The organism is Streptomyces sp. NPDC097595, from assembly GCF_044761525.1.
GTDB lineage: Bacteria > Actinomycetota > Actinomycetes > Streptomycetales > Streptomycetaceae > Streptomyces > Streptomyces drozdowiczii_A.
This window is the reverse complement of sequence record NZ_JBIWCN010000014.1, coordinates 110,690-166,867: the sequence shown is the minus strand read 5'-3', so window position 1 is coordinate 166,867 and position 56,178 is coordinate 110,690. Positions and strand designations below refer to the sequence as shown.

Genomic DNA, 56,178 nt, shown 5'->3' with positions numbered 1-56,178 from the left:
TCCCACAGGTTTACCTGCGGCTCGGTCGGGTTGAAACGGATCTTGTACATGTGGCGCACGCGGTCGCTGTCGTTGCGCCGGCCACCGTGCCAGATGCCGTGATGCAGCAGGACGACCGTGCCGGCCGGGCAGGTCAGCCGGGTCTGGCCGCGCAGGTTCTGGTAGCGGCCGGTGTCGGACTCGTTCGTCCGGCGCAGATGACTGCCCGGGACGATGAGTGTGCCGCCCATGTCCGCGGTCACGGCCTGCGGGTAATACATGAGCTGTACGTCGAAGGCGTCGGTCCGCAGGTCGATGAGGGCGTCGGCATGCAGTGGCTGTGCGCTCCCCTCGTGCGGTTCGCGCGTGTGCACGTGGTGGTGGTCGACGGTCGGGTCCGACCCCACGAGGCTCTGCACCGCACCTGCGACTTCGGGCAGTTCCAGGAGTCGTCGCGCGAACGACCCCTCGGGGAAAGCCTTTTGGACAGGGGTCCCGTACGGCACCGTGGGCAGCCCCGCCGCGAAGACGTCGGGTGCCTCCTCGTTGAGTTCCCGAGGCACGATGCCGTCGAGGCGCAGGAAGCCTTGGGCCACGAACCGTGCCACCTGGACCGTGCTCAGTAGGTTTCGTGTGGTTGCCATGCGACGACCGTACGAAGCGATGGCGCCGCAGTCGTGGGCTGTATCCATCAGCTACTGGTAATTTTCCACCATGGAACACCTTGTCGAGTTGGCCCTCGACCTTCCTCCGCGAGTGCACAGTGCGGGCGTGGGTGTGCACGGGTACGGCGGTCCGCACGATGTGTTCCGGCTGCCGCAGCTGTGGCAGGTGCATCTGTACGCCTACTCCGGCGTCTTGGAGTACGGCGGCTTCCGGCATCCGATCCGTCCGGGATACGTGAGCCTCGTACCGCCCGACACCGAGGTGCACTTCCACTACGACACCACGCCCTGCCGGCACCTCTACGCCCACTTCATGCTGCCGGGCCGTGGTGAGCGGCGGCACGTTCCGGCGATGCAGGACACCGGCGCGGACGCCGCGCTTCTCAGCGGCCTGCTGCGGCAGACCGTCGCGGCCTGCACGCAGTCCTCGTCGGCGCGGGCAGCGGCGGAACTCTGGACGCTGCTGTGGCACACCACCGGCTTGGTCGATGCGTCCGCGAACCGGGAAGGGCCGAAGCGTTCCGTCCTGCGGGCGGCCATGGCGCACATCGAGGAGCATCTCGCCGAGCCCTTGGGCGTCCCGGACATCGCGCGTGTCGCCGGGGTCTCCCACACCCATCTGACGCGGCTGTTCCGGCAGGACACGGGGCTCACGGTCGTCGGCTATATCCGGCACCGTCGCATGGCGCGTGCCCAGCACCTCCTGACCGCCTCGACGCTCGCCATCCCGGCGATCGCCGCGACCGTCGGCATCCCGGATCTCCAGGCGTTCAACAAGACCTGCCGGAAGGAACTGGGCGCGGCGCCACGGGCGGTGAGGCAGTCGGCGCAGGAATCGCGACCCGCGCGCCGGTCCGAGCCGGTCGAGGGGCCGTGTCGCGTCAGCGCTTCGGCCGGGGGTACACGCGAGTCGTAACCACCGGATCGATGAAGGGAACATCATGGGGGAATCACTGCGCGCGGTGGGCTGGGCGCGGTCGCTGCCTCTCCACAGCGAAGTGAGGAAAGCGCGGGAATGGGCGCGTGACCACCTGATGACGCTGCCGTGGGCCGGCGACGCCTCGGAGGTGGTCGACGATGTGCTGCTGACCGTCTCGGAGCTGGTCACCAACGCCCACGTGCACGCCGACAGCAGTGCGCAGTTGGTGATGACCTGGGACGAGCACTGTCTGCACGTCGCCGTCCACGACTCGTCGACCACGCTGCCCACACCGCGACCACCGAGCCCCGACAGGCCGGGCGGGCGGGGTATGTTCCTCGTCGACGCCCTGGCCGACGACTGGGAGGCCCACCCGTGCGCCGACGGCAAGATGGTGATCGCCTGTTTCCGCCCGCCCCTGGCGAGCCGGGACGATTGACCGGTTCGCCTTCGGCCGTGGTGCCGATCACGCAACGGGGGTGGCGTGAAAAACGTATGCCGGGGTAGCGGGCTGAGGGCAGGGAAAATCAGTGTGCCGCACGGGGGACCCATGGGACAGCAGCAGCTTTGCGACAGTGTCGACCAGGCGTTCGGCGGGGAATGCACCCTGCGCCGGAGCGCCGCGTACGAGATGGCTTCCGGTGAGATCGCCCGGACCCGAGAGTTCGTGCGCGACTTCCTCTCCGAGGCCCAGGCACTGCGCGGGTGGGCCGCGTCCGACCGGGCGGTGGATGTCGCACAGCTCGTCGTGAGTGAACTGGCGACCAACGTGTGCAAGTACGCCCCCGGGCCGTGCCTGCTCGACCTGGAATCCGACGGTGCCGTGCTCGGCATCAGCATGTGGGACACCGGCGCCGTGCTCCCCGCCGCTTCACCGGCCGACCCGACCCGCGTCGGCCGGCACGGCCTGGAGGTGGTGCTCATGGTCTGCCAGAGCTTCGAGGTCCGCAGGGAGCCGCTCGGGAAACGACTGATCGTCCGGCTTTCTCTCGCCGACAGCGCCGACCGGGGTTCCTCCGGGCACACGGCCTGGTGACGGCTCAACGCCCCGCGGGGCGCGCGGGTCGCCGTACAAGTCCTCCAGGCAGTCCCGCAGCGGCCGCCTCCTCGTGGCGCGGGTCGACGGTCAGCCCGGCGCGGTAGTCCTCCGTCCGCGGAGTGCGTCGACGGCGATACGGGCGGCGGTGCCGATCACCGCGTCGGCGGCGGGGACGATCGCCGCGGTGCTGAGGGTGCGGGTGAACACGGCGACGGCGTACTGGCCGCCGTCGGGGTACTCGACGACGCCGACCTCGCCGCGCAGGGTAGGGAGGGAGCCGGTCTTACCCGCTACGTGTACGTCGTCGAAGGGGAATCCGGAGGCGAGACGGTGCGGCCATACCTGCAACGCCATCAGCCGCCTTATGGCGGCACCGTTTTCGGGGGTGCAGGCCGTGTCGCGCCAGATCGCGGCGAGGAGCCGGGTGAGTTCGCCCGGGGTGCTGCGGTTGGCCCATGCCGGGTCGAGCGCGCGAAGGCGGGCGATGACGTGCGGGTCGGCGAGGGCCTGTGCGCCGCCGGGTCCCGCGTCCTGCTTGACGCTGGCCATCATCTCGCCGAAGGAGTGGGTGGCGATGGTCCGGGAGAGGCCGAGGCGTGCGGCCGTACGGTTCACGGCGTCGAGGCCGACGCGGTCCAGGAGCAGGTCGGCGGCGGCGTTGTCGCTGACGGCCATCATGAGGTAGGCGAGGTCGCGCAGGGAGAGCCGCGCGCCGTCCAGCATGGCCGCGAGGCCGGTCGGGCCGGCGGCGCGTCCGAGCGGCGGGCAGTCGATCTGCTCGGTGAGGTCGAGGTCGCCGGCGGCGGCCCGGTCGTGCAGGGCCACGAGCAGCGGCAGCTTGTGGATGCTGGCGGTGCACACCACCTCGTCCCCGTCCACATCGAGTTCGGCTCCCGAGTCGATGTCGAGGGCGTGCAGCCGTCCGGTGACTCCGGCGTCGGTGAAGGCGGCGCGGAGGGCGGTGGGTGTGTCGGTCATAGCCAGTACTCCGCTGCGGGGCGCAGATACGTCGGACGGGTGGGGGCGTCGGGGCGGGCATCGGCCGTGGTGCGCAACGCTTGCGCGGCGGCGTCGGCGAAGGCGCGTACGGCGGCGTCACCATGGCCCCGTGGCCATGCGGCGGAGTGCCGCCAGGCCAGCGGGGCGCCGGCGAGGGGGCGCCAGACGAGGTCGGGGGGTGTGGTGTCGTCCGCGGTGTCGCGCGGTGCGAGGGCGACCGCCGCGGAGGAGAGGACGAGGCCGCGGACGAAGCTGGTGCCGCTGCCGTGCCTGACGGCGGGCGGTGTGTAGCCACCGCGCGCGCAGGTGGTCAGCAGGTCGTCGTAGAGCGCGGGCGATCCGGCGCGTGGGAAGAGCACCAGGTCATGGTCGCCGAGCGCGGCGAGGGGCACTTCGGTGTGCTGTGCGGCGGGTGCGTCGCGAGGGAGCAGGACGCCGAGGTCGCGGCGGAGCACCGGCCCGAGTTCCAGGCCGGTCACGTCGCAGGGGTGGTGTACGAGGCCGACGTCGAGCCCTTGGGACGCGAACCGTTCGAGCTGCTCGGCGGTGGACAGTTCGTGCAGCTCCAGTTCCACCGTGGCGCAGTTCGCCCGGAACGCGTTGAGCAGGGCGGCGACGGTGCTGCCCGCGATGTCGGGCGGCAGCGCTGCCCGGAGGAGTCCGCTCTCGCCGTCCCGGATACGGAGGGCGGCGGCGCGCAGCGTTCCGGCGCGGGCCAGGACCTCGCGCGCTTCGGGCAGGAGCAGCGTGCCGGCCTTGGTGAGGACGACCTGGCGGCTGTTCCGGTCGAAGAGCCGTACCTCCAGCTCCCGCTCCAGGCGCTGGATGCGCTGGGACAGCGGCGGCTGGGCCATGTTGAGGCGGACCGCCGCACGGCCGAAGTGTGACTCTTCTGCAACAGCGACAAAGCATTCCAAGTGCCGGATCAGGTCCACGACCAGCAATCATATCTGTTCTTGATGAATGACTCACCCATATCCGACTTGGACATATGGTGAAGGACCTTGGTCTCCTCGCCGCATGACACACACTTCTGTCCGGGGAAGAAACACACGTACCCCGCTCAAGGCCGTCACCGCCGCGGCCGTGATCCTCGCTGTCGTCGCGGGCGGTGCGTACGCCGCGAAGCTCGGCCCGTTCGACCGCGATTCCGACGCTCTGGATCCGGCCGCCGCCGTACAGGCGCGCGCCTTTCTCGGTGACTGGTCGGCCGGGCGCTACGAGGGCGCGGCCGCGCGTACCACCAACCCCGCCAGGGCCCAGGATGTGCTGCGCAGTTTCACCACCGGCCTCGACATCGACAAGCCCCGCCTGACCGCGGGTTCCGCGGAGCGCGCGGACGACGGCAGCGTACGGGTCGCGTACACGGCGAAGATGCCGGTGAAGGGGCTGGGCACCTGGACGTACACCTCCCGCGTCCCTCTGCGGGAGGACAAGGGGGCCTGGAAGGTCGACTGGGCTCTGGAGCTGGTGCACCCGCACTTGAGCGACCGGGCGAAATTCCGTCTGGAGCGGGAGGACGCGAGCGCGCCGGAGGTCGCCGACCGGAACGGGAAGTCCCTCGTCGGCAAGGAGTATCCGTCGCTGCGGCCGTTGCTCGCGCGGCTGGCCGGCGCCGACGGGGAGCCGCGCGGCGCGATCCGGCTCGTCGACCGGGTAACCGGGCGGACCGAGGGCACGGAGGCCGCGTTCGGGCGGCGGCCGGACAAGGACGGCAGGGCGAGCGACAAGGCGACGAGAACCACGCTGGACGCCGCGTGGCAGTCCGCCGCCGATCAGGCGCTGGATGCCGAGTCCGGCGGCCGGAACGCCTCGCTGGTCGCCCTGCGCATCGACAACGGCGAGATCCTCGCCATGGCCAACTCCCCCGCCACCGGCTTCAACCGGGCCGCCTCGGGGACGTACGCACCCGGCTCCACCTGGAAGATCGTCACGAGCAGTGCGCTGCTGCTGAAGAACGCCGTGACCCCGGACACCGTGGTGGACTGTCCCAAGTACCTGACCGTGGGCAAGGAGTTCCACAACGTCGAGACGTCGGAGTTCCACGGCGCCACTTTCCAGAAGGACTTCATGGAATCGTGCAACACCGCGTTCATCGGCCTACGCGGCAAGCTCGGTGACGCGGAGACGGGCGATGTGGCGCGCACGTACTTCGGCGTCGGCCAGGAGTGGCACGTGGGCATCCCCTCGTACGACGGGTCGGTGCCCGTGCCGAAGGACGAGACGGAGAAGGCGGCGGCCATGATCGGGCAGGGCCGCATCCAGGCCAATCCGCTGATCATGGCCTCGGTCACGGCGACCGCGACGTCCGGCCGTTTCCACCAGCCGACGATCCTTCCCGGCACCGAGGACAAGACCTCCACCACGGCACTCCCCCGGTCCGTGGTCGCCCAGCTGAACACGATGATGCGGGCCACCGTGACGGGCGGGACGGCGCAGGTCCTGGCCGACCTGCCCGGCGGGCTCGGGGCGAAGACGGGCACGGCGGAGGTCTCGGAGGATGAGCCCAACAACGGCTGGCTGGTGGCCCGTCGCGGCAATGTCGCCGTGGCCTGCGTGGTCGAGCAGGGGGTCACGGGCGGCGGCTCGGCCGGGCCGATCCTGCACCGTCTGCTGTCCGCCGTCCCGGACGATCCGTCGTAGGGGCGGCGCGACCTAGGCTGTCTCCGTCAGCGCGTCCTGGCGGGCGGGCGCCGTGCTGCCCCGTTCGATGAGGTCGGGCAGGGGCACCTGTACGGTGCGGGGCGCGCCGCCGTCGAGCAGGGTGGTGAGTTCGCGGGCGGCGAGGCGGCCGAAGGCGACCGGGTCCCTGGAGAGCGCGGTCAGCCACGGGGCGGTCAGCCGGCACAGCGCGGAGTCCTCCCAGGACACCACCGACACATCGTCCGGGACCCGGACCCCGAGACCGGCCGCCACGGCCACCCCGGCCGCCGCCATCACGTCGTTGTCGTAGATCAGCGCCGTCGGCGGGTCGTCCCGCTCCAGGACCCGACGGGTCGCGGCGGCGCCCTCGGTGTCGGAGTAGTCCGTGGTCACGGAGTGCGCCCCGGTCAGGCCGCGCCGGTCGGCCTCCAGGCGCAGGGAGCGGATGCGGCGGTCGGTGTGCGCGAGTGAGGGCAGGCCGGCGATGTGCACGATGCGCCGGTGGCCCAGTTCGTGCAGACGGCCCACGAGGGCGGCCATCGCGCCCGCGTCGTCGGCGCGGACCTGGGAGAGGCCGGGGTGGGGGCCGGTGTCGGTGCCGGGGAGGGCGCCGATGACGACGCCGGGCAGGCCCAGTTCGTCGAGGAGGGCGACGCGGGGGTCGTCCGTGCGCGGGTCCACGACGAGCACTCCGTCGACGCGGTGTTCGGCCCACCAGCGGCGGTAGACGCCGCACTCGTCCGCCACGTCGTCCACCACCTGGAAGAGCAAGCCGAGATGACGTTCGGACAGCACTTCCTGGATGCCGGAGATCAGCTGGAGGAAGAAGGAGTCCACACCGAGGTTGGCCGCCGGACGCGCCACGACGAGGCCGACGGTGGCCGAGCCCTCGCCGGACAGGGCGCGGGCGGCGGCGCTCGGGCGCCAGCCCAGCTGTTCGGCGACGCGCCGCACCCGGGCGCGGGTGACCTCGGAGACACCCGGCCGGTCGTTGAGCGCGAAGGAGACGGCGCTCTCCGAGACACCGGCCCGCTGGGCGATGTCCTTCATGGTCGGCCGCTTCGGAGCCACCCGTGCCTCACTTCCTGCCTCGCCTGGGGGTACTGACGGGCCATCGGGTTCGCTCGCCCGGAGGCATCGTAGAGCTTCCCCGCACATTGGTCGAGGGCCGGGGCCCGGATGACTAAAGCGCTTGAGCAAGAACCATCTAAAGCGCATTAGTAAGCGCGTGTCAATAGCAGCTCATACAGCTCTGACCTGCACTGATGCCGGTTCCCGAGATTACGTTCCGGTGAATGTATTGACTTTGAGCACCGACACATTGCAGGGTCTGTCGGGCGAACGCGGCCCGCCGGGTCAGGGACCCCGGGGCCACCGTCCGCGCGCCTGGTCCGAGCAAAGGAGCCGTTCACCGTGCACATCTCCCGCAGAGCAGTCGCCGCTGCCGCCGTCCTCGCCACCGTCCTGCCGCTGAGCGCGTGCGGCGGGGGATCCGGCTCGGACTCGTCCGACGCCTCGGGCAAGGTCGAGGGGAAGATCACCTTCCAGACCTGGAACCTCCAGGCGAACTTCAAGGACTACTTCAACGGCGTCATCGCGGACTTCGAGAAGAAGTACCCCGGCACCGAGGTCAAGTGGGTCGACCGCCCGGGCGAGGGCTACGCGGACAAGATCAGCGCGGACGCGGCGGGCGGCACCCTGCCCGACGTCGTCAACGTCTCACCCGACCTGGTGGCTCCGCTGGCCAAGGCCGGTCTCGCGCTCGACCTCGACAAGGCCGCGCCGAAGTACCGCAAGGAGTACCTGGACGGCGCCTGGAAGAGCCACCAGATACCCGGCACGGAGGGCACGTACGCCTTCCCCTGGTACCTCAACACCGGCCCGATGTTCTACAACAAGCGCCTGTTCAAGGACGCGGGACTCGACCCGCAGAAGCCGCCGACCACCTACGACGAGGTCTTCGCGGACGGTCTGAAGCTGGCGGAGAAGAGCCACGGCAAGGTCGCCACGCTCGCCAACGTCCCCACCATCGAGGACTTCGGCCGGTACGGCGGCCGGCTGATGAACGAGGAGGGCACGGGCTTCGCCTTCAACGACGCGAAGGGCGTCGAACTCCTCACGCACTACAAGGAGCTGTACGACGCCAAGGCGCTCGACTCCCAGGCGCTGACCGCGACGCCCGAGTCCTCGGGCCACAAGTTCCTCACCGAGTCCGTGGCGATGAACCCGGGCAGCGCGCTGGACCTGGCCAACTTCAAGAAGCAGGCCCCGAGCCTCTACAAGAACATCGGGATCACCGACCAGGTCAGCAGCACCGGCAAGGCCAACATGTACGTCATGGGCGTCATGGTGAACGCGCAGAGCAAGCGCAAGCCGGCCGCCGTGGCCTTCGCGCACTTCGTGACCGACGCGACCCGGCAGATGGAGTTCGCCAAGCAGGTCGCCATCTTCCCGAGCACCGCTGGCTCGCTCGACGACCCGTACTTCACCAAGGAGGACGGGACGGACGAGACCCGGGTCCGGGTCGCGGCCGCGAAGTCCCTGAAGACGGCCGTCAATTACACCCCGGTGCTGTTCAGCGAGCAGATGAAGACCGAGCTGCGCAACCAGATCGCCAAGGCGCTCCAAGGGAAGCAGAGCCCCAAGGAAGCTCTTGACAACGCTGTCAAGGCGTGTGACCGGCTGCTGCAGCAGAGCTGAGCCCCTCGTGAACTCCCCCTCCCCCACCGCCGCGGCGGGCCGGCCCTCCGGCCGGATCCGCCGCCATCTGCCCCTCAGCCCGTGGCTGTTCGCCGCGCCCGGTCTGATCGTGGTCGGCGTCTTCAGCCTCTACCCGTTCTTCAGCACGCTGGTGAACTCCTTCACCGACCGGCGGACGCTGGTTCCCGGCTCGTACGTCGGCCTGGCGAACTTCCGGGAGCTGCTGCACGACGAGATGTTCTGGACCGGCCTGCGCAACAGCGTGCTGTACGTCGTCGGCGTGGTCCCCGCGCTCGTCATCCTGCCGCTGCTGCTGGCGATGCTCGTCCAGCGGCATATCCCGGGCATCACTTTCTTCCGGTCGGCCTTCTACACCCCGGTCGTCGCGTCCATCGTGGTCGTCGGTCTGATCTGGGTGTGGATGCTGGACGACCGGGGGCTGATCAACGCGGTCCTGGAGGCCGTCGGCATCGGCAAGGTCGGCTTCCTGAGCGACCAGTGGCTGCTGCTGGGCAGCGCGATGACGGTCACGGTTTGGAAGGGCCTCGGCTACTACATGATCATCTATCTGGCCGCCCTCGCGAACGTACCGAAGGAGCTGCACGAGGCCGCGTCCGTGGACGGTGCCGGTGTCGTACGCCGCTTCTTCACGGTCACCGTGCCCGCCATCCGCTCGACCATGGTGCTGGTCGCCGCCCTCTCCTCGGTCTCCGCCTTCAAGGTGTTCTCCGAGGTGTACCTGATGGCCGGCCCCTCCGGCGGACCGGCCGGTGAGGACACCACCCTGGTGATGCTCGTCCAGCGGGTCGGCACCGGGCTGAGCGGGCGGGTCGGTTACGCCTCCGCCATCTCGGTCGTCATCTTCGTCGTCACCGTCGGCCTGATGCTGCTGGTGCTGCGCGCCGACCGCAAGGAGGACGCGTGAGCTTCCTGAAGACCACCGACGCCGAGGGCCGGCGGGTCCCCGTCTGGCAGCTCGTGCTGCGGTACGTGCTGCTGCTGGCGGTCCTGGCCCTGACCGTCGGTCCGTTCCTGTGGCAGCTGTCGACCTCGCTGAAGGGCCCGAACGAGGACATCTTCAGCTCCCCGCCGAAGTTCTTCCCCAGCGATCCGACGCTGGACAACTACAGCCGGGTCGCCGACACCATCCCGGTCTGGGACTACGCGCTGAACTCGCTCAAGGTCGCCTCCGCCAACGTGGTCACCAACTGCGTCGGCTCGGCACTCGCCGGGTACGCACTGGCGAGGCTCCGCTACCGGGGGCGCAGGGCCGCGACGCTGGCGTTCATCCTCGCCATGCTCGTCCCCGTGGAGGGCATCATCATCGCCCAGTTCACCACCATGCGTGACCTGGGGCTGAACAACACCCTGCTCGGCGTGCTGCTGCCGGGATCCGTCGGCGCCATGAACGTGCTACTGATGCGCAACGCGTTCCTGAACCTCCCCGTGGAGATCGAGGAGGCCGCGTTCGTGGACGGGGCCAACGTCTGGCAGCGCTTCCTGCGGATCGCGCTGCCCTCCGTCAAGGGCACCCTCGCCGTGGTCGCGATCTTCGCCTTCATGGGCTCGTGGGACGACTTCCTGTGGCCGCTGATCGTCCTCAGCGACCCGGAGAACTTCACCCTGACCATCGGCCTGAACTACCTGCACGGCACCTTCGCCAACGACGAGCGGCTCGTCGCGGCGGGCACGATCATCGCCGTGCTCCCGCTCATCATCCTCTTCGCAGGGCTGCAGCGCTTCTTCTTCCGGGGCGTCGGCGAAGGCGCCGTCAAGGGCTGACCCCGGCCGCCCCCTCGCACCACTAGAACCAGGACTCCTGTTCCGTATGAGCACCTCCCCCTTGCGTTTCGGCGCCAACTACACGCCCAGCCAGGGCTGGTTCCACCACTGGCTGGACTTCGACCTCGACGCCGTACGCGCCGACCTGGACTCGATCGCGGGACTCGGGCTCGACCACATCCGGGTCTTCCCGCTCTGGCCGCTCTTCCAGCCCAACCGCACCCTGATCCGCCCGCGCGCCGTCGAGCAGCTCGTGCAGCTCGCCGACGCCGCCGCCGAACGCGGCCTCGACGTCAACGTGGACGGGCTCCAGGGCCACCTGTCGAGCTTCGACTTCCTGCCCGCCTGGACCGGTACGTGGCACCGGCGCAACCTCTTCACCGACCCGGACGTCCTCTCCGGGCAGGCCGAGTACCTGCGCACCCTGGCCGCCGCGCTCGCCGACCGGCCGCACTTCATCGGGATGACCCTCGGCAACGAGATCAACCAGTTCTCCGGCGACCCGCACCCCGACCCCGACCGCATCACGCCCGAGCAGGCGGACGCCTGGCTGACGCGGATGCTGGATGCCTGCGAGGAGGGGGCGCCGGGCAAGCTCCACCTGCATGCGGAATACGACGCCGCCTGGTACCAGGACGACCACGCCTTCACCCCGGCGCACGCGGCGCGCAAGGGCGCCGTCACCGCCGTGCACTCCTGGGTCTTCAACGGCACCGCCCAGCGCCACGGCCGTACCGGCACCGCCACCGAGCACCACGCCGCCTACCTCATCGAACTCTCCAAGGCGTGGGCGCTCGACCCGCACCGGCCGGTCTGGCTCCAGGAGGTCGGCGCGCCAGCCCCGCTGATCCCGGCCGAGCACGCCGCCGCGTTCACCGAGGCGACCGTGGCCAACGCCCTGGACTGCGAGGACGTGTGGGGCGTCACCTGGTGGTGCTCCCACGACGTGTCGCGCTCACTGGCCGACTTCCCGGAGCTGGAGTACAGCCTCGGGCTGCTGACCAACGACCGCCAGGTCAAACCGGCCGGCCAGGCCATCGCCCGCATCGTCGAGGAGCAGCGCGGGCGCACCCACCTGCCCGCGCCCCGGACGACGGCCCTCGTCGTCGACACCGGGGACGACGAGACCGCGCCCCGCCGCTCCGTCTGCGCCCCCGGCGGCGCGGTCTTCGAGGCCTTCGCCCGGCTCACCGCCGACGGCGTCCGCCCCACCACCGTCCTCGCGAGCAGGGCCTTTGACCAGGAACACCTGGCCGCCCGTGGCATCACGAAGGTCGTCACACCCGACGAGGTCAGCTGACTTCGCGTCACCCCGCACCGCACCGGAATCGAACCCGCACGATACGGAGCACACCATGACCCAGTCCCAGCGCCGCCCGTCCGCCCCCAGCCGCCGCACCGTGGTCCTCGCCGGAGCCGGAACCGCCGCCGCCCTGCTCACCCCCGGCCTGGCCACGACCGCCCACGCCGCCGCACCAGCCGCGAAGCAGCCCTGCGCCTCGTACTGGTTTCCCGACTCGCTGCCCTCCGGCACCCCCAGTGACGGCATCATCTGGCGCAGCCTGAAGGCGTGGCGCCCCGAGACCGACCCGGACCTTCCGTTCAACACCGCGTCCGTGCCGCTCGCGGACCGTTTCACCCCGGTCCCGGCCAATTCCACGGCCCGGACCGATCAGGCGCGGATCACCTCTCTGGTGGCCTTCGGGAACACCGCGGGCAACCCGTCGCAGGGTTCGGCCACCGCCGACTACTACGCACTGAACCACTGGGCGTACATCGACGAGATGGTCTTCTGGGGCGGATCGGCCGGCGAGGGCCTGATCCTCGCTCCGAACGCCCCGGTCGTGGACGCGGCCCACCGGCACGGTGTGCCCGTCCTCGGGACCGTGTTCCTGCCGCCCGTGCACCACGGCGGCGACCTCCGGTGGACCCGGGACCTCGTGCAGCGCGACGCGGCGGGGCGCTTCCCGCTGGCCGCGAAGCTGGTGGAGGCGGCCGTGGCGCACGGCTTCGACGGCTGGTTCCTCAACGCCGAGACCGAGGGCGGGGACGCCGCGCTCGGCGCCGAGATGCTCGCCTTCGTCACGGAGCTCCGGGCGCGCAGCGACGCGGCGGGGCTGCGCATCACCTGGTACGACGCGATGACGGTACGGGGCGAGGTCGGCTGGCAGGGCGCGCTCAACGCCGAGAACACCGCGCTGTTCCGGGAGGCGGACTCGATGTTCGTGGACTTCCGCTGGACGCCCGAGTCGCTCGCCTCCTCCGGCCGGAACGCCGAGGCCGCCGGCCGCAGCCGGTACGCCCTGTGGGCCGGCGTCGATGTCGAGTCCAACGGCTGGAACGCCTCTGTGGACTGGGACGCGATCATTCCGGCGGACCGCCCGCACACCGTCGGCTACGGCTTCTACCGGCCGGAGTGGACCCGCAGCCATCTTCCGGAGGACCGTACTCCCGCTCAGTTCCACGCCGCCGACCAGCGGTTCTGGTCCGGGCGGTCCCTGGATCCGGCCCGGCCGGACCGTACGGACCCCTGGCGCGCGCCCGCGACGGCGGTGGCCGACCGCTCGACCGTGGACCGGCTGCCGTTCGCCACCACCTTCAACACCGGCCACGGCCTGCGCTGGTACGAGAACGGCCGGGTCGCCTCGGACGCGGAGTGGAACCACCTCGGGGTGCAGGACCGGCTGCCGGGCCGCCGCTGGGTCGTCCGTTCCGAGGGCCGGCGCCCGTCCGTGGGCTTCGACTTCGAGGACGCCTGGCGCGGGGGCAGCAGCCTGCTGGTCGCCGGGGAGTTCGACGCCCCGGTCACCGTGGAGCTCCACCGCACCCTGCTGCCGCTGTCGCGGCGCACGGTCGTGGAGCTGACCCACCGCGCGGACGCGGGCTCCGGTCCGGTCACGGTCGAGCTGGCCGTCGCCCTGCACGAACCGGACCGGCCGGGCGACCCGGTGACGTACACCTACGTCCCGGCGGGCGAACTCCGGGCGGGCGGCGGCGGGTGGACCACCTCCACGCTGCGGCTGAACTCCCTCTCCGGTAAGGCCGGTACGGTGCGCGCGCTCGGGGTGCGTCTCACCGCGGCCGGTCCGGTGCGCTGGCGGCTCGGTGCCCTGGCCGTACGGGACCGGACGGCCGAGACGCCCGCCGCGCCGACCGGGCTGCGCGTCACCGGAGCGTCCGCGGGCGCCGACGGCACCGACGTGCGCCTGCGCTGGCACCGGGCGCCCGGTGCCCCGCGCCACTACGAGCTGCACCGCGTCCTGCCCGACGGCACCCGGCGCTTCCTGGGCGCCACCGCCTCCACCGCGTTCTTCGTGCCCGGTCTGCGCCGGGAACCGGGCGAGAAAACCGCTCGTTTCCAGGTCAGGGCCGTGGGCGAGCTGTACACGACCTCCGGCACCGCTTCCACCGCGCACCGCTGGTAACCACCCCACCCGACCCACCACTCACAACGGAGTCACCCTCATGCACGACGACCGCACCCTGGTCGAAGCCCGTCTCAAGCGCGTCCTCGACGAGCGCATCCGGCCCGCCGTCTACCCGGAGTCCGTCCCCCTGGACGTCGCCGTGTGGAACGCGCCGGGCGAGCCCGTCCCCGTCGCCGAGGGCCTGGCCGGGCCCACCGAGCCGATCGCGGTCGGCGACCGGTGGGGCGCTCCGTGGGGCACCTCCTGGTTCAAGGTCTCCGGCACCGTGCCGGCGGCGTGGGCGGGCCGGACCGTGGAGGCGCTGCTCGACCTCGGCTTCGACGAGAACATGCCGGGCTTCCAGTGCGAGGGCCTCGTCTACCGCCCCGACGGCACCCCGGTGAAGGGCCTCAACCCGCGCAACCAGTGGGTGCGGGTGGGCGCCCCGGTGGCCGGCGGCGAGGAGGTGCTGCTGCACATCGAGGCGGCGTCCAACCCGGTGATCCTCGACTACCACCCCTTCCTGCCGACGCAGTTGGGTGACAAGGAGACCGCCGGCAGCGAGCCGCAGTACACCCTGGCCCGGATGGACCTCGCCGTCTTCGACGAGGACGTGTGGAACCTGGTCCAGGACCTGGAGGTGCTGGGCGAGCTGATGCAGGAGCTGCCCGTGGAGGGCGCCCGCCGCTGGGACGTCCTGCGTGCCGTCGGCCGCGCGCTGGACGCGGTCGACCTCCAGGACGTGGCCGGCACGGCCGCTGCCGCCCGCGCCGAGCTGGCCGACGTCCTGGCGACGCCCGCGACGCCCTCCGCGCACCGCATCAGCGCGGTCGGCCACGCCCACATCGACTCCGCCTGGCTGTGGCCGCTGCGTGAGACGGTCCGCAAGGTGGCCCGTACGACGTCCAACATGACCGCGCTGCTTGAGGACGAGCCGGACTTCGTGTTCGCGATGTCGCAGGCCCAGCAGTTCGCCTGGATCAAGGAGCACCGCCCCGAGGTCTACGCGAAGGTCAAGGCGGCCGTCGCGGAGGGCCGGTTCGTGCCGTCCGGCGGCATGTGGGTCGAGTCCGACACGAACATGCCGGGCTCCGAGGCGATGGCGCGCCAGTTCGTGCACGGCAAGCGGTTCTTCCTCGACGAGTTCGGCATCGAGAACGACGAGGCGTGGCTGCCGGACACCTTCGGCTTCGCGGCCGGTCTGCCGCAGATCATCAAGGCGGCGGGCTCCAAGTGGCTGCTCACGCAGAAGATCTCGTGGAGCCAGACCAACAAGTTCCCGCACCACACCTTCCAGTGGGAGGGCATCGACGGCACCCGGATCTTCACGCACTTCCCGCCTGTCGACACGTACAACTGCTCGATGAAGGGCAGCGAGATCGCCCACGCGGCGACGAACTTCAAGGACAAGGGCGTCGCCAAGCACTCCCTCGCGCCCACCGGCTGGGGCGACGGTGGCGGCGGCACGACCCGCGAGATGATCGCCAAGGCCGCCCGGCTGCGCAGCCTGGAGGGCTCCGCGACGGTGACGTGGGAGACCCCCACGGACTTCTTCACCAAGGCCGAGGCCGAATACCCGAACGCCCCGGTCTGGGTGGGCGAGCTCTACCTGGAGCTGCACCGCGCGACCCTCACCAGCCAGGCGAAGACGAAGCAGGGCAACCGCCGCAGCGAGCACCTGCTCCGCGAGGCCGAGCTGTGGGCCGCAACCGCCGCCGTACGGACCGGCTTCGCCTACCCGTACGAGCAGCTGGACCGGATCTGGAAGACGGTGCTGCTGCACCAGTTCCACGACATCCTGCCCGGCTCCTCGATCGCCTGGGTGCACCGTGAGGCGGAGAAGACGTACGCGGCCGTCGCCGGGGAGCTGACCGGCGTCATCGACGCCGCACAGCGTGCGCTGGCCGGTGACCCGGCCGCCGGGCGCACCCTCCTCTTCAACGCGGCCCCGCACGCGCGCGGCGAGGTCGCGGCCGGTGCGGCGGCGGCCGTCGCCGAGGCCGGTGCCGTCCGTCCCGCTCCGCGCGAGGGCGGCGGGTTCGTGCTGGACAACGGGCTGCTCCGGGTGGAGATCGACGGCCGGGGCCTGGTCGTGTCGGCGTACGACATCGCCGCGGGGCGCGAGACCGTCGCTCCGGGCGCGGCCGCGAACCTGCTCCAGATCCACCCGGACTTCCCGAACATGTGGGACGCGTGGGACGTCGACGCGTTCTACCGCAACACGGTCACGGACCTGACGGATGTGGACGAGCTGGCCCCGGTGGCCGGCGGCGTGCGGATCGTCCGCCGCTTCGGGGATTCGAAGGTGACCCAGCTGCTCACGCTGGAGCCGGGTGCCAAGCGGCTCGACATCGACACCGAGGTCGACTGGCACGAGACGGAGAAGTTCCTCAAGGCCGCGTTCCCGCTGGACGTCCATGCCGAGCGGTACGCCTCCGAGACGCAGTTCGGCCACTTCTACCGGCCCACCCACACCAACACGAGCTGGGAGGCGGCCAAGTTCGAGGCGTGCAACCACCGCTTCGTCCACCTGGAGGAGCCGGGCTGGGGCGTCGCCCTCGTCAACGACTCGACGTACGGTCACGACGTCACGCGCACCGTCCGGGACTCGGACGCCGGGACGACCACCACCGTGCGGGTCTCGCTGCTGCGCGCGCCGCGCTTCCCCGACCCGGAGACCGACCAGGGCGTGCACCGCTTCCGTCACGCCCTGGTCCCGGGCGCGGCGATCGGCGACGCGGTCCGCGAGGGCTTCCGGGTCAACCTGCCGGAGCGCCGGATCAGCGGTGAGCACGAGGTGGCCCCGCTGGTGGCCGTCGACAACGACGCGGTCGTGGTCAGCGCGGTCAAGCTGGCGGACGACGGCAGCGGCGATGTCGTCGTCCGGCTCTACGAGTCGACGGGCGGCCGTGCGAAGGTCACTCTTTCCACCGGCTTCCGCGCCACCGACGCCGTGGCGACGGACCTGCTGGAGCGACCGCTGTCCGACGCCCCGGCACCGGAGAGGGATGAGGAGGGCGTGCGGCTGTCGTTGCGGCCGTTCGAGCTGGTGACGCTGCGGTTCACGCGCGGCTGACGCCGAGGCGGGGGGGGCGGGGCCTTGTCGGTGAACCGGCTGGGCGCCTCCCCCCGCCGTCCGTCGTCCCCGCCGTCCGTCGTCCCCGGCCTCGGGAGTGCGGCGGCTTGCCGTGGCCGGGCAGTCGCCGGGTCAGTGCAGCACACTGACGGCGCGGGCGATGACGAGCAGGGACGTCGTCAGTGCCGCGATGCTCTCGATGCTCATCAGCAGCTTGGCGCGGCTGGAGAGCGGCATGGTGTCGGTGGGGCTGAAGGCGGTCGAGTTCGTCACGGAGATGTACAGGTAGTCCACGAGGGTGGGCACCCAGTCCGATGAGCCGCTGGCCCCGTCGGCTACCTCCTGGACCGCGTCGTCGTTCTCGTCCTGGGAGAACCTGAAGTCCGCCAGGGGCAGTTCGTCCCGGGGCGCCTGGGTGCGGATGACGGGGCCGCCGCGGTCCAGTTCCCAGAAGGCCAGCCCGAACACGATGATGTTCGTCAGCCACACCTGCAAGGCGGCCGTGAGCAGCGCGGGGCCATCCTTGATCCCGGCGTGGATCAGTTCGTGGACCAGGATGCCCAGCGCGGTCATGTTGCTCGCCGCGATCACCAGCACGAGGGCCAGGGACAGGACGCGGAATGTTCGGGTCTGGCGGGTCAGCCGTCGAGGGTTGATCGCCACCAGAGGGACGAGCAGCAGCAGTTCCAGGCCGGGCAGCACGTACCTCGGGGCCACCAGCAACTGCTGCGGGAGAGCCAGGTAGAGGACGATCGCCACGAGGGTCGCCACGACGGCGGGTAGCCGCGCCTCGCCTCGCCGCTCATGACGCGGATGCCTGAACCTCGTCTCTTCCCGGCTCTTCGCCATCTGCTCCTCCATCCGTCGTCAATGCGCCGTGATCAGTCCCTTCCCCCGATTCGGGCCACGTTGCAGGTGCGGTAGCTGACGAGTTTCGATGAGGTGGATATGGCCGGGGTCCTGCGGGCGTTCGTGCAGCAGCTTCTCAAGGAGCCGTGGGAGTAGGGGGGCTCAGCCGCCGGAGAAGCACCAGCGCCACGGCGGCGGTGGCCAGTTCGCCGGTGGCCAGTCCCGCCCAGACGCCACCGGTGCCCAGTCGGCCGAGGGCCACGATCAGGGGGACCTTGACCAGGAGCAGGGTGCCGAGGGACATCAGATACGCGGGCGCCGGACGGCCCAGGGACTGGGAGTAGGCCGCCACCAGGGGGCCGATCCCTGCGACGGTCAGGCCCAGGGCGATGATGCGCAGGGCCCGGCCGGCGGTGATGACGGCGGCGGGGTCGTTGAGGAAGAGGCCCGCGAGGGGCTCGGCCAGCAGGGCGAGAACCGCCGCGGTGAGCAGTCCGTAGAGCAGGGAGGCGAGCAGCGCGAGGTTGCGCGCGCGGAGGGCGCGGGCGGTCAGGCCGCGGCCGCTGTTGTAGCCGGCGATGGGTTGCAGGCCCTGGCTGATGCCGGTGTGGGGCATCATCACGAAGGTCTGCAGGCGGGCGCAGACGGCGTACGCGGCCAGCGCGACGGCCGACCCGGTGGCGGCGAGGGTGGCGTTGACGAGAACCGCCAGGAGGGTGACGCCCGTCCCGGCCAGGAACGAGGGCAGGCCGATGCCGAGGAGGGCCCGCAGGGTCGGGCCGTGGGGCAGCAGGTCGCGCGGCGCGACGCGGTAGGGGCGGTCGTTCTGGCCGAAGAAGAACCAGAGGCTCATCGCGGCGGAGACGGCCTGGCCGCCGACGGTGCCCAGGGCGGCGCCGCGTACCCCCATGCCCAGCCCGAAGATCAGCAGTGGGTCCAGCGTGATCTGGACGGCGACGGGGACGAGCCACAGGAGGGTCGAGTAACCCATCCGCCCCTCGGCGCGCACCAGGCTGGAGAAGCCGGTGGAGACGAGTGCTCCGCACAGCAGCACGACGGCGTAGGGGCGTGCGCTCTCGCGCAGCTCACCGTGGGCGCCGAGCAGCGCGAGGAGGGGGTCGAGGAAGGTCAGGCCGAGCACGGTGGTGGCCGCGGCGCAGGACCAGAACAGGGTGAAGGAGTTGCCGGCCGCGCGGGCGGCGGCCTGCCGGTTTCCCGCGCCGAGGGCGCGGGAGATCAGCGAGGCGCCACCGGCGCCGACGGTGGTGGACACCGCGCCGAGCAGCAGGAGGAGCGGGGCGGCCAGGTTGACCGCGGCCATCGCGGCGTCGCCCACGCCGTGGCCGACGAACCAGGCGTTGGTCAGGGCGTAGATGCCGTAGACGCCGACAGCGGCCGTGGTCTGGGTGCAGGCTCGCCACAGCAGTCGGCCCACCGGTTCGGTGCCGAGGCGGGTGGTGTGGTCGGCGGGTGCGGGGGCGGTGGGCCGGGGTGTCATCGGCGGGTGCGGCCGAGCAGTGCCATCGCTTCGTCGAGGAGGGTGCGGGCGAAGTCGTACTGCTTGGTGTCGGTGTGGCCCCGGTACACGGTCTCGATGACCATGATCAGCATGAGGTGGAGGCAGTACAGGCGGCGCCGCACCCGCTCGGTCCCGGTCAGCTCCGGGTGACCGTAGCCGCGCATGAAGGGCCCCGGGTCGCCGAAGGCGGGCAGCTGGCTGCCGGTGAAGCCCGCCTCGATCAGCGGGTCGCCGTAGAAGGCGCGTTCGTGGTCGATGATGCAGGCGATGCGGCCGGCGCGGACCATGACGTTGCCGTCCCACAGGTCCCACTCGACCAGGCGGGGTTCGGTCACTTCATCCAGGCTGCCGGCGTGCTCGGCGACCACCGCGCGCACGGTGTCGTAGTCCCAGCCGATGTCGACCCCGCGACGTTCGCCGTCGGTCAGGACGTCCTCGACGATGCCGGTGAACACGCGCCGCCAGCTGGTGTCGTGCGGACCGGCGAGCGGCCCGAAGCCGGGGCCGCCGATGGAGTTGATCTCGCGGTTGGCCGCGCCGAGCTGCTCCATGCAGGCATCGCGCTCGGCGGCGGGCAGCTGCTCCGAGACGATGCCGAGGTTGTCGGCGTCGATGTACGGCATGAAGAAGTAGTCGGCGTCGCAGAGCTCGTGGCTCCGGTCGGCGAAGTGCACCTCGGGGACCGGCACCGAGGTACGGGTGCGTATGAGGTCCAGTGTGTGCAGCTCGATGGACATGGCGCCGCGTTCGTAGGTCATCACCTCGACGTGCGGGGGCGGGGCGATCTTCAGGACGACGTCGGCACCGTCGCGCAGCCGGATGCGGTAGGCCACGTTGAACCAGCCGTGCCCCAGCTCGTCCGCCCAGCCCTCCCCCGTGGGGACCTGCCCGGGCCCGTACGCGCGCTCGATCATGGCGCGCAGTACGTCGGGAGACTGCCGGTTCTTCGTGATGCTCTCCACGCCCGGTCCTTTCGAAATGGCTGCCCGCAGCGCCACCGGAAACAAATACTTACCACGTGGTCGATATTCATAGCAGAGGGAGCGTACGCCCGTACACCCCCGGTGCGACCCGAAGGAAGGCGGGCCGCACCGGGGGCGCAACGGCTCAGGAGGCAGGGCCCCTGACCCACTAGTTCTTCTGCAAGGTGCGGGTGACCCCCGCGATGACGGCGGTCGTCAGCACCCAGCCGAAGGCGATCAGGAGGTAGGCCAGCCACTGGACGCCGCTGTCCGGCCAATACCAGGCCGTGCGCTGGCCCAGGCCGCCGATGGGGATCAACAGGTCGAGCGTGTAGACGAGGGGCTGGAACGGCGCGCCTTCGCCTTCTTTGGCAGGGGTGGGAGGGTGCGCGGCGAAGGTCAGGGTGCCCAGCAGGGTCAGCGCGAGCAGCCAGACGCCGGCCAGCCAGGGGCGGTAGCCGTAGCCGATGGACACGTCGAGCAGATAGCCCCAGGCGCGCGCCGCCGGCGACAGCGTACGGCGCCGGTGGCGCTGCTTGGCGAGGAGTACGCGGCGGGCGTCGTCGTCGTGGCCCGCGCTCCGGTACCAGCTCGCCAACTGCTCGTACGGCTGTGGGCTGTAGCCGGGACCGCGTCGTATCCACGCCACGCGGTCCGTCACGGACTCGCGGGGCCCGCCCGCCCCGACCGCTCCGAGGGAGCCGTAGACGAGGCCGTCCAGTTCCACCACGTCGGGCCAGCTGTGCTCGTTGTCGTGGAGGTAGGCCACCTGCGCGGCCCGCAGGTCCATGGTGCCGTGCGGGCGTCGGGCGAGGGTGATGTCGAAGTCGGACACCTGCATGAGGAGGCCGATCAGGGCCCGGCCGTCGCCGCCGGGTGCCGCGTTCAGGAAGGCGCCCTCGAAGGTCAGGAGGTCCGAGACCCGGGCGCCCCGCAGCGTCACCGTCCCGTCCGCGGTGAAACCGCTGGAGAAGTTGAGCGTCGGCGCCACTACGTTGTCCAGGGCCAGGGCCAGTCCGCCCGGACCCGGGCGTCCCAACGGCACGGGGCGCTCCAGGTGCGCGCCCTGCATGAACAGTCCGCCGGACAGCTGCGCGCCCAGCATGCGTATCCCGCCACGGGCGGTGAACCCGTGCATGCAGAAGATGCCGCCGCCCGCGTGCAGGCCGTCCGCGATCACGCCCCAGCCCTCGGACACGCACACCCGCGTACCGTTCAGCAGCAACTCGCCCGCCACCGAGGCGTTCAGCAGATCCAGGCACCCGTCCACGCGCGACCGCGACAGATCGAGGTGCCCTTCGACCCGTACGAGGGCGGCTTCGAGTCCCGGCAGCCGGCTGTCCGCGATGCGGATCGTCCGGGCCGACGCCCCGATGAGCCTCGGTGCCTTCTCGAACCAGCACTCGTCGATCCGAAGAGCCTGCCCGATCTCCACGTCCGAGAGATCGAGACAGCCGCTGATGCGTGCGCCGACGAGTTCCACACCTGCGACGGCGCCCGGCTGCGCGGCGTTCCCGCCCGAGAGCAGTGCCGCGATCACGACGGCGCGAACCGTCCGCCCGGGCCCCCACTCGCCGCCTGCGGTGACCCGATCGGCATCGGGCGCCCCCGTGCGCAGGTCCACGCGTCGTCCCTCGGGGAACGCGTCCCACAGTTCGCGCTCCGGTGAAGTCAACTCGTCGTATGAAAGCACTCACGCAGACTAGCGATCTTCCTCCGGGCGCCCGGGCCAAGGCATTTCGAGTGCGGGACAGGAGCAACGGAGGGCGTGCTGCGCTTCGCCTTCGAGGCGGCAGCGGTTCGCTCGGCCGGCGTGGAGAGCCAGTACTGCTGGTACCCGCCGGTCGGTTACGTACAGGGCATCGGCGGAGACCTGCCGGCGAACCAACCACTGCTGGCCGCACGAACCACGCATCGGGCATGTCACCCACGCCGTATTGCACCACTCCCCCGCCCCGGTCGCCGTGGTCCCGCAGGACTGACCGCGGCCGGGCTGATTGAACCGGTGTCCGCCCCGGTATAGGGAACGGCATGACCACCCATGAGATCGGCCCACGCATGGTGGGCGAGCGGCTGATGTACAACCGAGCCGTCCGCGTGGACGAGCCACGCAGTTGGCTGTTCCTCTCCGGACACGAGGCCCGCGACGACGACGGCACCATCGCCCACCGGGGAGACATGGCCGGTCAGATGAAACTGACACTGCGGCGGTTGGGTGAAACCGTGGCAGAGGCCGGGATGACGATGGCCGACGTGGTGCAGATCCGGATCGTCACCACCGACCTCGCTTCGTGCAAAGCGCACTACGACGTGCTCCTGGACGGACTCGCGGCCTCGGGCTGCCGGCCGACCAGCCTGTTGGCGGAGGTCAGCGCCTTGTCCGATCCGGACATGCTCATCGAGATCGAAGCCGTAGCATGCGGCCATGTCTCATGAAATCTGTGCACTCGTTGTAGCCGGGCGGGTCGATGCGCAGAAGGCCCACTCCATGGGCCTTCGGGCCGTGCTCGTTCATGAGGACGTCAGCGTGTTTCCGGTCAACCACTACTTCTCCGCGTACTGGGCCGCGAAGCGTGGAAACACCTCGCTGCTCGATCTGCCCGAGGGACTTTCCCTCGTGTTTCCGACGGAAGCGGTGTTGCGTGACCTCGTCCGCGAGGTGACCGGGACGGACAGGCCGCGGTTCGCGATCATCGAGACGAACTATTTCGGCGGGGTCGGTGACCAGGGCGCTGTCGCGTTCGAGGGTGAGGAGCGGTTGACGCCTGACCGGGCATCGATCAATCAGGCGCTCGCCGCTCTCGGTGTGCGGGCGACGGCTTCGATGGACGAGTTCGAGGTGATCGGCCTCACCGGGTTCCGGCACAATCCGGAGTACCTCGACGCGTACGTCGAACTCTGCGAGGAACTGGGTGTGTGACGGTCCCGCTGGGGCCGGGATCAGGGCCGGGCGAGTGTGAACGTATGGGCGCGCTGTACGTCGCACCCCTGGCAGGCGCCCACGAAGCGGGAGAGGAGGCGGTCACCCTCCTCGTCGAGGACGTTGCGCCATGAGCAGCGGAACTCCCCGCAGGCACAGGCCCGTTGAGCGACTTCGGCGAGCGCGGACAGGGTGGAATCGTGTTCCGCTTCGGGCGTCGCGCACTCCATGTCCGCGCCGCGCAGCACATGTTGCGGCCGCCACCACGGCACGTTCTCGGGGCTGAGGAGGCCCCTGCCCGCACACTCCACGCACCTGCCGGGACCGGCGTTGTTCGCGATGCACCAGCATCGTTTGTAGCGCCTCTCGTACGGGCGGCCTTCGCAGGTCAGGCAGATCCCCCAGCCGTGGCAGTCGTAGCAGAGCACACCACCAGCCGTGCTGCGCGTGAAGGGCGGTTGCGCGAGCAGGAGTTCGGGGTACACCACCGGCGTCCATCCGGTGAGGGTCACGAGCCCGGACCGGCTGCCCTCGTACACCTTCACCTCGAACTCCTCGCGCCGGGCCGTCGCCCAGCTCTCCCCATCCTGGTCCGTCACGTGCGGGGTCGTCTCCCAGCCGGCCCCGCTGAAGGCGGTCAGGGTCTCACCGAACTTCGAGGGCGGAGGGCGGCCGTCCCAGCTCATCCCGAGGAGGAACAGGGAGCGGAATCCGACCGGTTCGGGGTCGAGGAGCCGTACGGAGTCAATCCACTCACGGACGACCGTCGGACCGCGGTCCGGACGCAGGGCCGACGCGATCCCCAGCAGGGCCCCCTTGAGCCACGCGCCGCTCGCAGCGCCGGGCGCGCCTCGGTCCATGTGTGCACCGGTCGTCTCGGTCATCGTGGTGTCGGTCCACTTCCGCTCGGAGGTGTACATGATGCCTTGAAGGCTGATCAGGGGCCGACGACGAGTTGGCCGAGCCGCATGGCCGGCCACGGCTTACGGCCACCGGCCCGCATCCGTCCCGTCGTCCGCGACGACCGCGAGGTCGAACGCGATGCGCACGCCCCTCGCCCCGTCGGACGAGACGAGGGAGGTGTACGCGAGGTTGACACCCGCCGGGTGGGCCCCGACGTCGCCGACCGTCCACGCGGGAACCCCCCGGATCGCGGACGGACCCGAAGATTACCGCCCAGTAGCGTCACGGCGACACCCCGAAGTCACCATCGTCCCCTGCGTCGTTGAGGAGATTCAGCGGCACACTACGGTGGGTGCAATGAAGATGAGCCGCGCGGAGGCGGTCGCGCTCGTGCAGCGCGTCATGGATGTGGACTACGCCTCCGACGACGAGATGACGGAAACGCTGGAGAGGCTCGACAGAGCCCTGGCATGCCCCTCCGGTCACGTCAGCGACTTGATCTACTGGCCTCCGGAACGAGAACTCTCGGCTGAAGAAGTAGTCGACCAAGCCCTGACGTATCGGCCGATCGCTTTGTGAGGCGGCGCTCAGGGCGGGTTGACCTCCACTGATACCCCGGAGGAACATGTTTCCTGAGACGGTGCTGCGTACCGAACGACTGCTCCTTCGCCCGTTCGGCAGCGGCGACATCCCCGACACGCAGGCAAGTTGCTCGGATCCGCTCACCCAGCAGTGGCTGCCGCTCCCTCAGCCCTACACCCTGGAAGACGCCACCTCCTGGTGTACGAACGTGGCGTCGGCCCTCCGTGAATCCGGTGACGGCATCCACTTCGCGGTCACCGACTCCCCCAACGGACGGCTGATGGGCACGGTTGGATTGAAGAAGACCGACTGGCGGGCTCGGACGAGCGAGGTCGGTTATTGGATCTCCCCTTGGGGCCGTGGGGTTGGCATCGCCACCGAAGCCACTCGGGCAGTGGCGCGGTGGCTTCTGACGGAGCAGCGGTTCCAGCGGCTGGAGCTACGGGCCGCCACCGGCAACACCGCTTCCCAGAAGGTCGCCCTCAGGGCCGGATTCCACCGCGAAGGCATCCTGCGCGATGCGGGCTTCGTGCACAACGGCCGCGTCGACCTCGTTCTGTTCTCCCTGCTGCCCGACGACTCCACCGAGCCACCCTTGTAGGGCCTCCACGAGCCGGGAATCCGCTCCGGTGTCACGGCCGTGTGCGGCATCGAGTCGCGCGGGTTCCTCCTGGGCGGGGCGGTGGCCGTCGAGCTTGGGATGGGCTTCGTCGCGGTACGCAAGGGGGTGGGGGTCTTCCCGCTGGGGGACGACCCCCACTCCCCCATGGTGGCCGAACTTCGCCCCTGCCCCGGGGTTCGCTTACTGATCGTTTCAGAATGAGACGTGCTGGTCGGGAGAGACCGCGGAGGACGGGACTGCGGGGAAATGGTCAGGCAGGTGTACTGACCGCTGCTGTACAACGATCGCTATGAGCTGGGTGGCGAACGTGATGATCTCTATTGATGTGGCGGACAGTGCAAGCGCGGAGGCGTTGAGCGAGTGGTTGCGAACGGACGCCCCTCGTCGTGTCCATCCAGAGGCCCACGGAGTCGGCTTCTTGAAACTGCTCACGAGTCCGGAGACCCATGACTGGGGTGGGTGGAAGAACCCGGAGTGCGAGGTGTGGGCGGGTGCTTTGAACCATGCCGACCTTGACGCGCTCAGGCAGCGCGTGTTCGAGATGCCGTGGCGCGAGCCGAATCTGGTACAGCTCCTGGTGATGGATCAGGAGGAGGGGTTCTTCCGCATATGGATGATCAGGGATGGCGAACTGCGGCAGTTCGCACCGCTGGAGCCGGACGAGGAGGACGATGGCTTCTATCAGAGCTGGTGAGGTAGACCCATAGCTGGCGCCGTGCTCTTGAACTCGATGATCCATCTCGGCAAGGTATCCGGCATGCCTGCAGATTCAGTTCCCGACGACCTCTGGGAGCGCGTTGCCCCGCTGCTGCCACCGGCACCTGAGCGGCGCCACTGTCATCCCGAACGCCTACGTGTGCCGGATCGGACCGCGCTCGCGGGCATCATGTACGTCCTGCGGACTGGTGTCGCCTGGCGTGACGTTCCCGCAGAGAGCGTGGGCTGCTCCGGGGTGACGGCCTGGCGCCGACTGCGGGACTGGGCCGAAGCCGGCGTCTGGGCCCGCCTGCATGCCGCCCTGCTAAACGAGTTGCGTCGCGTCGACCTGCTCGACGTCGACGACTGCGCCGTTGACGGCTCGCACGTCCGAGCGCTGAAGGGGGGATCACGTAGGCCCCTCACCTGTCGACCGTGCCCGTCCGGGCAGCAAGCACCACCTGATCGTCGACCGCCACGGAACCCCGCTCGCCGTGACTCTCACCGGCGGCAACCGGCACGACGTCACCCAACTCTTGCCGTTGCTGGACGCAGTCCCATCGATCCGGGGTCTGCGGGGGCGCCCCCGACGCAAGCCTCGACGGTTGTACGCCGACCGCGGCTATGACTTCGACAAGTACCGCCGCCTGTTGTGGAAGCGCGGCATCAAGCCGATGATCGCCCGCCGTGGCGTAGCCCACGGGTCCGGACTGGGCAAGGTCCGCTGGGTAGTCGAGCGCGCTTTCGCCTGGCTGCATCAATTCAAACGACTCCGCATCCGCTACGAACGACGCGCTGATCTCCACCAGGGCCTGCTCCTACTGGCATGCAGCCTCATATGTCTCCGCCGCCTGCGAACCTCATTCTGAAACGATCAGTTAGGGTTTGTGGGCCACCCACAGCGCTTCCGCCGGCCAGTGGTGGGCCCAGTCGGGTGGGGCGGTCTTGTTGTAGCCGTTGGCCGCTTCCGGGGCGGGGCGCGGTTCGATGAGGTCGTCGATGACAAGGCCCGCGCCGCGCAGGACCCTGATCCAGTCACCGTAGGTGAGCTGGTAGCTGACCGCGCCCTGGTCCTCGTCGATGGTGTCCAGGCCGAAGTAGTCCCGTTGCAGCGTCGTCGTCGCGCGGCTGGTGGCTTCGTCGTAGCAGGCTTCGAACCAGGGGCTGGCGACGTTGAACACCAGGCGCCCACCGCGCCGCAGTACGCGCGCGGCCTGCGGCACGGCGAGGTGCGGGGGCGCCCAGCTGAGCCCGCCGTAGTCGCAGAACACCAGGTCGAAGCTGTCGGCGGCGAACGGGAGGTGTTCGGCGGCTCCCTGCACCAGCGGGTAGCGGGCCGCCCCCATCGCGCGGGCCGCCGCGGCGAGCTGCTCCTCGGACAGGTCGAACCCGACCACCGAGGCCCCTTCGGCCGCGAGCGCCCTGGACCACTGGCCGGCGCCGCAGCCGAGTTCCAGGACGCGCTTGCCGGTGACGTCGCCCAGCGCTCGCAGGTGTGTGTCGGGGATCGCGTACGTGCCCCACAGGCGGGGCATCGCGCCGATCTGCGCGTCGTGTTTGTGCTGGTAGGCGCTGCTGATCCGATTCCAGAAGCGCCTGTTGCCGGAGATGCTGTCCACGTATCGACCCAAGCACCACCGGCCGCGGCCGGTCAACGTGATTCGGTGGCTAGCCCATGCGGAACAGGGCCGTCCACAGGAACCCGGCGCCGAAGAGGGGCGACTCGGGTGGCTCGGCCCGCATGCGGCGCAGTTCGACTTCCATGAGGTCGGAGAAGATCCGGCGCAGCGATTCAGGGGTGTAGGCGAGGCCGCCGTGCAGCCGGCGTTCGCGGTAGAGGTCCGCGTCGGCGAGCTCGGAGCCCATTCCCTCCGCACCGGCCGCGAAGCAGCTCAGGGCGAGATGGCCGCCGGGGGCCAGCACGCGGTCGAGCAGGGCGAGGTAGCTCACCCTGCGGTGCGGCGGCAGATGGTGGAAGCACCCGGAGTCGACGACCAGGTCGTACGGTCCACTCAGCTCCGTGACCGGCAGGGAGAACACGTTGCCGCACACGAAGCGGACGTCCTCCCCCGCATCGGCCACGCGCTCCCGGGCCCAGGCGATGGCCACCGGGGAGAGATCCACGGCGTCCACCTCGAAGCCGCGCGAAGCCAGGTACAACGCGTTGCGTCCCGCCCCGCAGCCCAGATCCAGGACCCGGCCGGGCGCGATCAGGCCCCGATCGAGGTAGCCGGCCAGGCTCTCGTCCGGCTTCACTGGGAAGAACGGGACGGGCCTCGACCTGTCGGCGTAGAACCGGTCCCAGAAATCCTTGCCGTCCCCGGCCGCCAACGGGCCGCTCCCGGCTTCGGAGACGAACAACCCGTCCAGGAGTGCGAAAACTTCCTCGACGGTACGCGCGGTCCGGTCCACCCGGGCCCCCTTTCGATCACGTCCGACCCTAGGAGCGCCGACGGCAAAAGACCAGGTCACCCCATGTGCCCCGACAGTCGGAGCGCCCGGCTCCCGCCCTGCGCGGCCCCCACCGTCACCCGACCACCCGCCCCGGCCGCGCGCCCGGTGAGCCGTGCACCGAGAGCCTTGAAGGGGCTGCTCCCAGCCGCGCCGGCCCGACGATTCCCACCAGATGGGCCGGGCCCATCACCGGGCGGACGATCCGCGCAGAAATCGCGCGTGGGCGCGGATGCGCGACGGGTCCTCGGGGAAGCAGCCGGCCCAGTCCTCATGCAGGGGCGTCCAGGCAGCGGGCTGGCCGCTCTCCGCGTTCAGCGGCGTACTGGAGTCCACGATCGCGACGTACGACAGCCCGAGCGTCGCCGGCCATCGCGGGTGGTAGGAGCGCACCGTCGCCACGGCGGGTTCCGGCAGCAGTTCCGCCGCCACGCCGGTCTCTTCGAAGAGCTCGCGCCGCGCGCCCTCGCGGGGCGTCTCACCCGGCTCGACCCGGCCGCCCGGCGGAACCCAGCCCCGCCATCGGTGACCGATGAGTTCACCGTCCCCGAGCGGTCTACCCGGATGACCCAACCGTTCACGGCAGGAGCGTCATGTCCACCATTCAGCCAGTGATCCTCACCGCCCACCAGGACGTCCTGGCCGGCTTCTACACGGAACTGTTCGGCGCCGAGGAGATCTTCCGGGTGCCGGCCGAGGGCCCCGTGTTCTACCTCGGGCTGCGAATCGGCGACACCGACCTCGGGTTGGTCGCCAAGAAGGAAGCGGCGGAAGCCGGGGCACCCCGGATGCTGCTCAGCATCGATGTGGACGATGTCGACGCGACGCTCGGCCGGGTGGAGGCGCTGGGCGGATCGGTCAGCGGCGGCCCGAACGATATGCCGTGGGGACAGCGTGTCGCCCACATCCTGGACCCCGACGGCAATCCGGTGAACCTCACGCAGCCGATCCGGACCGGGTGACCGCTTCGGGCAGGGCAGGCGGCCGTGCGGGCAACCTTCCGTACGAGCCGACCGTCCTGTACTGCATGCGAATCTCATTCCTCATCCACAACGCGTACGCGATCGGAGGGACGATCACCACCACGTTCAACCTGGCAGGCGCACTGGCCGATCGGCACGATGTGGAGATCATCTCCGTGCTGCGGAACAGGGAGCGCCCGAGCATCGCGCTTGATCCGCGGGTGCGGTTACGGCCCCTGGTGGATCTGCGGCACGAGAAGGACGACCCGCGACACCTCGCACCGGCGAAGGTCTTTCCCTCGTCCGAGTACCGCTACAGCGAGTACAGCGCGCTCACCGATGAGCGCATCGGCGAGGCGCTGACCTCGCTCGACGCCGATGTCGTCGTGGGGACGCGCCCCGGGCTCAACGTCCACCTGGCTGTCCACGCGCCGCAGCGGTCGGTGCGGGTCGGGCAGGAACATCTCGCGCTCGACCACCACCCCCCTCGGTTGCGCAAGGCGCTGCGCCGCACCTATCCGCGCCTGGACGCGATCACCCCTGTCACGGAGGCCGACTCGGCCGTCTACCGGCGCAAGATGCGGCTGCCTGGTGTACGGGTGGAGTCGCTGCCCAACAGTGTCCCCGCCCCGGTCCTCGCCCCGGCGGACAGCCGGGGACGCATCGTGGTCGCCGCCGGACGGCTGGCGCCCGTGAAACGGTTCGACCTGCTGATCGACGCCTTCGCGGCGGTCGCGGCGGCTTATCCCGACTGGCAGTTGCGCATATACGGCAGGGGCGAGGAGCGGGACCGGCTGCGCGCGCTCATCGACCGGCTCGGGCTGTACAACAACGTCTTCCTGATGGGCGCCGCGATCCCGATGGAGGCCGAGTGGGTCAAGGGGTCGATCGCGGCGGTGACCTCCGACTTCGAGTCCTTCGGCATGACCATCGTCGAGGCGATGCGCTGCGGATTGCCCGTCGTGAGCACCGACTGCCCGTACGGCCCCGGCGAGATCATCGCCGACGGGGAGGACGGGCGACTGGTGCCCGTCGGGGACCGGGACGCGTTGGCCGGCGCCCTGCTGGACCTCGTCGGTGATGACGAACTGCGCCGCCGCATGGGGCGTAACGCACGGGAGAATTCCCGGCGTTACGGCCCCACGCCCGTCGTGGCGCAGGCGGAGCGGCTGTTCGAGGAACTGCTGGCCGCCCGGCGTGAGGGCCGCACGGTGACCGGAACGGGACGCGCCTTGGCGAGCAGCGGTTTCGCGGCCAGGGACACCATGCTCATCGCGGCCGGCAGTGTCGTGAGGGCCGCACGGAAGGCGCGACGATGAGTGGCGACGGCATGAGCGGGCTGAAGGAGAAACCCCGTGGCGCGGTGTCCGTGCGGGACGGGGGACGTCTGCTCGTACGCGTCCAACTGCCCCTGCCCGCCTCGGCGCGGCCACGGCTGCTGCTTCAGCCGCGCCCGAAGAAGGGGCAGCCGGAGGAGACCGGGCGCTCTCTCGTACTGGAGCCCGCAGGGCCGGACGAGTGGCAGGCCGTGCTGGAGCCCGACCCCGCCCTCGATGAAGGCCGCTGGGACGCCTATGTCGTGACCGGACCGGACGAGGAGCGCGTGCCGTTGCTGCCCGGCCTGCGCGATCTGCGCGGGCTGGTGTCCGGTGGGGATGCCGTACGGGGCGCGCCGCTGGCGGTCCGGATCCCGTACGCCACCAAGGACGGCCGGCTCGCCATACGGGCCTGGCGGCGCGCCACGCACGCGGAGTCCGGGCGGATCACCGTCGGATCCGACGCGATGACGGTGTCGGCGCGGCTGTACGGTGCCGAGCTGGGCGAGGACGCGGAGGTGTCGCTGATCCGGCGCGGACGGGAGGCCGGAGTGGCGCGGGGCGCGCTGAGCGTCGAGGGGGGCCAGGACTTCTCGTTCACGGTCGACTACGCGGACCTCCTGGCGGACGGGGTGGGCGGCGCACCGGCGGTCTGGGACGTGTTCGTCCACCCCGGCGCCGGTGCTCCCCGGGCGCGGGTCGCCCGGCTGCTGGACGACGTCGCGGACCGGAAGACGGTGTTCGTCTACCCGGCCACCACGGTGGGCGGGGTGTCGGTGCGCCCGTACTACACCCTCGACAACGACCTCTCTGTGGAGATCGCACCGCAGCCTTCACGGTGAAGGTGCCTCGTTCTCGGGGGTGCGCCTCGGACGTGGCAGCAGGCGTTCACCCAGCAGGACGGCGCAGGCCGCGACGGTCAGCAGACCGCCGCAGAGGAAGGTGCCCCGCACTCCGGCGAGCGAGAGGATCAGCCCGCCGAGTGCGGCGCCCGCCGCGATTCCGGCGTTGTAGGAGCCGGAGTTCGCCGCGAGCGCGATGTCCGTGCGGCCCGGGGCGCACCGCAGCATCGCGTTCTGGGTGGTCATGAAGACCGGTCCGAGCGCCCCGCCCATCAGCGCCAGGAACACCACCGCAGCGACGGGCTCGGCTCCGGCCGCGTACAGACCGAGCATGCCGACCGCCTGGGTGGCGACGGCGGCGGTCAGGGCCGCGCGCGGGAAGCGGTCCAGCACGGCCCCGGTGATGCTCACTCCGGCCAGGCATGCCAGGCCGAACGCCACGAGCAGGGCGCTGACCGCGCTCGTGGCGAACCCGCTCACCTCGCCCAGGAACGCGACGACGTAGGTGTATCCCGCGAAGGCGCCGGTGGCGGACAGGGTCCCGGCCGCGAGGACGACGGCGAACCGGCGGGCATCGGGAGCGGATCCGTAGGCGGCGCTCTCCTCCTCGGGACGCGACGTCGGCAGCAGAACGGCGATCGGCACCAGGGCGGCGAGCCCCAGCGCCGCGAGCAGGGCGATGGGCACCTGCCAGTCGCTCTGGCGGCCCAGCCATGTTCCGGCGGGAATGCCGAGCACCAGGGCGAGTGAACCGGCGACGGACAGCGCCCCGACGACGCGGCCGCGGACTTCGTACGGGAAGAGGCCCACCGCGACCGGTCCCATCACGGCCCAGAACAAGGCTTGGGCGAGCGCGGTGAACAGCCGTGAGAGGAGGAGCACCCCGTAGGAGGCGATCGACGCCGCGAGCAGGCTGGACACGATCAGCACGGCCAGCAGTCCGGTGAGCACGTGGCGTCGGGGCACGGCCCGCATGGTGTGGGCGAGCGGCAGTGACGCGACGGCCACGGTCAGGCCGTAGCCGGTGACCAGGAGACCGACTGCCGACACCGGGACACGGAGGCTTCCGGAGATGACCTCCAGAAGGCCGATCGGCAGGTTTTCCGCGGTGTTGAGGGTGAAGGCGGCCAGCATCAGGGCCCCGAGCACCGCCCATCGGTGCCACGGCGCGGGGGGTGTGGTCCTGCCGTCCCCGCCCGGCCTCGCCCGTCCCGTCTGCTTCCCGGCGCCGTCCATGGGGTCAGCTCATCGGGCCGCCCGGCCCCGACGCAACCGAATACCGGGGGCTCACCGGGCCTCCTCGTGGGCGGAGGCCCGGTGAGCGTGTCACTTCTCGTCGCGCAGCCGGGCTGCCAGCGCGGCCAGGGACTCCGTCTCCTCGGTGCGGCCCAGGGCGGTCAGGCGCGGGATCGCCGTGTCGAGGCGCGTGAGGGCGGGGACGGTCCGTTCCAGGTAGATGCCCTCCACGACGCCCGCGAGCCGGACGCACTCGGCCCATTCGCCCGCGTTCTCCGGTCCGGGCTCCCCGAGCCCGCCGAGGGCCTTCTCCAAGGCGGTCAGGGCGTCCTCGTACTCCCCGGCGTAGGCGTTGACCCGGCCGTGCTCGTAGGCGAGGGCGGTCTCCAGGGAGCGGCCCTGGGGTTCGTACCCGGCGGCGCGGGCCTCGTCGGCCATCCGCTCGGCGTCCGCGAGGCGGGCGAGGGCGTCGGGGAGACCGTCGGCGCCCTGCTGTTCGGCCTGGAGGCGGGCGATTTCGCGCAGGGCGTTGCTCAGCTGCTCGTAGCGCGGGGCGCGGGAGTGGGCGGCGAGCGCCTGCCCGACGGCTTCGCCGGCCCGGTCGAAGTCGCCGGCCTCGGCGAGGAGCACGGCCGTCTCCGCGGCGATCATGGCGTGGCTCCCGGGGTCGTCGGCCCAGTCCGCCGACTCGGCGGCGAGGGCGACGAATTCCGCCGTGGCGGCCTTGAGGTCCTCCCCCGCGTGCAGGGCGCGGGCGCGGAGCAGGCGCAGCTGGGCCGTGAGCCGGTCGTCCAGCTCTCCGGCGGCGACGTCCGGTTCGGCGAGGACGGAGTCGAGGAGGGCTATGGAGTCCTCGACCCGTCCCAGGTCCAGGCTGAGCTGGGCGGCGTTGCTGTAGGTGCAGAAGGCGCCCGTCCGCTTGCCGTGCCGGAGGTCGAGTTCGGCGGAGCGCGTCAGGTGGCGCAGTGCCTCGTCGGGGCGGCCGAGGTGCATGCACGCCTCGGCCAGGTCGCCGTGGAGGCTGGCGGTGTCGGCGATCCCGGCGGGCCACTCGGCTGCCACCCGCACGGCTTCGGACAGCCCGGTGTGGGCCGCCTCCGCGTCCCGCAGGCCGAGCTGGATCCGGCCGCGCAGTCCGAGCGTGCGCGGAAGGTGCCAGGCGGGGCCGTGCTGCCGCAGCCGGTCGAGGAGGGCGTCGAGCTCGGTGAGAGCGGTGGGGAGGTCGCCGGAGACGGCGTGGGTGCCGGCCAGGAGCAGGGCGGCGCCGGATATCTGGACCGACAGGTCGTGCTCGGTGGCGAAGGTGTGCAGCAGCTCCACTTCGGCGGCTGCCTCCGCGACGTGTTCCTCACTCCCCGCCGCCTGCACGCGCAGGCCGAGCAGGGTCGCGCGGAGCCGCAGCAGACGGCCTTCCTGGTACGGCGTGAGTCCGGGCGTCTCCTCGTGCAGCCGGACGATGCGCGCGTGGGCGACGGTGAGCGCCCGTGCCTTCTCGTCGGCGGTTTCGGCGGCCTCGGCCTCGGCCACGCCCGCGGAGATCGCGGCGCCGGCGCGGGCCACCGCCGCGGCCTGCGGGAGCTCGGCCGTCCCGTACAGGGCGGCGGACTCTTCGTAGAGGGCGGAGGCCCGCGCGTCCTCGTCCACGTCGGAGGCCCGGCCGGCCTCGTCGGCCAGCAGGTCCGCACGGAGCCTGACGAGCGGGCCCACGGCCGGGTCCTCGGGGTGGGTGTAGTCGCGGGCGGCGACGAGGGCGCGCAGCCGGTCCCAGCAGAGCTGCGCGTCGGGGTGTGCCTGCTCGTCCAGTTCGCGGGCCCGCGCGATGAGCTCGGGGACGGTCTCCGGGACGGTGGGCGCCTTCTGGGCGGGGGGTGCGGCGGCCGGGGCCAGGTCGTCGAGGGCGCGGGTGCGCAGGGTCAGTTCCAGCGCGTCGAGCAGCGGTGCGCGGTCGAGGCGGGCCGTGCGCCGGTCGACGTGGGCCGTGGTGCCGTTGCGGGCGTCGAAGCGGGCGGCGAGTTCGCCGGCGCGCTCCCGGACCTCGGCGCACAGTCCGGCCACGGTCCAGGTGCGGCCCGGGTACCCGGCGGCCGGCAGCTCGCCGTGGCCGAGGGACTCGACCCGCCGCAGCAGGACCTCCACGCCGGTGAGGAAGTCGAACTGGTCCAGTGGCGAGTCCACCTCGGCGAACAGGACCCGGTTCTCGGCGAGCAGTTCGAGACCGCGGGCCTCGTTGCCGGTCAGGGCGCAGAACTCCAGGTGCCGGCCGACCTCCCCGGCCATCGACGGGTTGCGGCGGCAGCCCCGGTACCCGACGAGGTGGAGTTCGCGGGCGCGGTCGGCGTCACCGGTGCGCAGCAGCGGCAGCAGCGCGTACGAGAGGGAGCGGGCGGGCTCCTCCTGGCAGCTCTCCTTGCCGTCGAGGACGGGTTCCCAGGTGCGCAGGGCGCGGGCGTCGTCGCCGGCCGCGAGGTGGTACAGAGCCCGTTCGCAGATCTCGCAGGCTTCGCAGTCGCTGAACGGGGTGCGGGTGCGGGCCGCCCACAGCTCGTAGGCGGGGGCGGTGTCCTCGCCGAGGTGGGCGGCGAGCTGGTAGGTCTGCGCGTAGTACGGCTGGAGGCCGAGGCCGGCCTTCTCGTACCGGCCGCGCATCTCGGTGAGCCACTGGCGCAGGCTGGTCAGCGGTATCTCGGGCAGGGCGCGCAGGGAGTTCGCCACCCACTTGAACCGCCAGAACACCAGATGGCGCAGCCGGTCGGTGAAGACGTCGGGCTGCTCGTCGAAGAGGGTGAGCAACCGGGCGAAGACGACGGGCGACTTGCGGGGCTCGGAGCCGTACGTGTACGCCTCCTGGAGTTCGAAGAGCGTACGGACCAGGGCGAGGGGGTCCTCGAACCGCTCGGCGGCTTCCGCGAGTTCCTCGGCGGCGACAGTGCGGGCACGGCCGTAGGGGCGCCGCTGGTTCTCCTGGAGCGCGTCGTACAGCTCGTCGGTGTTCTGGGGTGCGGTCGGCATCGTCAGCTGTCCTTGCGGAGGGCGTGGGCGAGGAGATCGAGGAAGGAGCGGTTGATCAGGCTCGTCTCGGCGGGCCTGAGCGGGCGCCGGGACAGCATCGCGGCCTGCCCGTACAGGGCTTCGGCACTGGTGCGGGCCAGCTCGGGCTCGTCGATGGCGGCGGCGGTGCGCACCAGCGGGTTGAGCTGGTTGAGGATCAGCTGGGCGCGCGGGACCTCCTGGCGCAGGGCACCCAGGATGTCGCCCCACACCCCGCCCTGCTGCTCGCGGGCGAGCTGGGAGCGGGTGCGCTCGTGCCGGGCGTCGCGGCTGTCGATGAGGAGGGCCGGGGCGGAGGCGGGCTGGAAGGTGCGCAGGGCGACGTCGCAGTCGAAGACCGCGAGGGCGTCGCGGGCCAGGGCGAGGTAGGGCGCCGCGGCGAGCTCCGTCTCACGGTCGACGGGGTCCAGATGGGCGGTGAGCGTCGCCGGGTCGAGGTCGGCGACGCTGACCTCGGGCCGGAGCTCGGGGAGCCGGTGGACGAGTTCCCTGTCGTACGTGTAGCCGCCGTTGACGACGCCGAGCCCGGCGGCCGAGGCGATGGCCGCGACCTGCCGGAACTCCTCCACGCTGGAGGTCACGAGCACGGTGCGGTGGGTGCGGGCGAACTCGTCGAGGGTGGTGGACCCGTCGGTGGTCTCGAACGGAATCCACGGCAGCAGCATCCGCAGGATCTCGTCGTCGTGCACGGCGAGCGACTTCACGGCCAAGTGGTGGGCGCCCAGGAAGCGGGCGAGCAGCTCCGGGTCGCTGGCGGCGATGCGGGAGATCCAGGCGCGCAGCTTTTCGGCGAGGGCGTCGCGTACGGCGGCGAGGGTGTCGTCCTCGTACAGGGACTCCCGGGAGGCCGTGGGGCGCAGGCTCTCGGCGTCGACCACGCAGCGGACGAAGAACGCCCAGTCCGGCAGGATCTCCTCGGCCTGCTCGGACAGCAGCATGCCCTTGACGTGCACGCGGTGGCCGTGGCGGCGGCCGGTCGGCACGGTCTCGGGCAGCACGCAGGCGATGCCCTTGAGCCCGACGGCGGGCAGGTCGAGATCGAGGGTGTCCAGCGGTTCGAACCCGAGGACCTCGGTGCCGTAGGCGGCCAGGGCGCGGGAGCGAGCTCCCGGGGTCGGGTAGGTACGGGCCCAGGGGGCGGGCTCCGGGTTGATCCGCGCAGCAGGGCCGCCCTTACCGTCGTCCACCGTCACCGGGTGGCGCAGCAGGGAGCCGAAGTGCCGGGCCAGGGCGGCGACCTGCGCCGGGCGGGTCCACTCCCCCGCGTCGGCGCGCGGTGTGAGGGTGACGGTGGTGCCGGGCTCCGGGCGGGCGGAGGCGGGCAGGGTGCGGACGGTGTAGCTGCCGTCGCCGCGGCCCCGCCACTCGACGGCGGGTGCGTCGGGGGTGCGGGCGGAGCGGCTGAGGACGTGTATCTCGTCGGCGACGAGGAAGCAGGAGAGGAGTCCGATGCCGAACTGGCCGATGAAGTCGCCGCGCTGCTCGGCGATCCGTTCGGCGCGCTTGCTGCTGCGGCCGATCGTGGCGAGGAAGGCGTGGACATCGGTCTCGGTGAGCCCGACGCCGTCGTCCTCGAAGCGTACGACGGCCCCGTCGGCGTACAGGCGGATGCCGAACGCGTCGGCGGGGGCGCCTGGTTCGAGGCTGTGCCGGGCGGTCAGCGCGTCCACGGCGTTCTGCAGGAGTTCGCGCAGGTAGACGCGCGGGCTGGAGTAGAGGTGGTGGGAGAGGAGGTCGACGAGACCGCGCAGATCCACCTGGAAGGTGCGGTCGTCGCCGGTCGGTCGCGTGGTGGTGTCGGGTGCTGTCATCAGGCAGTCCGGGGAGGGAGGAGCGGGCGGATGGGAGGGGGCCTGTGGGCGGTCAGGCGCGGCGCTGGTGGCGGGCGAACTGCTTCTCCGGTTCGCCGAAGTAGGCCCACGGCCAGCTGGTGAAGGCACCGTCGAGCGCGTGGAACACGCGCTTCGCGGTCTGCCGCTCGCCGGCCAGCGAGAGGGCCATCGCGAAGATGTTGAAGTCGTGCTGCCAGCCCGGGCGCCGTTCGTAGGCGGGGTGGAGGATGCTGCGCTCGGCGGCGCGGCGCAGCTCTTCCCGGATCTCGTCGGTCTTCAGGCAGTCCGTCTCGTCCGACTCGACCCAGTCCTCGATGTGCGCCATGGGTATCACGCAGCCGATGCGGTCGCCTTCCGGCGCTTCGGCGTACGCGTCGCGGGCGAACCGCAGGGCCTCGCCCGGTTCGCCGCCCCAGCGGGGCTGCAACTGGGAGATCCAGTCGATGTGGGTCTCCAGGTCCAGCGGGGCGCGGCGCAGGGCCGCGTCGAGCCGGGCCTCCGTGATGTCGGCGCCGAGGGACATGCCGCGGCCCGAGGTGAGGAGCCGCCGCCACGGGGTGACCCACTCGGGCCGCAGCTCGGCGGCTTCGAGGAGCTGCTCCTCACCGATGCGGAGCCGTTCGTGGAAGACCCGCCACTGTTCCCGCGTCACCTGGGACGCGCGGGCGGCGGTGCGTGCCTCCCAGCCCCACTGGATGTGGCGGGCTCCCGCGATGAGCAGGGCGGTCGCCCGGTGCTCCTTGTCCTCCTCGGCCGCCCTGCCGATCCAGTCCTGCACACCGTCGAGCTCTTCGAGTTCGTTGAGGATCTGGTGGTCGCGGCCGAGGTCGAAGGGCGTCAGTGCCGCCTTGACCGCCTCCCAGTCCCCCGCCCGGGCGGCCTCCACCAGGACGAGGACCCGCGTGTCCCCGAGCGCCCGCAGCGTGTACATCCCGTTCTGCTTGCGCGGGGTCGGAAGCGCGTGCGGACCGGCCGCCGTTCTCTCCTCAGCCCTGCCGAACAGCTTGCCGAACATGCCGCGCCCTCCCCTGGTCCCGCTTGATCGTTCGGTGCAGCATAAGCGGCCGCACCGACAACGGCTCCACAGGGCCTTCACGACTGCTTCATACGTCCGGCACGGACGCGGATCCGGTCTTCCTCAGGGGCGTTCCGCCGCCAGGGCCTCCTGGAACTCCCCGTACGCGTCCGCGTCGAAGAGCACGAACCGCACCTCTTCGACGGGCGGCGCGGCCTCCGCCAGCACGGTGCGGACGGCGATGCGGGCTCCGTCGTCCATGGGCCAGCCGTAGATGCCGGTGGAGATCGCGGGGAAGGCGACGGTACGCGCCCCGAGTTCCGCCGCGAGCCGCAGGGATTCGCGGTAGCACGACTCCAGCAGGGCCGAACGGTCCTCGGTTTTGCTCCACACCGGGCCGACCGTGTGCACCACCCAGCGGGCGTCGAGCCTTCCGGCGGTGGTGGCGACGGCCTGGCCCGTGCGCAGCCCCTTGCCGTACCGCGAGGCGCGCAGTTCCCGGCAGGCGGCGAGGATCGAGGGGCCGCCCCGGCGGTGGATCGCTCCGTCCACACCTCCACCGCCGAGCAGCGAGGAGTTCGCGGCGTTGACGACGGCGTCGACGGACTGGCGGGTGATGTCTCCCCGTACGAGGGTGACGGTGACGTCGGAAGGCGTGCTCATGCGGTCATCATGCCCTGCCCTCTCCCGGCCGCACGGGAGTTGTCCGACGGCGTTGTCAGTGCCCGGTGTTAGCGTCGCCACCATGGCGAATCGTTCGTATCTCTACTCCGCCGACTCGGTTCCGAGCGACGCGGACATCCCGCAGCGCGTCCGCTGCATATCCGAGCACAACTGGGACATCCCGCTCGCGCACAAGCTCCTGGTGGGGCACGGGACGACGGTGGTCCCGTCCATGATCTGGAACCACCCGATCTGTATCGCGGCGGATTACGCCGCCGGGGCGGCGCTGCTCCGCGACGTCCTGCGCGCGGTCGGCAACGGCCTGGAGGACGACGCCGAGTTCGCCGCGTGCATGGCCAGGACCACGGCCCACCTGGAGAAGCAGGAGGCGAAGTACTTCCTGCTCGAAACGGGCGAGATCGTCTCGATGACGGACGACGACCCGGCGGAGAGCGTACGGCGCCTGGCGTCCGAGGACGTCCCCGAGGCAGTCGCCCTCGCCGAGGCGGCGGTCGCCGGCCGCAACGACACCTGGCTCGCTTCCGTCCGGGCCGACTGGCAGCGGCACTTCGCGTCGTTCTACGCCGACGCGCTCTACTTCTCTTTTCCGGAATCCACGGACAACTGACAACGGGAGTACGTGATGGCGAAGTTCATATTGCTGGTCAACCACGACGGCGGGGTCTTCGAGGAGCCGATGGACACCTGGCAGCCGGGTGACATCACGGCCCACTTCGACTACTACGCCCTGTTGACCAAGGAGTTGACCGAGAGCGGCGAGCTGGTCCAGTTCATGGCACTGGCCGATCCGCGGCAGGCCCGCACGGTCCGTGCGGACGGCGTCGCGCCTCCGGTGGTGACAGACGGGCCGTTCGCCGAGTCCAAGGAGGTCCTGGCCGGCTTCAACGTCTTCGAGGTCGAGTCGGAGGAGCGCGCGCTGGAGATCGCCGCCCGTATCTCCGCCGTTCCGGGCCCCGGCGGTGTGCCCACGCAGCAGCCGGTCGAGGTGCGGCGGGTCACGGCCGACGAGCACGGCGAGCTGTGAGCCGGGGCGCCCCGTGAACGCCCCGGTGCGCGTCGAGGACCTGCTGCGCTCTCTCGCTCCGCAGGGCGGGAGCGGGAGGAGAAGGCCGCGCGGGAGCCGGCGTCGGGGGCCGCCGCCGGGCAGGACGACTCGTTGACGCTGTTGTTCATGTGCTGCCACCCGGCGCTCACCCCGGCCTCGGCCATCGCGTTGTGCCTTCGGGCGGTCGGCGGTCTGACCACCGCCGAGATCGCCGGCGCGTATCTCGTCCCGGAGGCGACCATGGCGCAGCGCATCAGCCGTGCCAAGCAGCGTCTCAAGGCGTCCGGTGTGGCGTTCGACGTACCCGAGCCGGGCATGGACGGCTGGGAGTCGCGGCTCGGTTCGGTACTGCGGGTGCTGTATCTGATGTTCAACGAGGGGTACGCCGCGAGCCGGGGCCCCGCGCTGCACCGCGCGGATCTCGCCACCGAGGCGATCCGGCTCGCCCGGGGCGTGCACCGGGCCCTGCCCGGGGAGGGCGAGGCGGCGTCGCTGCTCGCGCTCATGCTGCTGACCGCGGCCCGGCGGCCCGCCCGCACCGGCCCGGGCGGCGAGCTGGTCCCGCTCGACGAGCAGGACCGCATCCGCTGGGACCGGCGGCTCATCGGCGAGGGGGCCGCCCTGCTCGCGGGCACGCTGGGCCGGGGCCGCCCCGGCGAATACCGCCTCCAGGCGGCCATCGCGGCCCTGCACGACGACGCGGCCCGCGCCGAGGACACGGACTGGCCGCAGATCGCCGCCCTGTACGCGTTGCTGGATCAACTGGCGGACGGCGCCAACCCCGTGGTCGCCCTCAACCGGGCCGTCGCCGTGGCCATGAGCGAAGGGCCTGCCGCCGGACTCGCCCTTCTCGACGCCCTCGACTCCGGCGACGGTCCCTTGACCGGCCACCACCGGCTGCACGCCGTGCGCGCCACCAGCACACCGGAGCAGCGGTACCTGACCGGGCGGGCGGCATGCCTGCGGCACGGCGGGGCGGGGTGACCCGCACGGGAACCGGAAGGCCGGGAGAAACGATCTTGCACTGATCCAATCGGCTGTAAACGGGGCGCGGCCTTCAACGTTCGCGGCCCCGCTGCCGACAACACGGGCATGACTCCCTCCTCTTCACGACGTTCCAGTTCACGACGTTCCAGGATGCTGGCGCTCGCAGCCGCTTCGGCATGTGTCCTGGCGGCAGCGGGCACGGTGTCCGCATCTCCGTCCGCGAGCGCCGATGCGGCCGCCACGTCCTGGGTGGTGTCCCTGGGCGACAGCTTCATCTCCGGCGAGGCCGGTCGCTGGGCCGGCAACAGCAACGAGTCCAAGAACGGCTATGCGCGAACCGACCGGGCCTGGGAGCCGGAGACCAAAAAGACTGACCAGCGCCGGGTGTACGGCCCCTCCTACGACAACGGATGCAACCGCTCCGACGTAGCGGAGGTCCAGTCGCTCACGCTGGACGTACGCCATCTCAACCTCGCCTGTTCTGGGGCGACTTCTACGGCGGTGCTACTGCCGGAGCACGGCGGCAAGCCGTTCAAGGGCGAGCCGTCCCAGGCGGGTCAGCTCCAGAAGGCAGTGACTGGGCAGCCGGTGCGTGCAGTGGTGGTATCGATCGGCGGCAACGATCTCGGCTTCTCCTCCATCATCACGGGGTGTGCGAGCAACTTCCTCAAGCCCTTCGGCGGCTCGCCCTGTGCGCCGAAGGCATCCCAGCGGGTCGACGAGCGGCTGCCGGATGTCCGGCAGGCGGCGGTCAACACGTTGGCCGACGTGAAGTCCGCCCTCGCCCGCGCCGGGCACCCGGCCGGCTCCTACCGTCTCGTGTTGCAGTCCTACCCCTCCCCGCTGCCCGACGCCGCCCGTCTGCGCTACCCCGGCGAGAAGTACGACCGCCTCAACACCGGCGGCTGCCCGTTCTTCGACAAGGACCTCACCTGGGCACACGACGAGCTCGTGCCCCGTGTCAGCACCACCCTGGCGGGCGCGGCCCGCGAAGCCGGCGCCGAGTTCCTCGACCTGTCGCGCTCCTTCGAGGGGCGCGAAGTGTGCTCCACGACCACCCGGCAGGCCGACCTGGCGCACCCGCCGAGCGGCGCCACGAGCGAGTGGATCCGCTTCGTGACCAGCGGCGCCGGCCAGGGACAGAAGCAGGAATCCCTCCACCCCAACCGCTACGGACAGCAGGCACTCGGCACCTGCCTGACGCTGCAACTCCAGCAGCCCGCAGCCGACCACCGCTGCACCAACACCCCGGGCAGCGGGCCCGGCGCGATGCGCCTGGGGCCGGTCACCTGACGGGGTGTTCAGGCGACCGGTGGCGGCCTACGGCGCGATGCGGGCGAGTGAGCCCGTCTCCAGCGCGGTCCACAGGGCGCCATCGGGGCCGACCGTGATGCCGTGCGGTTCCGAGTCGGGAGTGGGCAGGTCGTGGGCGGTGACGGAGCCGTCCGAGCTGATCGTGGCGACGCGGTTGGCTCCCCACTCGGTGAACCACACGGCGCCCTGTCCGTCGACGGTGACGGCGTGCGGCCGGGCGGCCCGGTCGGGCAGCGGGAACTCCGTGATCCGCCCGTCGGGGGTGATCCGGCCGATCTGACCGGCGGCGATCTCGGTGAACCACAGCGCTCCGTCCCGGCCGGCCGCGATGCCGACCGGGCCCGCCGCCTCCGTGGGCAGGGGGTGCAGGGCTACCGCCCCGTCCATGCCGATCCGCCCGATGGCGTTGCCCTGGTTGAGGGTGAACCACATCGCGCCGTCGCCCCCGGCGGTGATCGCGGACGGGAACGCCCCGGTGGCGGGGAGCGGGAACCGGGTGACGTCGCCGTCGACGGTGATGCGGCCGATGCGGTCGGCGGCGGTCTCGGTGAACCACAGCGCGCCGTCCGGTCCCGCCGCGATGCCGAACGGCCCGGAGCCGGGGCCGGGTACGTCGAACTCGGTGATCGCGCCGTCGACGGCGATCCGCCCGATTCTGTCGGCCCGGTACTCGGTGAACCACAGCGCGCCGGCCGGACCTGGGGTGATCACGGTCGGCCCGCTGTCGGGGTCGAGGCGGTGGGTCGTCGGTTCCCCGCCGGGGACGAGGCGGCCGATCCGGCCGCTGTGGACGAGGGTGAACCACAGGGCGCCGTCCGGTCCCGTGGTGAGGGTGTACGGTCCGGCCTCGGCGTCGGACACCGTGTGCTCTTCGATCGATACCCGGGTCGCGTCGTGCACGGGGGTTCCTCCGTTCGTACTCGGTGGCGGGGCCGGGATGTGTGCGCGGCCCTTCAGCGGCTGTCCACCGCGGTGGTCTTCGGCGTTTCGGTAGACCGTACCGGCGCGGCAGCGACTTCCGCGGGTGTGGTTCTCGTCAACCACAGACCGGTGAACACGGCGGTGGCCAGGGTGATGGCACCCGCCGTCAGGAAGGCGCCGTCGAGGCCGGTCTCGAAGGAGGCGCCGCCGGATTGCCGGCCGCGGACCACGGCTCCGAGGACCGCCACGCCGAGCACCGAGCCGATCTGCCGGGTGGTGCTGCTGATGCCCGAGGCCAGACCGCCCTCCTGCGCGCTGACGGCCTGGATGGCGGCGCCGGTCAGCGGAGACATCGTCAGGGCGAAGCCGACGCCCACGACCGCCAGCCGCCACCACACGTTCCCGTAACCCGTGTCGGCGTGCACCGTGCCGAGGGCCAGCAGTCCGAGCCCGGCCAGGGCCAGACCGGCGGTGACCACGATGCGGAAGCCGTGCCGGGCGGCGAGGCGGCCCGCGTACGGGCTGACGATCACCATGGCGAGGGTGGCGGGGAGGGTCTGGAGTCCGGCGCGCAGGATCGAGCTGCCCTGGACGTACACGAAGAACTGGGAGAAGAAGAACGTCGAGCCGCCGAGCGCGAACCCGACCACGACCATGGCGGTGTTGGAGACGGTGAACAGGCGCTCCCGGAACAGCTGTAGCGGCAGCATCGGTGCACGGCGACGCGCTTCGACGGCCACGAAGGCGGCGAGGAGGAGCACCGCGGCGGTGAAGCTGCCGAGGATCAGCGGCGACGTCCAGCCGCGCGCCCCGCCCTCGATCAGCCCGTAGGCCAGCGCCCCCACACCCAGGACGGACAGCGCCGTCCCGGGGATGTCGAGCGCGGGGGCATTCGGATTGCGGGCCTCCTCAAGATGGCGCAGGCCGGCCAGGAGAAGGACCACGCCTATGGGCAGGTTGACCAGGAAGATGGCGGGCCATCCGAAGGCGTCGGTGAGCACGCCGCCGATCACGGGGCCCGCGGCCAGGCCGACGCCGCTGAGACCGGCCCACAGCCCGATCGCCTTGATGCGTTCCTGCGGCACGGGGTATGCGGCGGCGAGCAGGGCCAGCGAGGCGGGGCTGAGCGCCGCCGCGCCGATGCCTTGCAGCACCCGGCCCGCGATCAGCCAGCCGAGCGAGGGCGCGAGGCTGCACACCACCGATGCGACGGTGAACACCGCGACACCGGTCAGGTACACGCGTTTACGGCCGAAGCGGTCGGCGAAGATGCCGCCGGACAGCAGCAGCATGGCGACCAGCAGGACGTATGCGTCGACGATCCATTGCAGGCCGGTGAGTTCCAGGTGGAGCCGGTGCTGCATGTCGGGCAGCGCCGCTCCCACGATCGTGTTGTCGAGCAGGACCATGAACTGGCCCAGGCAGGTCACCGTGAGCAGCACGGCGCGGTTCGGCCGGCTGTCTGCGGCCGCATGCGATGCAGTGATGGGAACCCCTCGCTTCCTAACGCAGTCAACGACTGCGTTAGGCGACTGTAAGGGAGGCCGATGCGTAAACGCAAGTGATGGCTGCGTTAAAGTGGGGTGTATGGACGAACAGCGAGCCCGGCGGCCCGGTGGGCGCAGCGCGCGGGTCGGCGCGCAGGTGCACCAGGCCGTCACCGAGCTCATCAGCGAGCGCGGCTACGGAAACTTCACCGTCGGCGAGGTCGCGGCCCGCGCGGGCGTGGCCGACAGCAGCATCTACCGCAGGTGGGGCGATCTGGAGGCCCTGCTCTGCGATGTGGCGCTCAACCGCCTCAACGCGCGCTCCCCCATGCCCGACACCGGGAGCCTGGACGGCGATCTGCGTACGTACGCCTCCCAGGTGGCCCGGGAGATCACCGGACCCGAAGGACCGGCGGTCCTGCACCTGGCGGTCGCCCTGGCGAACGCGGGCGAGCAGGGCATGCAGGCACGCGACGCCCTGCGGACCGAGCGCATCAGGCAGTTGCAGTCCATGCTCGACCGCGCTCACGAGCGGGGCGAGTCCGCTCCCGAAGCGCTCACCGTGCTGGATTACGTGCTGGCCCCGATGTACAGCCGGGTCCTGTTCGGCATGGGCCCACTCACTCCGGAGTACGTCGACGGGCTGGTCGACCGGCTGCCCTGACCCGGGGCCGGTGTCCGAATTCCGGTGGCACGAGGGGGCGTCACCCCCACACTGTCCCTGTAACGATCAGCGGAACACGGACCAGCCACGGGGGAAGTTCATGACGGAACACGAAGACGCGTACGCGAACCCGGCGGACCGCCCGCCGCAGGGCATGCCGCACAGCCCGCCGGCCGGGGTCTTCGGGCCGCCCCCTCCGGCGGACGTACCGCCTCAGCACTCCCCGTACGCCGCCCCGTCCGGGGTCTTCGGGCCGCCGCCGCAGGGCCCCTACCCCCCGCAGGCCGTACCGCCGCCGCGCTCGCCCTACGGTCCTCCGCCGCAATACCCGTACGGTCCGCCGCAGTACGGGCCGGGGCAGCCGCCGCCCGTCCGGCGGCGCAAGCGTCTGCTGCTGTTCGGCGGGGTCGGGGTGCTGGCCGCGGGGCTCGTGGCCGGACTGCTGGTCCGGCACGGCGGGGCCGGGTCGGACGAGCCGGTGGCCAAGCGGGACTTGAAGCCGTTCCGGCAGGCCGTGGCCGCCCTGGCGGATGCCCCCGGTCTGCGCTACCGGGACTCCGGTGACGACCCGGTGAAGCGGGACATCACCGTCACCTCGTCCGGCAGCCGCTTCGGTGCCGTGGAGGTCGGGAGCTCCGGACTCGCCCGCGAGGTTCTGCACATCGGCGGCAGGACCTTCACCCGGGCGAAGGGCTCGGCCTCCGGCGCGTGGGCGGCCGCCGACGAGAGCGACAGCATCACCCAGGAGACGGTCGGACACGTGCCGGCCCCGCCCGACCTGGCGACCGCGCTCGCGAAGGCGCTCGACCCGCTGGAGGGCACACCGGCCCCCAGCGAATCCGCGCGGCCGCCCGCCGTCGACGGCACCCCGGCGCTCGCGGTGGACACCTCGGCGGGCCGGCTGCTCGTCACGAAGCAGAAGCCCCACCGCGTGCTGCGTCTTGAGTCGTACGGTGCCGCGCGCCCCGGAGGCACGTCCGGCGGTTCGGCCGATGCGGCCCCGGTCCGGCTGACGACCGTCACCGCCCGGGCGGGATCGGACGACGAGGATCCGCCCGAGATCCCCGAGTTGACGGACGGCCCCTTGGCGGAGAGCGATTCCGAGGGGCTGGACCTGGCGCCGGTCGCCGGGGACGCCGTCGACCCCATGTACGACACGCTGGAGAAGCAGACGGAGGAGCTGAAGAACGCCACCGACAGCGGCATCAGCCTGACCCTCAGCAGCGGCGGCACGGTGAAGTGCGGTACCGGTGGCTGCACGGCCAGGAACAGCTTTTCCGGACACCTCACCACCAGCGCCAGGAGCCGTCTGGTCAGCGGCAAGGTCACTGCGGTGATGACCGCCTCCTTCAGCATCGACGGCAGGTCCGCCGGCCGGTGCACCAGTCCGCAGAGCTCCTTCACGGTCTCCGGAACGTCCGTGTCGGGCAACCTGTCCTGCTCCGACCCGGGCGCCGGACCCACCTTCGCCTCGGTCGAGGCGCAGAAGAAGAACGAGGCACGGGCCCGCTCCCGGGCCAGCGGCGGCCGCCTCGTCCAGTACCGGATCCCGTACCGCGCCGACACCCTGATCAACGCCTATGCCCTGGCGAAGACCGAGGTCAAGAAGCTGGTCGACCGGGTACGCCAGGAGCGCGACGCCGGCGGCTGCACGCCCCGCACCTCGGCCTCGGGCACGGCGGCCCGCTCCGGAGGCGTCACCGTGCCGGCCGGGCTGTTCCGCTCCACCGCCCCCGTGCACCTTCGTCCGTCCACATGGGCCGGCTTCTCCTCCGGCCCCAAGTGCCCCGACGCCAAGGCGGTGCAGGCCGCGGAGACCGTCATCGACCGGGCCGGGGACGGCAAGGTGCGCAAGTCCAGCAACTACCACCCCCACTTCAGCGACGCACGCGTGGCGGAGATCCTCAAGGCCCCGGACGCGGTGTACCTCTCCCAGGGACAGCGCGGGAATCTCATCTTCCGGAAGGGCGAGGACATCGTGGTGACGAAGGGCCCCGGCGCCGGGGCGGGTGACGTCATCACGGGCTACGGCCCCTCCGGCAAGAAGGGCGAGACCGGGGCCAAGGCGCTCGGCGGCTCGCCCGACGACCCGCAGCCCCCGGTGACCCACGAGGACATCGTGAACGGGAAGATCCACGACACCAAGGGCGGCTACCTGGCGGCCGCGAGGCGCATCAAGTGAGGCGACGACCACGGTGAAGGTCACCATCGGCGACGGCATGGCCGCCGAGACGACGGACCGGCCCCTCGCGTTCACCCCCCGCTTCGACTTCCGCGATCTCCAGCTGATCGTCGCGGGGTACGCGGACCCGGCCGGACGCGAGCGGGAGCTGTCGGAGACGTTCGGCAGCATGCGGTGGCTGTGGTCGGAGGACGAGTACGTCCGCTTCGACCGCGACAGCCGGGAGCTGCGCAGTCTCACGTTCTTCGTGCCCGCGCGGTACGTCTCCGAGGCTGCGGACCGTGCGCCGCGCACCCGGGCGGCCGGGCTGCGCGCGGACGTCGTCGGGGAGTTCGGCATGCCCCCGACCACGGTGTTCCACTGCGACCCCGAGGGCCGCGCGCTGAACTGCCTCGCGGACGCCCGCCTCCTCGGCAGGGAATGGGACGCGCGGCTCGGGGTCGCCCCCGATGTGGCCCTGCTGGTCCACGAGGGGGCGGTCGCCGGCTGGAGCCTCGGCGATCCCGCGCGGTACCTGACGGACGGGTTCGCCGAGCCCCCTTCCGGCCCGCCGGCCGCCGCCACCCGGCTGCGGCTCGCCGAGTGCCTGGAGCTGGTCTCCTCGCCGCTCGTGGAGGAGGTCATGGACGCGGACCCGGAGGCGTGGCAGCGGCTCCGGTCGGTGGAACGCGCCTTGCGCGAGCAGCGGGTGGACCGGGCCAGGGCGGACGTCCTGCGCGGTGTCATCAGCCGTCTCATCGAGGATTACGAGGGGTGAGACGGAATTTTTGACATGGACACACCCCTGCGTGGATAGGGTCATGGAGTCAGTCCGTCCCCATGCCCCCCACACGGGAAAGGGAAGCCATGAGAGTCTCCCGGATCTCCGGTGTGGCAGCCTTCGCGCTGTCCATGCTTCTGGCCCTCACGATGTCGCTCATCTCCGCCCGGCCCGCCGAGGCGGGGCAGACGGCCATCCGTGGCGCCGATCCCAGCGTGCTGCGCGTGGGCGGGACGTACATCTCGGTCCAGTCGACCGGCGGCGGCATCAGCGTCCGGCAGGCGTCCTCGACCGGCGGTCTGGCCTCGGCCCCGGCCCGGCAGGTGTGGTCGGACACCGGGAACCTGGGCGAGATCTGGGCCCCGGAGATCGTGCGGGACGGCGGCCGCTACTACGTGTACTTCTCGGCCGGCCGGGGCGCCGCCCACCGCATGTACGTGATCAGCTCCGCGGGCCCCGACACCGGATACACCGCCGCGACGAAGCTCGCCCTGCCCGACGACAAGTGGGCGATCGACGGCACCATGTTCACCTTCAACGGACAGCGCTGGTTCGTCTGGTCGGGCTGGGCCGGCACGACCAACGTCGAGCAGAACCTCTACATCGCGCGGATGAGCAGCCCGACCACCCCCACGGGCGCCCGGTACATCATCTCCCAGCCCAGGGAGAGCTGGGAGCGCGTCGTCGGCAACCCCTTCATCAACGAGGGCCCCGAGGCGATCAAGGACCCGAACGGGCAGCTGCACATCACCTACTCCGCCAACGGCAGCTGGAGCGATCAGTACTGCGTCGCGGAACTGCGGCTCCGGGCGGGCGGCGACCCGACGTACGTGTGGGACTGGTACAAGTCCAACGGCTGCCTGTTCGGCTCCAACCGCGCGACGATGATGACCGGCTGGGACCCCACCCTGAACGTGAACGGCCCGGGCCACCACACCTTCGTCCTGCTCGACGGGGACATCGCCACCAGCCCGCCGGCCGGGCCCACGTTCCCGCTGATGTTCCACGCGGTGGCCAAGGGCACCCCGTACAGCTGGGAGAACCGCTACTGGTACACCGGCTCCTTCTGCTGGTGGGGCAACACCACGTACAGCCGCGCCAACGTCCCCGGGCCGAACACCGACACCGGTTACAGCCTCAAGTTCTTCGAGTGACACCGAGCACCGCGTGAATCCGGTCCGCGGTGGCGCGCGGGCGGAACGCGTATCCGTTGTGGCCGCCGGGGAACGTCTCCAGACGTGTCCCCAGCGCGCCGGCGAGAAGTTCGGCGCATGTGTGCGTCCAGAGGTGGCCCGACTTCTCGCCGGCCGCGGCCACGATGCGGGCGGGCGAGCAGACGAGCGCGGCCGGGTCGAGGACGTGTGCCCTGATCGCCGGCAGGTCGTAGGTGAGCAGGACCTCCGCGTTCCGCACGCGGTCCGGCCCGGGAGCGCGTGGCGGGAGGTCCGGCTCGGAGTCGGCGGGGTCGATGTCGAGGTCGGCCGCGAACGCGCGCATGGCCGCGTCCGCGCCGTGCGTTTGGAAGGTCTCCTCGACGGCGAGCAGCCGCCCGATGCCCTGCCCGGGATCCGGAAGCAGGCGCGCGGCGGGTGGTTCGTGAGCGACGACCGCCGCGACCTGCTCGGGATGACAGGCTGTCAGTTCCAGTGCGATGAGGGCCCCGAGGCTGGTTCCGTAGACGAGCGCGGGCTCCGGGCCGAGGCTGCGGAGCAGGCGGGAGGCGTCCTCGGCGTGCGTGGCGAGCGTCCTCGCGGGGGCGTCGGTGGTGCTCCCGGACAGGCCGCGCCGGTCGTAGGTGACGACGGTGTACCGGTCGGCGAGGTGGCGTGCCAGCGGTTCGGTGGCGTCGATCCCGTGGTGGCCTCCCGCGATGAGCAGGAGCACCGGACCGTCGCCTCGGACGGTGTGGCGCAGGCGTGCGCCCGGAACCGACAGTGTGGATTCCTTCATCGTGCGACCGCCGATCTGTGTGTCGGACAGGCCGCGGACAGGCCCTGTGCCGATCGTGCCGCCGCCGGTGCCCGGCCGGGAGCGGAGCGTTACACCTAGGACCGGCGGTCCCAGGATGCGGCGCCCCGGGGCCGATATCCTGAGCCCGACATGACACCGAAGCGTCCAGAGCTCGCCGATTTCCTGCGCCGGTCCAGGGAGCGGCTGACGCCGCGCGAGGCCGGGCTCGCCGAGGGGTCGAGGCGGCGGACACCGGGGCTGCGCCGCGAGGAGGTCGCCGTCCTCGCGGGGATGTCCGCCGACTACTACATGCGGCTCGAACAGGCCCGTGGACCGCAGCCCTCCGTCCAGGTGCTCGCCGCGCTGGCGGGCGCGCTGCGGCTGACCGAGGACGAGCGGGACCATCTGTACGTGCTCGCCGGGCACCGCCCGCCGGAGGGCGCGCGGGCCGGCGGCTACCTGCGCCCGGGCCTGCGGTATCTGCTGGACCGGCTGGACGGGGTGCCCGTCCAAGTGGTCAGCGACCTGGGCGACTTGCTGGCGCAGAACGAGCTGGCGCTCGCGTTGTTCGGCTGCGTCTGCTCGGTCGCGGAGGAGGACCGCAACATCGTCCTGCGCTGGTTCACCGATCCGGTGGTGCGCGGCCACTTCGCGGCCGAGGAACACGAGGAGCAGGCGCGGCAGTTGGTGGCCGACCTGCGGGCCGCGACGGCCCGGCGCGGGGACGACGCGGCCTCCCGGTCACTGGTGGCGCGATGCCGGGCGGCGAGCCCGGACTTCGCCGCACTGTGGGACCGGCACGAGGTAGCCGTACGGCGGTCGCATCCGTACCGGCTCGTCCATCCGGAGCTGGGCAGGATCGATCTGGACTGCGAGGTGCTGGCCACCCCTGCGGCGGACCAGCGCCTGCGGATCTTCACGCCGCCGCCCGGAACGGCCACGGTGCTGGACGAGTTGCGCGTACGCGGTCCGCGCCACCTGTGCGACTGACCGGTCAGCCGTACATCGCGACCCGGTACAGGGCTTCCAGCGCCGCGTCGATGGGGTGGGGCTGCGGCCTGCCGGAGGCGTCCAGACGGTTCCACCGCTGGAGGTTGACCGCCACCGCCATCTGGCGTTCGCCGTCGGCGCGGGTCATGGCCAGGGTGCCGCCGCCCCAGACCGTGCCGCCGTGGCCCCAGAAGGTGTCCTGGCCCGGCGTCTCCGTCGGGTGCAGTCCGAGGCCGTACTCGATGATCCGGCCCTCCTGGGAGATGACCGGGTTGGTGCGCCGCATCTGGTCCAGCGAGGACCGGGTGACGATCTTTCCGGCCAGGAGCTGGGCGTAGAAGAGGTTCACGTCGGCGACGGTCGATATCAGGGAGGCCGATGGGCCCGTCCAGGACATGTCGAAGACGCTGTAGTCGCGCGGCGGGTCGATCTTGCCGAACCACGCCTCGTAGAGCCGTGCGTGCGGTCCGTCGATCTCCGGTCCGGTGGGGAACGCGGTGTCCGTGAGCCCGGCGGGCTCGATGACGTCGCGGGTGATGCACTCCTCGGCCGTGGTGCCGTTCACCTGCGCCAGGAGTTCGGCGAGCAGCAGGTAGTTGGTGTTGGAGTACAGCCCCGGCGCGCCGCCCGGAGCGGAGGCGGCGGGTGCGCCGACGCCCATGGCGATCAGGTCCGTCTGTTCCCACCGCGTGTACCGGTGGTCGTCCAGGCTCTCGGGCCCGGTCTCGGCGATGACGGGGAACGCCTTGAGGGAGGGATAGGCGTACGGGAGGTACTCGGCGAGGCCGCTGGTGTGGTTGAGCAGCATCCGTACGGTGATCGCCTCACCCCGCTCCCCCGGCACCAGCGTCGGCAGGTAGAGGCCGATCGGCGCGTCGAGCTCGATCCGGCCGCGCTCGGCCTGGCGCAGGACCGCGGCGGCGGTGAACGTCTTGGTGACGCTGCCGATGCGGTGGCGCATGGCGGCGTCGACGGGCCGGCCGGTGGCGGTGTCGGCGACCCCGGCCGCGCCGCGCCAGACCCGGTCGCCGTGCCGGACCTCGGCGAACAGGCCCGGCATTCCCGCGCGGTGCACGTTCTCGATGGCGGCGTCCAGTGCCGTGGAATCCAGTCGGTTCTTCATGGCGTGCGTCCCTTCGTAACCCCCGGGACCGGCGGTCGCACACGCCGGCCCACCTCCTGCCGGGTCGCCCGGCAGCTCATGCACCCCATTATGCACGCACCGCGTGCAACGCCAAGTGCATGAGCTAGGCTGGAGGTCGGCGAGAGGAGCGACATGGCAGGCCGAAGGCGTTGGACGAGCGAAGAGATCCTGGACGCGGCGGCTGAACTGCTGCGTACGAGCGCGACGGAGTCGTTCAGCGTGCGGAAACTGGCGGCAGTCCTCGGGACCGACTCGTCGAGCCTCTACCGGCATTTCCGCAGCAAGACGGAGCTGCTGCGCGCGGTCGCGGACCGGGTCCTGCTGACCGCCATGGAGGGCTACCGCCCCGAGGGCGACTGGAAGCAGCGCCTCACGGCCTTGGCCCTGCGCGTGCGGGACGCCTTCCGCCTGCAGCCGCAGCTCGCCGCGGTCTGGGCGCGTTACGTGTCGAGCGGCGCGGGTTCACGGCTCGTCGTGGAGGAGGTGCTTCAGGCACTGCGCGCCTCGGGGCTGGCCGACGAGGAGATTCCGGTGCGCTACCACCGGATCGTGGTCCTCATCGCCTCGCTGATCGCGTCGGAGGCCGGTGCCGACACCCTCACGCCGGAGGAGCGCGAGCAGGGCAAGGAGCTGTTCCGGGTGGCGGTCCTGGGCGCCGACCCCGAGCGCTTCCCCGCCCTGGCGCACTTCGCCCGTGATCTCCGCCCGCTCCAGACGGACCACCAGGCGGCTTTCGAGGACATCCTCGCGGCCCACCTCGGCCACATCGAGGCCGTCGTGCGCACCGGCTAGGAGGCACACGAAGGGGCCGGGGCGGCGGCTCGTTGTTCGCCGCCGCCCCGGCCCCTCGTCGGCGCAGAGGTTACGAGTGCCCCGGCGCGGCGGGATCGGCATTCGCCTCGGCCTTCATCGCCTTGGCCTCGCTCTTGAGAATGCGGGCGGACTTGCCCAGGGAGCGCGCCATGTCGGGAAGCTTCTTCGAGCCGAACACCATGATGACCACCAGTGCCACGATGAGCAGGTGCCACGGTTCCAGACCGTTGCGGAGCATCACGTCACCTCTTTCCTTCGTTGTCGTCCATGCGTGCGGGGCCACACCCGTACAGCAGACACCTTAGGCGCCTGAGCTGTGAACCCTTCCGGCAGGTGGGACGGGTCGTGCCCCCGCGGCCCTACTTCAGATGCCGGGTGAAGAAGTGGGCCGCCGCGGCCCCCGCGTATGCCGGGACGCCGGTGTGGCCGCCCATGTTGGCATGCAGCGCCTTCTCCTCGGAGCCGAAGGCGTCGAACAGGTCGAGCGCCGCCTGCCGGTCGTTCCCCTCGTCGTCCCACTGCAACAGGACGTGCAGCGGGATGGTGAGCCGGCGGGCCTCGTCGTACGTGGAGCGCGGGATGAAGCTGCCGGCGAAGAGTCCGGCGGCCGCGATGCGCGGGTCGACCGCCGCGAGCCGGACGCCGATGGAGATCACACCGCCCGAGTAGCCCACCGGGCCGGTGACCTCGGGGAGCGCGAGGACCGCGTCCATGGCGGCCTGCCACTCGGGAACCGCCTGGTCGACCAGCGGCAGGACGAGGCGGTCGATGATCTCGTCACCGACCGGTTCGCCCGCGTCCAGGGCCTGCCGCATGTCCGCGCGGGCCTGCTCGACGGCGGGCAGCCGGGGCCGGTCGCCGCAGCCGGGGAGTTCGATGGTCGCCGTGGCGATGCCCTCCGCAGCGGAGTGCCGGGCCCGGCCGGCCAGACGCGGGTACATCCTGTTCAGGCCGAGGGGAGGCTGACCGAGGAGGATCAAAGGCACCGGTGCGGACGCCGAAGCCGACTCGGGCGTCCAGAGGATGCCCGGGATGCCATCGAGGGTGAAGGAGCGTTCGAGTACGCCGTCGTCCAGGCGCTGCTCGGAAGTGAAATGCATGATCGTGCCTTTCGGGAGTGCACAGAACGGCGCTCCCGGACGATCTGCCTATCGCCCGACCGTGACCCCGGAGGGGAGCACCCATGTCGATACTGCGTTCACGGGTACCACCTCCTCGTTCTTTCGCACGGCCGGGGAGAATGTAGCAGGGGGCCGCAGCGGTCGCCTAACGGGTTTCCGTACGGGCCCGCCGGCCGCGCACGGCGGCGGCCACCAGGGCCACGACGATCCCGGCGAACGCCCAGGCGCCGAGGATCCAGAGGGCGCCCGTGGTGTTGTTGCCGTCGAAGTAGACCGTGTTCCGGACGGCGGTCGTCCCGGCGCCGGGTGGCAGGGCCTGGCCGATCGCGGCCCAGAAGGGCGGCAGCAGGGAGGCCGGGTAGACGCCGCCGGAGCTCGGGTTGCCGAGGATCGTGAAGATGAGGATGGTCAGGCCGAGCCCGATCGTGCCGAGCAGCGACTGGAGCGCCACGCCCACGGCACCGGAGGCGAAGACGACCAGGGTGCCAATGCCGACGAGCTCCCAGAAGGCGCCCGGCAGACAGTGCAGCACGGGGCCGACGATGAGGGCGCCGCCGATTCCGGAGATGAAGGCGTACGGCACCATCGCCGCGAGCCGCACGATGGAGCGCCGGAGCGTGGGGCGCTTGGATCCGGCCGCCATGTTGAGTGCCGAGGCGGCGAGGTAGCCGCCGATCGTCCAGCTGAGCACCAGGTAGAACGACGAGAGCCCTCGGCTGTCCCCCGCGGCGGGCGGGTGGATGTCGCGTACGGTCAGTGCCCGGTTCTGCGTACGTTCCACGGTCGCCACGACCTTCGCGGCGGCGTCGGCCGCCGAGGGGCCGCCGGCCGAGGCGACGAGCAGCGTGTCGGTGCGCCCGGTCACCGCCACGATCAGCGCGGCGTCGGTCTTGCGCTCCAGCAGCCGGGCCCTGGCCTGCGCGCGGTCCTGTACGGCGGTGACGTGCACCGGGTCGCCGGGCAGTGAGTTGAGCCGGGCGACCAGGTCGGCCTCCACGGGGCGCGGGGCGACCAGGGTGATCGGGATGCGGTGGGGCTTCGGAGCGTGGAACGCCCCCATGTACGAGAGGGCGAAGCCCAGTTGGAGCAGCAGCACGCCCACCATGACGAGCACGGCTCTGGTGGTGATCGCGTCCCGCATCTCCGCCCACG

Annotated in this window: 52 protein-coding genes and 1 pseudogene (1 of these 53 running past the window's edge); 29 read left to right on the top strand and 24 right to left on the bottom strand. The window is 71.3% G+C overall.

From position 1 onward, the window contains the following. Positions 1-623, bottom strand: the 5' portion of a protein-coding gene (locus tag ACIQZN_RS22360; RefSeq protein WP_403996547.1) for a phytanoyl-CoA dioxygenase family protein. The gene continues 196 nt to the left of window position 1, outside the view; 623 of the gene's 819 nt are visible here — the first part of the coding sequence; the start codon lies at positions 621-623; its stop codon lies off the left edge, out of view. Positions 624-693: 70 nt separating this feature from the next. On the opposite strand from ACIQZN_RS22360, the gene ACIQZN_RS22355 reads away from it, so the two are divergent. The 3 genes from ACIQZN_RS22355 (at position 694) to ACIQZN_RS22345 (ending at position 2,599) form a co-directional block, all read left to right on the top strand. Next, positions 694-1,560 carry a helix-turn-helix domain-containing protein gene (locus ACIQZN_RS22355; RefSeq protein ID WP_403996545.1) on the top strand — a complete coding sequence of 289 codons (867 nt, stop codon included), beginning with the start codon at positions 694-696 and terminating at the stop codon, positions 1,558-1,560. 25 nt (positions 1,561-1,585) lie between these two features. Continuing rightward, the gene (locus tag ACIQZN_RS22350) at positions 1,586-2,002 is read left to right on the top strand and encodes an ATP-binding protein (protein WP_403996542.1); all 417 of its coding nucleotides are present in this window, start codon (positions 1,586-1,588) and stop codon (positions 2,000-2,002) included. A gap of 111 nt (positions 2,003-2,113) precedes the next feature. Beyond that, on the top strand, positions 2,114-2,599 hold the full coding sequence (locus tag ACIQZN_RS22345) for an ATP-binding protein (protein ID WP_403996540.1): 486 nt from the start codon (positions 2,114-2,116) through the stop codon (positions 2,597-2,599). A gap of 90 nt (positions 2,600-2,689) precedes the next feature. Here the strand turns inward: ACIQZN_RS22345 and ACIQZN_RS22340 are convergent, their stop codons facing one another. Both ACIQZN_RS22340 and ACIQZN_RS22335 read right to left on the bottom strand, forming a co-directional pair. Then, positions 2,690-3,580 (bottom strand): serine hydrolase, encoded by an 891-nt coding sequence (locus ACIQZN_RS22340; protein WP_403996537.1) that lies wholly within the window; start codon positions 3,578-3,580, stop codon positions 2,690-2,692. Then, positions 3,577-4,536, bottom strand: a complete 960-nt coding sequence (locus ACIQZN_RS22335; RefSeq protein WP_403996535.1) for a LysR family transcriptional regulator — start codon at positions 4,534-4,536, stop codon at positions 3,577-3,579. Before ACIQZN_RS22335 ends, ACIQZN_RS22340 begins: the two co-directional genes overlap by 4 nt. Positions 4,537-4,621: 85 nt before the next feature. On the opposite strand from ACIQZN_RS22335, the gene ACIQZN_RS22330 reads away from it, so the two are divergent. Then, positions 4,622-6,244 carry a penicillin-binding transpeptidase domain-containing protein gene (locus ACIQZN_RS22330; RefSeq protein WP_403996532.1) on the top strand — a complete coding sequence of 541 codons (1,623 nt, stop codon included), beginning with the start codon at positions 4,622-4,624 and terminating at the stop codon, positions 6,242-6,244. 12 nt (positions 6,245-6,256) lie between these two features. Here the strand turns inward: ACIQZN_RS22330 and ACIQZN_RS22325 are convergent, their stop codons facing one another. Beyond that, on the bottom strand, positions 6,257-7,294 hold the full coding sequence (locus tag ACIQZN_RS22325) for a LacI family DNA-binding transcriptional regulator (RefSeq protein WP_403996659.1): 1,038 nt from the start codon (positions 7,292-7,294) through the stop codon (positions 6,257-6,259). Positions 7,295-7,657: 363 nt separating this feature from the next. On the opposite strand from ACIQZN_RS22325, the gene ACIQZN_RS22320 reads away from it, so the two are divergent. The 6 genes from ACIQZN_RS22320 to ACIQZN_RS22295 are packed head-to-tail and all read left to right on the top strand — an operon-like array spanning position 7,658 to position 17,209. Beyond that, entirely contained in the window at positions 7,658-8,944 is a 1,287-nt protein-coding gene (locus tag ACIQZN_RS22320; RefSeq protein ID WP_403996529.1) for an ABC transporter substrate-binding protein, read from the top strand. Between the two features lie 7 nt (positions 8,945-8,951). After that, positions 8,952-9,869, top strand: a complete 918-nt coding sequence (locus ACIQZN_RS22315) for a carbohydrate ABC transporter permease (RefSeq protein WP_403996526.1) — start codon at positions 8,952-8,954, stop codon at positions 9,867-9,869. Beyond that, the gene (locus ACIQZN_RS22310) at positions 9,866-10,726 is read left to right on the top strand and encodes a carbohydrate ABC transporter permease (RefSeq protein ID WP_018524349.1); all 861 of its coding nucleotides are present in this window, start codon (positions 9,866-9,868) and stop codon (positions 10,724-10,726) included. The genes ACIQZN_RS22315 and ACIQZN_RS22310 overlap by 4 nt, the downstream gene beginning before the upstream one ends. 46 nt (positions 10,727-10,772) lie before the next feature. Continuing rightward, entirely contained in the window at positions 10,773-12,026 is a 1,254-nt protein-coding gene (locus ACIQZN_RS22305; protein ID WP_403996523.1) for a glycosyl hydrolase, read from the top strand. 55 nt (positions 12,027-12,081) lie between these two features. Continuing rightward, complete coding sequence (locus ACIQZN_RS22300; protein ID WP_403996520.1) at positions 12,082-14,151, top strand: endo-beta-N-acetylglucosaminidase; 2,070 nt, start codon at positions 12,082-12,084, stop codon at positions 14,149-14,151. Positions 14,152-14,191: 40 nt separating this feature from the next. Next, entirely contained in the window at positions 14,192-17,209 is a 3,018-nt protein-coding gene (locus ACIQZN_RS22295) for an alpha-mannosidase (protein ID WP_403996517.1), read from the top strand. Positions 17,210-17,341: 132 nt separating this feature from the next. Here the strand turns inward: ACIQZN_RS22295 and ACIQZN_RS22290 are convergent, their stop codons facing one another. From ACIQZN_RS22290 to ACIQZN_RS22275, 4 genes are all read right to left on the bottom strand, one after another. Continuing rightward, positions 17,342-18,058, bottom strand: coding sequence for a hypothetical protein (locus tag ACIQZN_RS22290; RefSeq protein WP_403996514.1), 717 nt, complete (start codon positions 18,056-18,058; stop codon positions 17,342-17,344). Positions 18,059-18,194: 136 nt separating this feature from the next. After that, positions 18,195-19,556, bottom strand: a complete 1,362-nt coding sequence (locus tag ACIQZN_RS22285; RefSeq protein ID WP_403996511.1) for an MATE family efflux transporter — start codon at positions 19,554-19,556, stop codon at positions 18,195-18,197. Next, entirely contained in the window at positions 19,553-20,539 is a 987-nt protein-coding gene (locus ACIQZN_RS22280) for a phosphotransferase family protein (RefSeq protein WP_403996509.1), read from the bottom strand. Before ACIQZN_RS22280 ends, ACIQZN_RS22285 begins: the two co-directional genes overlap by 4 nt. Positions 20,540-20,708: 169 nt before the next feature. Further along, positions 20,709-22,232, bottom strand: coding sequence for an oxidoreductase (locus ACIQZN_RS22275; protein ID WP_403996507.1), 1,524 nt, complete (start codon positions 22,230-22,232; stop codon positions 20,709-20,711). Positions 22,233-22,570: 338 nt separating this feature from the next. Here ACIQZN_RS22275 and ACIQZN_RS22270 point away from each other — a divergent pair, with 338 nt between their 5' ends. Together ACIQZN_RS22270 and ACIQZN_RS22265 are read left to right on the top strand one after the other, a co-directional pair. Next, positions 22,571-22,975: a Rid family hydrolase gene (locus tag ACIQZN_RS22270; RefSeq protein ID WP_403996504.1), complete on the top strand. Its 405-nt coding sequence runs from the start codon at positions 22,571-22,573 to the stop codon at positions 22,973-22,975. Beyond that, a complete protein-coding gene (locus ACIQZN_RS22265; protein ID WP_403996501.1) occupies positions 22,965-23,459 on the top strand; it encodes a hypothetical protein in 495 nt (164 codons plus the stop codon). Before ACIQZN_RS22270 ends, ACIQZN_RS22265 begins: the two co-directional genes overlap by 11 nt. 20 nt (positions 23,460-23,479) lie before the next feature. Here the strand turns inward: ACIQZN_RS22265 and ACIQZN_RS22260 are convergent, their stop codons facing one another. Further along, the gene (locus ACIQZN_RS22260) at positions 23,480-24,379 is read right to left on the bottom strand and encodes a hypothetical protein (RefSeq protein WP_403996498.1); all 900 of its coding nucleotides are present in this window, start codon (positions 24,377-24,379) and stop codon (positions 23,480-23,482) included. Positions 24,380-24,719: 340 nt separating this feature from the next. Here ACIQZN_RS22260 and ACIQZN_RS22255 point away from each other — a divergent pair, with 340 nt between their 5' ends. From ACIQZN_RS22255 to ACIQZN_RS22240, 4 genes are all read left to right on the top strand, one after another. Beyond that, a complete protein-coding gene (locus ACIQZN_RS22255) occupies positions 24,720-24,941 on the top strand; it encodes an e9imm peptide (RefSeq protein ID WP_403996495.1) in 222 nt (73 codons plus the stop codon). A 46-nt stretch (positions 24,942-24,987) separates the two neighbouring features. Continuing rightward, positions 24,988-25,545, top strand: coding sequence for a GNAT family N-acetyltransferase (locus ACIQZN_RS22250; protein ID WP_403996492.1), 558 nt, complete (start codon positions 24,988-24,990; stop codon positions 25,543-25,545). 310 nt (positions 25,546-25,855) lie between these two features. Next, positions 25,856-26,260, top strand: a complete 405-nt coding sequence (locus ACIQZN_RS22245) for a squamosa promoter-binding protein 15 (RefSeq protein WP_403996489.1) — start codon at positions 25,856-25,858, stop codon at positions 26,258-26,260. A gap of 63 nt (positions 26,261-26,323) precedes the next feature. Next, positions 26,324-27,131 (top strand): IS5 family transposase gene (locus tag ACIQZN_RS22240; RefSeq protein WP_403996656.1). Its coding sequence is split into 2 segments (ribosomal slippage): positions 26,324-26,679 and positions 26,678-27,131, totalling 810 coding nucleotides; the frame shifts between segments, so codons are not numbered across the junction. Positions 27,132-27,140: 9 nt separating this feature from the next. On the opposite strand, the gene ACIQZN_RS22235 is transcribed toward ACIQZN_RS22240, so the two are convergent. From ACIQZN_RS22235 to ACIQZN_RS22225, 3 genes are all read right to left on the bottom strand, one after another. Further along, positions 27,141-27,881 (bottom strand): class I SAM-dependent methyltransferase, encoded by a 741-nt coding sequence (locus ACIQZN_RS22235; RefSeq protein WP_403996486.1) that lies wholly within the window; start codon positions 27,879-27,881, stop codon positions 27,141-27,143. Between the two features lie 49 nt (positions 27,882-27,930). After that, complete coding sequence (locus ACIQZN_RS22230; protein WP_403996483.1) at positions 27,931-28,674, bottom strand: class I SAM-dependent methyltransferase; 744 nt, start codon at positions 28,672-28,674, stop codon at positions 27,931-27,933. 228 nt (positions 28,675-28,902) lie between these two features. Continuing rightward, on the bottom strand, positions 28,903-29,286 hold the full coding sequence (locus ACIQZN_RS22225; protein WP_403996480.1) for an NUDIX hydrolase: 384 nt from the start codon (positions 29,284-29,286) through the stop codon (positions 28,903-28,905). Positions 29,287-29,306: 20 nt separating this feature from the next. Between ACIQZN_RS22225 and ACIQZN_RS22220 the strand changes: the two genes are divergently transcribed. The 3 genes from ACIQZN_RS22220 (at position 29,307) to ACIQZN_RS22210 (ending at position 31,833) form a co-directional block, all read left to right on the top strand. After that, positions 29,307-29,675 (top strand): VOC family protein, encoded by a 369-nt coding sequence (locus ACIQZN_RS22220; RefSeq protein WP_403996477.1) that lies wholly within the window; start codon positions 29,307-29,309, stop codon positions 29,673-29,675. A gap of 65 nt (positions 29,676-29,740) precedes the next feature. Beyond that, positions 29,741-30,994, top strand: coding sequence for a glycosyltransferase family 4 protein (locus tag ACIQZN_RS22215; protein ID WP_403996474.1), 1,254 nt, complete (start codon positions 29,741-29,743; stop codon positions 30,992-30,994). After that, a complete protein-coding gene (locus tag ACIQZN_RS22210; RefSeq protein ID WP_403996471.1) occupies positions 30,991-31,833 on the top strand; it encodes a hypothetical protein in 843 nt (280 codons plus the stop codon). Before ACIQZN_RS22215 ends, ACIQZN_RS22210 begins: the two co-directional genes overlap by 4 nt. Here the strand turns inward: ACIQZN_RS22210 and ACIQZN_RS22205 are convergent. From ACIQZN_RS22205 to ACIQZN_RS22185, 5 genes are all read right to left on the bottom strand, one after another. Continuing rightward, positions 31,825-32,967 (bottom strand): MFS transporter, encoded by a 1,143-nt coding sequence (locus ACIQZN_RS22205; RefSeq protein WP_403996653.1) that lies wholly within the window; start codon positions 32,965-32,967, stop codon positions 31,825-31,827. The two genes, ACIQZN_RS22210 and ACIQZN_RS22205, sit on opposite strands and share 9 nt — an antisense overlap. A gap of 192 nt (positions 32,968-33,159) precedes the next feature. After that, positions 33,160-36,078 carry a hypothetical protein gene (locus tag ACIQZN_RS22200; RefSeq protein ID WP_403996468.1) on the bottom strand — a complete coding sequence of 973 codons (2,919 nt, stop codon included), beginning with the start codon at positions 36,076-36,078 and terminating at the stop codon, positions 33,160-33,162. Positions 36,079-36,080: 2 nt separating this feature from the next. Continuing rightward, complete coding sequence (locus tag ACIQZN_RS22195; RefSeq protein ID WP_403996465.1) at positions 36,081-37,928, bottom strand: HSP90 family protein; 1,848 nt, start codon at positions 37,926-37,928, stop codon at positions 36,081-36,083. A gap of 52 nt (positions 37,929-37,980) precedes the next feature. Beyond that, positions 37,981-38,964, bottom strand: a complete 984-nt coding sequence (locus ACIQZN_RS22190; protein ID WP_403996462.1) for a hypothetical protein — start codon at positions 38,962-38,964, stop codon at positions 37,981-37,983. A gap of 123 nt (positions 38,965-39,087) precedes the next feature. Continuing rightward, positions 39,088-39,627 (bottom strand): O-acetyl-ADP-ribose deacetylase, encoded by a 540-nt coding sequence (locus ACIQZN_RS22185; protein WP_403996459.1) that lies wholly within the window; start codon positions 39,625-39,627, stop codon positions 39,088-39,090. Positions 39,628-39,709: 82 nt separating this feature from the next. Here ACIQZN_RS22185 and ACIQZN_RS22180 point away from each other — a divergent pair, with 82 nt between their 5' ends. From ACIQZN_RS22180 to ACIQZN_RS22165, 4 genes and pseudogenes are all read left to right on the top strand, one after another. Next, positions 39,710-40,255, top strand: a complete 546-nt coding sequence (locus ACIQZN_RS22180) for a hypothetical protein (protein ID WP_403996456.1) — start codon at positions 39,710-39,712, stop codon at positions 40,253-40,255. Positions 40,256-40,270: 15 nt separating this feature from the next. Then, positions 40,271-40,672, top strand: coding sequence for a YciI family protein (locus ACIQZN_RS22175; RefSeq protein ID WP_403996453.1), 402 nt, complete (start codon positions 40,271-40,273; stop codon positions 40,670-40,672). A 51-nt stretch (positions 40,673-40,723) separates the two neighbouring features. Beyond that, positions 40,724-41,677 (top strand): annotated as a pseudogene (locus ACIQZN_RS22170) (RNA polymerase sigma factor); the annotation flags it as partial. A 204-nt stretch (positions 41,678-41,881) separates the two neighbouring features. Beyond that, entirely contained in the window at positions 41,882-42,973 is a 1,092-nt protein-coding gene (locus tag ACIQZN_RS22165; protein ID WP_403996450.1) for a GDSL-type esterase/lipase family protein, read from the top strand. A 27-nt stretch (positions 42,974-43,000) separates the two neighbouring features. On the opposite strand, the gene ACIQZN_RS22160 is transcribed toward ACIQZN_RS22165, so the two are convergent. Both ACIQZN_RS22160 and ACIQZN_RS22155 read right to left on the bottom strand, forming a co-directional pair. Next, positions 43,001-43,894, bottom strand: a complete 894-nt coding sequence (locus tag ACIQZN_RS22160; RefSeq protein ID WP_403996447.1) for a virginiamycin B lyase — start codon at positions 43,892-43,894, stop codon at positions 43,001-43,003. Positions 43,895-43,947: 53 nt separating this feature from the next. Next, entirely contained in the window at positions 43,948-45,402 is a 1,455-nt protein-coding gene (locus ACIQZN_RS22155; protein ID WP_403996650.1) for an MFS transporter, read from the bottom strand. A 100-nt stretch (positions 45,403-45,502) separates the two neighbouring features. On the opposite strand from ACIQZN_RS22155, the gene ACIQZN_RS22150 reads away from it, so the two are divergent. The 4 genes from ACIQZN_RS22150 to ACIQZN_RS22135 all read left to right on the top strand — a co-directional run bounded on the left by ACIQZN_RS22150 (position 45,503) and on the right by ACIQZN_RS22135 (position 50,162). Then, a complete protein-coding gene (locus ACIQZN_RS22150; protein ID WP_403996444.1) occupies positions 45,503-46,066 on the top strand; it encodes a TetR/AcrR family transcriptional regulator in 564 nt (187 codons plus the stop codon). A gap of 100 nt (positions 46,067-46,166) precedes the next feature. Further along, positions 46,167-48,248 (top strand): hypothetical protein, encoded by a 2,082-nt coding sequence (locus tag ACIQZN_RS22145; RefSeq protein WP_403996440.1) that lies wholly within the window; start codon positions 46,167-46,169, stop codon positions 48,246-48,248. Between the two features lie 13 nt (positions 48,249-48,261). Continuing rightward, on the top strand, positions 48,262-49,005 hold the full coding sequence (locus ACIQZN_RS22140; protein WP_403996437.1) for a hypothetical protein: 744 nt from the start codon (positions 48,262-48,264) through the stop codon (positions 49,003-49,005). A gap of 89 nt (positions 49,006-49,094) precedes the next feature. Beyond that, positions 49,095-50,162 carry a glycoside hydrolase family 43 protein gene (locus ACIQZN_RS22135; protein ID WP_403996434.1) on the top strand — a complete coding sequence of 356 codons (1,068 nt, stop codon included), beginning with the start codon at positions 49,095-49,097 and terminating at the stop codon, positions 50,160-50,162. Here the strand turns inward: ACIQZN_RS22135 and ACIQZN_RS22130 are convergent. Continuing rightward, on the bottom strand, positions 50,146-50,958 hold the full coding sequence (locus ACIQZN_RS22130) for an alpha/beta fold hydrolase (RefSeq protein WP_403996431.1): 813 nt from the start codon (positions 50,956-50,958) through the stop codon (positions 50,146-50,148). The two genes, ACIQZN_RS22135 and ACIQZN_RS22130, sit on opposite strands and share 17 nt — an antisense overlap. A 150-nt stretch (positions 50,959-51,108) precedes the next feature. Here ACIQZN_RS22130 and ACIQZN_RS22125 point away from each other — a divergent pair, with 150 nt between their 5' ends. Next, a complete protein-coding gene (locus ACIQZN_RS22125; protein ID WP_403996428.1) occupies positions 51,109-51,948 on the top strand; it encodes a helix-turn-helix transcriptional regulator in 840 nt (279 codons plus the stop codon). Between the two features lie 4 nt (positions 51,949-51,952). On the opposite strand, the gene ACIQZN_RS22120 is transcribed toward ACIQZN_RS22125, so the two are convergent. Then, a complete protein-coding gene (locus ACIQZN_RS22120) occupies positions 51,953-53,071 on the bottom strand; it encodes a serine hydrolase domain-containing protein (RefSeq protein ID WP_403996425.1) in 1,119 nt (372 codons plus the stop codon). A gap of 153 nt (positions 53,072-53,224) precedes the next feature. Here ACIQZN_RS22120 and ACIQZN_RS22115 point away from each other — a divergent pair, with 153 nt between their 5' ends. Then, positions 53,225-53,884, top strand: a complete 660-nt coding sequence (locus ACIQZN_RS22115) for a TetR/AcrR family transcriptional regulator (protein WP_403996422.1) — start codon at positions 53,225-53,227, stop codon at positions 53,882-53,884. Between the two features lie 70 nt (positions 53,885-53,954). Here ACIQZN_RS22115 and tatA read toward each other — a convergent pair whose 3' ends face one another. The 3 genes from tatA to ACIQZN_RS22100 all read right to left on the bottom strand — a co-directional run bounded on the left by tatA (position 53,955) and on the right by ACIQZN_RS22100 (position 56,167). After that, positions 53,955-54,146, bottom strand: coding sequence for a Sec-independent protein translocase subunit TatA (gene tatA, locus ACIQZN_RS22110; protein WP_161208257.1), 192 nt, complete (start codon positions 54,144-54,146; stop codon positions 53,955-53,957). Between the two features lie 118 nt (positions 54,147-54,264). Next, entirely contained in the window at positions 54,265-55,005 is a 741-nt protein-coding gene (locus tag ACIQZN_RS22105) for a dienelactone hydrolase family protein (RefSeq protein WP_403996417.1), read from the bottom strand. Positions 55,006-55,171: 166 nt separating this feature from the next. Beyond that, positions 55,172-56,167, bottom strand: coding sequence for a DUF3533 domain-containing protein (locus ACIQZN_RS22100; protein ID WP_403996647.1), 996 nt, complete (start codon positions 56,165-56,167; stop codon positions 55,172-55,174). Positions 56,168-56,178 lie beyond the last annotated feature (11 nt).

Coding starts and splice junctions, on each gene's coding strand:
- ACIQZN_RS22355 (WP_403996545.1), top strand. CDS start 694: ATGGAACACCTTGTCGAGTTGGCCCTCGACCTTCCTCCGCGAGTGCAC.
- ACIQZN_RS22350 (WP_403996542.1), top strand. CDS start 1,586: ATGGGGGAATCACTGCGCGCGGTGGGCTGGGCGCGGTCGCTGCCTCTC.
- ACIQZN_RS22345 (WP_403996540.1), top strand. CDS start 2,114: ATGGGACAGCAGCAGCTTTGCGACAGTGTCGACCAGGCGTTCGGCGGG.
- ACIQZN_RS22340 (WP_403996537.1), bottom strand. CDS start 3,580: ATGACCGACACACCCACCGCCCTCCGCGCCGCCTTCACCGACGCCGGA.
- ACIQZN_RS22330 (WP_403996532.1), top strand. CDS start 4,622: ATGACACACACTTCTGTCCGGGGAAGAAACACACGTACCCCGCTCAAG.
- ACIQZN_RS22325 (WP_403996659.1), bottom strand. CDS start 7,294: ATGAAGGACATCGCCCAGCGGGCCGGTGTCTCGGAGAGCGCCGTCTCC.
- ACIQZN_RS22305 (WP_403996523.1), top strand. CDS start 10,773: ATGAGCACCTCCCCCTTGCGTTTCGGCGCCAACTACACGCCCAGCCAG.
- ACIQZN_RS22300 (WP_403996520.1), top strand. CDS start 12,082: ATGACCCAGTCCCAGCGCCGCCCGTCCGCCCCCAGCCGCCGCACCGTG.
- ACIQZN_RS22295 (WP_403996517.1), top strand. CDS start 14,192: ATGCACGACGACCGCACCCTGGTCGAAGCCCGTCTCAAGCGCGTCCTC.
- ACIQZN_RS22290 (WP_403996514.1), bottom strand. CDS start 18,058: ATGGCGAAGAGCCGGGAAGAGACGAGGTTCAGGCATCCGCGTCATGAG.
- ACIQZN_RS22285 (WP_403996511.1), bottom strand. CDS start 19,556: ATGACACCCCGGCCCACCGCCCCCGCACCCGCCGACCACACCACCCGC.
- ACIQZN_RS22270 (WP_403996504.1), top strand. CDS start 22,571: ATGACCACCCATGAGATCGGCCCACGCATGGTGGGCGAGCGGCTGATG.
- ACIQZN_RS22265 (WP_403996501.1), top strand. CDS start 22,965: ATGTCTCATGAAATCTGTGCACTCGTTGTAGCCGGGCGGGTCGATGCG.
- ACIQZN_RS22260 (WP_403996498.1), bottom strand. CDS start 24,379: ATGTACACCTCCGAGCGGAAGTGGACCGACACCACGATGACCGAGACG.
- ACIQZN_RS22255 (WP_403996495.1), top strand. CDS start 24,720: ATGAAGATGAGCCGCGCGGAGGCGGTCGCGCTCGTGCAGCGCGTCATG.
- ACIQZN_RS22250 (WP_403996492.1), top strand. CDS start 24,988: ATGTTTCCTGAGACGGTGCTGCGTACCGAACGACTGCTCCTTCGCCCG.
- ACIQZN_RS22245 (WP_403996489.1), top strand. CDS start 25,856: ATGAGCTGGGTGGCGAACGTGATGATCTCTATTGATGTGGCGGACAGT.
- ACIQZN_RS22220 (WP_403996477.1), top strand. CDS start 29,307: ATGTCCACCATTCAGCCAGTGATCCTCACCGCCCACCAGGACGTCCTG.
- ACIQZN_RS22215 (WP_403996474.1), top strand. CDS start 29,741: ATGCGAATCTCATTCCTCATCCACAACGCGTACGCGATCGGAGGGACG.
- ACIQZN_RS22210 (WP_403996471.1), top strand. CDS start 30,991: ATGAGTGGCGACGGCATGAGCGGGCTGAAGGAGAAACCCCGTGGCGCG.
- ACIQZN_RS22205 (WP_403996653.1), bottom strand. CDS start 32,967: ATGCTGGCCGCCTTCACCCTCAACACCGCGGAAAACCTGCCGATCGGC.
- ACIQZN_RS22200 (WP_403996468.1), bottom strand. CDS start 36,078: ATGCCGACCGCACCCCAGAACACCGACGAGCTGTACGACGCGCTCCAG.
- ACIQZN_RS22195 (WP_403996465.1), bottom strand. CDS start 37,928: ATGACAGCACCCGACACCACCACGCGACCGACCGGCGACGACCGCACC.
- ACIQZN_RS22190 (WP_403996462.1), bottom strand. CDS start 38,964: ATGTTCGGCAAGCTGTTCGGCAGGGCTGAGGAGAGAACGGCGGCCGGT.
- ACIQZN_RS22185 (WP_403996459.1), bottom strand. CDS start 39,627: ATGAGCACGCCTTCCGACGTCACCGTCACCCTCGTACGGGGAGACATC.
- ACIQZN_RS22180 (WP_403996456.1), top strand. CDS start 39,710: ATGGCGAATCGTTCGTATCTCTACTCCGCCGACTCGGTTCCGAGCGAC.
- ACIQZN_RS22175 (WP_403996453.1), top strand. CDS start 40,271: ATGGCGAAGTTCATATTGCTGGTCAACCACGACGGCGGGGTCTTCGAG.
- ACIQZN_RS22150 (WP_403996444.1), top strand. CDS start 45,503: ATGGACGAACAGCGAGCCCGGCGGCCCGGTGGGCGCAGCGCGCGGGTC.
- ACIQZN_RS22145 (WP_403996440.1), top strand. CDS start 46,167: ATGACGGAACACGAAGACGCGTACGCGAACCCGGCGGACCGCCCGCCG.
- ACIQZN_RS22135 (WP_403996434.1), top strand. CDS start 49,095: ATGAGAGTCTCCCGGATCTCCGGTGTGGCAGCCTTCGCGCTGTCCATG.
- ACIQZN_RS22130 (WP_403996431.1), bottom strand. CDS start 50,958: ATGAAGGAATCCACACTGTCGGTTCCGGGCGCACGCCTGCGCCACACC.
- ACIQZN_RS22125 (WP_403996428.1), top strand. CDS start 51,109: ATGACACCGAAGCGTCCAGAGCTCGCCGATTTCCTGCGCCGGTCCAGG.
- ACIQZN_RS22120 (WP_403996425.1), bottom strand. CDS start 53,071: ATGAAGAACCGACTGGATTCCACGGCACTGGACGCCGCCATCGAGAAC.
- ACIQZN_RS22115 (WP_403996422.1), top strand. CDS start 53,225: ATGGCAGGCCGAAGGCGTTGGACGAGCGAAGAGATCCTGGACGCGGCG.
- ACIQZN_RS22105 (WP_403996417.1), bottom strand. CDS start 55,005: ATGCATTTCACTTCCGAGCAGCGCCTGGACGACGGCGTACTCGAACGC.
- ACIQZN_RS22100 (WP_403996647.1), bottom strand. CDS start 56,167: ATGCGGGACGCGATCACCACCAGAGCCGTGCTCGTCATGGTGGGCGTG.